This is a genomic window from Enhygromyxa salina, assembly GCF_000737335.2.
Lineage (GTDB): Bacteria > Myxococcota_A > Polyangia > Nannocystales > Nannocystaceae > Plesiocystis > Plesiocystis salina_C.
Window position 1 is genome coordinate 1 of the sequence record NZ_JMCC02000080.1, and the last position, 57671, is coordinate 57671.

The following is a 57671-nucleotide window of genomic DNA, read 5'->3' on the forward strand; positions in this document are numbered from 1 at the left end:
GATCCGTGAAGGTTTGCTGGTTCTCGACCACGAAAACATGCCGCGGATCAGCGATATCGAGGAAGCCCGATTACGCCCGGCGTGGGCGGTGCTCTCGGCGGTGATCCACGCGATCAACGGTGACTACGGGAGCGCGCGAATTGCCTTTGAGATGGCGCTGGAGCTCGCGGATGAACGCCGCTGGCGCTACGCTGCGATCATCCTGAGCGCCGTCCCCAAGCACGAGGCGGACCAGATGAAGGAAGGGATGAACATGGAAGAACAGCACAAACTGACCGAACTCGAATACAACAGCATCGCGTACCACGACGGGTTGGACCGCGGTAAGCTCGAGGGTAAGCTCGAGGGCAAGCTCGAGGGCAAGCTCGAGGGCAAGCTCGAAGGCAAGCTCGAGGGTAAGCTCGAGGGCAAGCTCGAAGGCAAGCTCGAGGTTCTCGCGGAGCTCTTGTTCACGATCCTCGAGCTGCGTGAGCTCCCGATCGACGCGGCGACCGGGGCCAAGATCCGAGAGTGCAGCGATCCAGATCTGCTCGAGCGCTGGGCTGCCCGCGCCAAGCAGGCAAGCGAGACCGCGAGCATATTCGTCTGACGCATGATCGCGAGCCGTCGGCCTCGCTTGGGTGGACCGACCGGCGCGCGCCCCTGCTTCATGCGCAGGTCCATTGACCCGAGCGCCGCGATCACCTCGTCGAGCTTGGCCTCGAGGGCGAGATGATCTGGACCAGGTCGTCGGCCGGCGAGAGCGAGGTCGACGCCTAATCGTTGGGGATCCAACCCGGTACGCCCAGATCCGGCACCTCGATGCTCCCTGGGCCGAGCAGATCCTCGATAACCCAAGGGTCGTCGGGCAACGGACCGAGGCGCGCGTAGCAGCGCCCTTCGGGAGCGACCTGCAGGCCAGCTCCGTACCCAAGCTCGACGTAGGCGTTGTCCTGGGGCCGCATGATCTGGGTGGAGCCGCCGAGCAAGGCCTCCATTGGTGGCGGATCCCAGACCCCGGGGCAGCTGCCGGTCTCGTAGGCGGTCAGCCAATAGGTGCCGTCACGCATCCCGAGGAAGAGGCCGGCGAATTGACTGACCGGCAGGCTCAGCTCGGCTGGCGCCCAATCGTCGTTGGCGCCGACCAGCTCCCAGATGTTCGCGCTCGCAGCGTCACGCCAGATCGTGAACAGCTCGCCCTGCGCCCCGACGACGGGCAGCGTCACACAGCCAGTAGCCGAGTGCCCCTCCGGTGGGATCATCAAGACGTCGTTGCTGGTGTCGTCCGCGGCCAGGTGCAAGTAGCGGTGCTGCCCGTTGTTGCTCAGCCGCACCAGGACGTCATGGCCATGACCGCGCAGGGCCATGAGGCTGACGCTCCAGCCGTTGAGTAGGTAGGGATCGAGCTCCGGCCACGGTCGCAGCGTGACCTCGTTGGCGTGCTGCTCGACGACGTGGAGCTCACCGTTGATCGAGCTGAGGTAGATGAGCAGCGACTCGGATTGCAGCCATATGCTGTTGTAGTCATCCCAGATCGAGTGGGCCAGCCCAACTTGCTGTTTGGTGACCACATTGCGGAATCGGGGGGAGCTCTCGCCAACCTCGATCGCCATCCAGTCGTCGGGCATGACGGGGCCGGCGGCCACGCCGTTGAAATGATCGACCAACCCGTCGGGCCCGAGCACGCGCGAGTAGCTGTTGTCGGACTCGTTGTAGGGTGAATAGGCGAAGAAGGCCGCGCGCCCATCCGAGGCCACATAGGGCGCTCGTCCTTCGGGCTCCCACTCGTCATCGGCGAGTTCCCACACGACCGCCCCCGTGTCGCGGTCGTAGACGCGGTAGTGCGCGCGAGTGTGCTCGGCGCCGCCAAGGTCGTCGTAGACCCCGACAAACAGCGACTCACCCCGCGCGTCCATGATCAGGTTCAAAGCCGCGTCGTCGGCCGCCGCGGGCAAGCTGGTGTCGAGCTCGCTCGTGACCCCGTCGCTGCGCAGCAGCGAGACCGTGAGGGTGTCCTCGTCCAACAGGGCCATGATCCCACGCCCCGGCTCCCAGCCACACAGGCCCTCGGGCTCCTCGCCCGTGTCCGTCTCGCCCGTGTCCGTCTCCCCCGTGTCCGTCTCGCCCGTGTCCGTCTCGCCCGTGTCCGTCTCGTCGGTGCTCGAGTCGGTGTCGGTCTCGGTCTCGCCGGTGCTCGAGCTGGTGTCGGTCTCGGTCTCGCCGGTGCTCGTGCTGGTGTCGGTCTCGGTCTCGCCGGTGCTCGAGCTGGTGTCGGCCGGCTCTTCAGTGCTGCTGGTGTCAACGCTGGTCTCCGATGTCGAGTCGGAGACCTCGCCGCCCGGCTCGACGCAGCCGCCCACGGCGGCGACGCTCAGCACGAGCGAGGGAACAATGAGCCAAGACGCTCGCTGCGGTAGTCGTGAGTATGGAGACATTCAGGCTCTGCAAACTGAAGTGAGTCGTGGACGTGCGCGTGACGGATCGTGGCTACTGCGGAAGCACCGAGAACACGCCAGCACCCCACCACGCGTGGTTGGTGTTGGCGACGACCTGAACCTGGCCGCCGTTGGGGTCGATCTCGAGCACCTGGCCACCGGCGTTGAACCCGAAGATCTTGTCTTCCCAGCCGGCCAGGCCGTAGAGCGAGCTGTAGCCGACGGTCGTCGCAATCTCGCCCAGCACCATGCCGTTGGTTGGATCGGACTCGACGATCACGTCACCGTTGTTGACGCCCGGCTTGTCGACCGCGCCGAAGGTGCCGGTGCCCTGAATCGAGAACACGTCGCCGGAAGAGGTCATGCCGCCGCCGTACTGGCCGATCAGGTTGAGCTGGGCCTGCTGGTTGACGATCGTGACCTCGTACCAGTTGCCGGTGTTGGCGATGCCGATCAGCGTGTCGTCGTCGGGGTCGATGGTCCCGGGCGGGACCATGGTGAGCCCGTTGAAGCTCGACGGGAGATCACCAAGGTAGAGACAGGCCGCGTTCGCGGGGTTGCAGACGAAGATGTCGTTGAAGGTGACCGCGTACAGGACACCCCAGCGATCGATCGCGATGTCAGTGACCGAGCCCTGGCTCTGGTTGAAGCTGAACTGACCGATCTCGACGATCTGGTAGCTGAACGGGTCCATCGTGAACAGCCGCGAGCTGGTGTGCGCGTAGACCAAGTTGGGCTGCGCGCTGCCAGGCAGGTTTGGATCGTCCGGGAATGGATCGTCTGGATCGGGGACGCCGTCCATGTCGCTGTCCAAGATGGGAGGATCGCCGTCGCCATCTCCGTCGCCGTCGCCGTCCCCGTCCCCGTCCCCGTCCCCGTCGCCCGTGTCACCGTCGCCATCCCCGTCCCCGTCCCCGTCCCCGTCGCCGTCTCCGGTGTCGTCACCGTCCCCGTCCCCGTCCCCGTCCCCGTCGCCCGGATCCCCGTCCCCGTCGCCATCCCCGTCGCCGTCGCCCTCGGCCTCGGCCGAGTTGCCCTCCATCGTGTCGCCGTCTCCGTCACCGTCCCCGTCTCCGGTGCTCGTCGCCGTGTCGCTGCCGTCGGTCGACATCCCGTCTGCGCCGCCGTCGTCCGTGCACGCGAGCATCAAAGCCGCGGACGCACAGAGGGTGACGATCAGGTTTCGAGAGGCCAATGGATAATTTTTGGGGTCAAGCATGTCTGAGCTCCTGAGTTCAACGCCGGCGTCAGGCCGGCCCCTGATGCTACGACAACCCGCAACGTGGCTGCCAATCAAGTTACAAGCGGTCAGGGTTGGGCGAAATCCGTCGCGGACGTATCATCCACGGCGTGCGAACCACGCGACAGCTCGCGATCGTGCTGGCTCTGGTCATGACGCCCAGCGCCGCTCTTGCCAAGGGCGGCCATTCGCCCGAGGACGCGGCGGCCCAACGGGAGCAGATCGAAGCTGGCCTGGCTCAGGATCCAAGGGCCGCCGTCGCGGCCCTGCGCGACGCCGGTGAGGAGCTCGGCGATCCCGAGCTGTTCTTGCTAGCGGCCACCCGCGCCCGCGACGAGGCTCGGTCGAGCCGTGACCCCGAGCTCGCGCTCGAGGCCGAGTCGCTCGCGCTGGTCGCCCAGGACATTGGCTCATACCTCTCCGATGACGACAACTACAGCGCGACAGACTGGCGGCCGGTCACGCGCGACCGCGCCGCGGACTTGGCCGGTGAGGCAGGCAGCTTGGCAACGCAAGCCCACGAGCTAGCCGAAGAGATCGAGGCCGAGCGCGCCGCAGCTGCAGCCGCGGCCGAGCGCGCCCGGCTCGAGAGCCTCGCCAACGCGGACAAACCCAAGCGCGAGCTCAAACCGGGCACCGGGTTGATCGCCGGGGGCTCTGTCGCGCTGGCCGTTGGCGCGAGCGGGATCGGTCTGCTCGGGGCCGGGATCGCCATGGGCCAGGCCAACCAGCGCGAAGCCGAGAGCCTGAGCTTGCCCGCCGAGCTCGCGCGTCTCGAAGAGCTCGACCGCAAGGGCGCGACCGCCAACACGCTGGCCTACGTCGGCGGGGCCGTGGCTGCGGTCGGAGTCGGTGTTGGGGTTGCGCTGATCGTCGTGGGCGTCAAGAAGCGCAAGGCTGCGGGCCCGCAGGAGCAGGCCCATGTCCACATGAGCGGGTGGTTCGATCACAACGGCGGCGGCTTGGCGCTCCAAGGAAGGTTCTAAGCATGGGTACGCTCAAACTACTCACGATCGCGGCCGCTGCGTTCTCGGCCTTGCTCGCGCCCGCGCCCGACACCGACGAAGACTGCGGCAACGAAGTGTGTGTGTACGGCACCGGCGGCGGCGCTGGCACCTGGAAGCCGGGCGAACGCATGAGTCGCGGCAAGCGAAACAAAGAGGCCAAGGCCAACCGCAAGCGTAAAGATGTCGCGCTGAACGTGGTGCTCGAGGGTGGGCGCGGGAGCGTGTTCGTGGATGGGCGCTACCTCGCAACGAGTGGCGACCATGCGCAGCGGGGGGTCAAGCCGGGCCGGCACGAGATCGAGGTTCGGGACGCCGGGCAGGTGATCACCTTTGGTGTGCTGGTGGTCTCGCGCAAGGCAACCGCGGTCGCGCTGGTCGTCCACGCAGACCGCTGAGGCTGGCTTCGCAGGGCTTTGATCGCTCGCTCGACTCGTATATAGATCGCCGATGCATACTCACCTGTGCGTCCCCGCCTGTGCGCTGGCCCTGGCCCTAGCTGGGTGCCAAGAGCCAGGCGAGACAGCGGAGACCAGTCAGGCCACCGAGACCGCGGATACGACCGCGGACACTGGCGAATCCAGCGATTCCAGCGATTCCAGCGACTCCACGACCGGGGACCCGACCGAGGGCCCGAGTTGCGGTGACATGACCTGTGACCCAGACGAGACCTGTGAGAGCTGCCCGGGTGATTGTGGCCCGTGCGACGAACCCGTCATTACAGAGTGTAACGATGGTATCGACAATGACGGAGATGGCTTAGTCGACTGGCAATTCGACGTTGGCTGCTGGAGCGACGCCGACACGACCGAGGCCAGCGCCCCGCGTGACCAGGAGAACGGGTTCACGACCTTTGATCCTGGCCCCGACTCGCTGCTGATCTACGTGAGCTCGAGCGAGGGTGACGACGCCAACGACGGGCTCACACCCCAGACCGCGGTGGCCACCCCCGCCCAGGGCGCCAAGCTGGTCCGCGACGGCTTTCACGACTTCTTGCTGTTCAAGCGCGGCGACAGCTGGCGGGGGATGGACATCGGCGCCAACTCTGTCGAGCGCCGCTTCAAGTCGGGACCAAGCCCCGACCAGCCACTCGTGATCTACAGCTACGGCGACTCGCGCGAGCGACCGCGGCTCGAGATCGACAAGGCATTCGTCGACGACGACGGCAACCAACGCAGCAACCTGGCGATCGTGGGTCTGGCGTTGATCTCCTACCCCAAGATCCCCGGCGACCCCGAATTCAACGGCGCCGATGGTGGCGCGCTGCGCTTCGTCGGCACCGGCCAGAACATCTTGATCGAGGACAACTACGTCGAGTACGGCGAGTTCATCGTCCAGAACGTGAGCGAGGTCGAGGTCCGCCACAACGTGGTCTACCGCAGCTACCACGTCGGGACCTGCCTAGACGGCAACCCCAACGGCGATCCAACCTATCGCCCCTCGGGCATCTTCGCGGGTGGGGTCAATGGGCTGCTGATCGAGAGCAACGTGTTTGACGAGAACGGCTGGAACCCCGACGTCCCCGACGCCTGCGCGACGATCTACAACCATGACATGTACCTCTCGGGCAACCACAACCTCACGGTCCGCGACAACCTGATCCTGCGGGCGTCGAGCATCGGCATCAAATTGTCTTCGGGCGGGCTCGCCGGATCCAGCCAGATCCTGATTGAGGACAACGTGTTCGCAGAGGGCGAAATTGGCGTCAGCATGGGCGGAAACGCCAACACCGAGCATCGCTTCACCGACGCGGTCATCCGCGACAACGTGTTCACGGATATCGGGCGGTCGCAACCAACGGGGCGCACGCTCACCTGGTACATCGACATCATCGACAATGACGGAAGCGAGATCCGCGACAACCTGCTGGTCAACCAGCCAGATCTTGGCAACGCCTATGGGATCCACCTGTCTGGCGGGTCCAACCGCGAGGTGGTCGTCGCAGACAACGCGATGTTTGGACTGAAGCGCCGGGCGATCTTCGTTGACGCCCAGAATTCATGGTCGAGCATCTCGTTCACCTCCAATCGCGTGGTCGGCGACGCGGACCAGAGCTGCCTCGTCGATCACGAGGGTGGCTTCGCCGCGTTTGACTATGGGTCGAACGAGTATTTCAGCCCCGCGTCCCCCAGCGCGTGGTTTTGCATCGATGGCGCCAACCACAACATCAACGAGTGGGCCGCCAGCTCGGGCGAAGTCGACGCGAGCGAGATCAACGTCAACGTGGAAAACCGCAACCTCGACGACTATGCCGGGTCCCTTGGCTTCGAATCAACGCTGGCCGGCTTCGCCGAGCAGGCCCGCATGCAATCGCGACACACCCACCGCAGCGAGCTGACGGCCGCCGAGGCCGGAAACTACATCCGCGACGGCTACCTCTGACCCGAGCATGTAGCCCGCTGGTCACTCGCGCTCGAGCTCGTAGAAGCGACTGGGCCCGAACTCGCAGGCGTCGCCGCGCATGTGCAGGCATAGCGCGATCGGAAACAGCTTCGACCACGAGCGCCAGCCGTGGCCGCCACGGTACTCGAGGTAGTGGTGGGGCACGCTCGCGGCCTCGAGCCTAGCCCACGGGCTCCTAGCCCCAAGTCCCTCACCTTTTCCAATTCAGCGCTCGAGTCGGGGCTAGCCCTGACTCGGTTGCTTGTTCTTGGGCGTGGGCTTCGCCTTTGGTTTGTCCGCGGCCTTGTCTGGCGCAGCTTGCTCCGCAGGCGTCATCCCAAGGTCGAGCATCATCATCCTCAGGTCAAAGCCGATCCGGCGCAGCTCCGCTGCAATCTCGTCAGCCTTGCGCGACTTGGCGGAGTCGAGCTTGGCCAGCTTCTCGACCCGACCGAACAGTTCAGTAAATTTTGGCTTGGTCGTTGGTGCTGCCTTGTCGCGCGCGCTGGCCAAGATTGACTGGGCGTGCGCGAGGTGGTCGGCCGCTCGCATGCTCCGCGTCGCGTCCGACAGCCCTTCGCTCTCGGCGATCTCGAGCCACATCAGGGCGTCGACCAGGGCCACGAGCTCCTGCTCCTGCCTCGAAGCCATCACGGCCTGCATCGCTTGGCGGCGGACCAGGCTCATCGCGTGACGCTCGACCCGCGCAAATGCCTCGAGCTGCTTGGTGTCCTTTGCGTCGCCGCGATCGAGCCCGGTACGCAGCGGCGCGATCTCTTCGAGCAACATCGCCACCAGCTTTTTCTCTTGCGGATCGCCCTGGTCCTCGGCCAGCGGCCCAAGCTGATCCGCGGCGGCAGTCAGCGAGCGCTTGGCCTCCGCGAAGTCGCCCCGCTCAACGGCGGCGTGGGCGTCTTTCACCAATTGATGGGCCTGGAACTCTGGCGTGCTGGCGACGATCTGAATCACACCGAATGACGCGCCCGCGCGCACCAGTAGATCTTTGGCCTGGCCAAGCTTGCCCTGTTCCAGCAATTGCTGGGCGCCGAGCACGTGAATCTGTGTCGTCGCAATTGGCAGGTCCAGCTCTGTATAGATCAGGCTGCCCTCGATGAGCGCGAGGTCCTCCGACTTGTCGGCCTTGCTCACCGTGTCTGGCTGTTGCCCTTTGCGTAGCTCATGGCGGGCTTTGATGTCTTCGCCGTGGGCGTTGATCTTGGTCCACATCGCCAACAGCGGGACAGTGTCAAAGGCCGGCTCGGTGGCCGCAACGGCCAGGGTATGCTTGCCGCGCCACACCTCCACGAGGATGTCGACATTTGGTCGGGTGGCTTTGATCTTGTCGAGCCCCGCCGCGGCCTTCGTGAGCGACTCCTTGGCCGCGTCGGCCTGCTCGGCGTCGAGGGCCTCGACCGCCTCACCGATCGCCGTAGCCACCTCGCGCCCGGTCTCGACCAAGATCTTGGCTGACGGGTCCTCGGCGGGGGCGGCGACCTCTGCGTCGATTGCTGCGGCATCAACCGTCTTGTCCGGCGTGTCCGTGCCCGGCTGGCCCGCCGTGGCCTCAACCGTGATTGGCTTGTCGTCGGCTGGGGGCTCGGGTGCCTTCTTGCCCATCTCCGACGGCGTTGACTTGGACTTGCCGAGTTCACTGGGTTTTTCACAACCCACGAGCGCGAGCAGCGTCGCGGTGAGGACACTGGTCGACAGGATCGAATGCGAGGATTTCATGGTGATGCCCTTCGTTCATCCCGAGGCTAGCGCCACTTGCCCCATTGACGAGCGCCGCGTCGCGCAAACATGAGACATGCACACAGACGCGCCGCGCCAGATTTACTGCTCTCGCCCGCTGCCCACGGTGCGCCCGAGCACGAACGCCGCCCGGCAGTGGGCCAGCCATTTCACCAAGCTAACGCGCGGGTCAAAGCCGGCTCAGCTCGCCGCGCGGTCGGGCTCGAGCGCGGCTTGGCGGGCGACCAGCCGGGCATAGTTGCCGCTCTGGCCCATCAGCTCGGTGTGGGTGCCCGACTCGACGACTTGGCCGTGGTCGAGCACGACGATCCGATCCGCGTCGCGGATCGTGCTGAGCCGATGCGCGATGACCAGGGTCGTGCGGCCCTTTTGCAGGCCTTCGAGGGCGGCCTGAACCAGGTGCTCGCTCTCGCTGTCGAGCGCCGAGGTAGCCTCGTCGAGCAGCAAGACCTTTGGATCACGCAGGATCGCCCGGGCGATCGCCAAGCGCTGGCGCTGGCCACCGCTGAGCTTGACCCCGCGCTCACCGATGATCGTGTCGTAGCCGTCGGGGAATTCGCGCACGAAGCCGTCGGCGTTGGCGGCCTTGGTCGCGGCGATGAGCTCCTCGTCGGTCGCGTCGAGCCGACCGTAGCGGACGTTCTCGCGGATCGTGCCCGAGAACAGCACCGGGTCCTGCGAGACCTCGGCCATCGCCCCCCGCAACGACGCAAGCTTCAGATCACGAATGTCGTGACCATCGAAGGTGATGCGGCCTTGCTGGGGATCCCAAAACCGCAGCAGCAGCCGGCCAATCGTGGTCTTGCCCGAGCCGCTCGAGCCGACCAGCGCGCAGACCTGACCGGGGGCGATGCTGAGCTGCAAGTCGCGGATGACCTCGAGATCGCGGTCGCCGTAGGCAAAGGACACGCCCTCGAAGCGGATCTCACCGCGAGGATGGCTGAGCTCGATCGCGTTGGGGGCGTCCTCGATCTCGGGCGGGCTGTCCAGAATCTCGAACAGGCGAGCCGTGGCACCCAGCGCTTGGTTGTAGCTGCCAACCACCCCCGCGAGGCTGCCAACCCCGCCAGCAACGGCGAGCGTGTACATGAAAAATTTACCGAGCTCGGCCGGCTCGATCGCGCCGTTGATCACCATGTGCCCGCCAAGCCAGAAGATCCCCGCGATCGCCCCAAACGCGAGGAAGCTCGCCACCGACATGAACCAACTGCGCGCGCGGATCTGCTTGACGAACAGCTTGAACGCGCGCTCGATGCCATCGCCGTAGCGCTCCGCCTCGTGATCTTCGCGGGTGAACGACTGCACGGTGTCGACAGCCGACAGACCTTCTTGCAGCTGACCGGCCGCCTGCGCGAGCTGATCTTGGGCCTGACGCGCGAGCTTGCGGATCACCCGACCCCACAAATTGGCGGCGATCACCAGCGGCGGGACCACCAACAACATCGCGCCGGTCAGCTTGGGGCTGACGAGCAACAACATGATGATGCCGCCAAACAAGGTCAGGATGTTGCGCAGCGCGAGGCTGAGATCCTGACCGATCACGCTCTGCAGCCGGGTCGCGTCGTCGGATTGGCGCGACAACAGCTCACCGGTGCGGTTGGAGTGGAAGTAGCGCTGCGTCATCGTGAGCAGGTGGCGGTGGACCTCGCGGCGCAGATCCGCGACGACCCGCTCACCGACCCAGCTCATCAGGTAGTGGCGGACGAAGGTGAACACCGACCCAATCGCAAACACGCTGACCAACACCAGGGTGTTTTGATTGAGCGAGGCGGCGTCCTGCTCGGCGAACGCGTCACCCAGCAGCTCGCCGAAGTACCACGGGTAGACCAGCCCAAGCGCAGAGCCGACGACCAGCGAAGCGATCGCTATCGCCAGCCGACCCTCGTAGGGCTTGGTGTAGCGAAACAATCGGAGCAGCCGTCGCCACGGCTTTTGCTCGTCGATCGCGGCGTTCTCCTCGATCTCCCCCCTGCCCGGTCGATCGTCCTTGCTCGGAGACTGCGCGCTTTCCTCGCTCGCCATGCGGGGCAGCCTACCTCCCACGCTGCGCGAGTCGACTGTTGTCCCCCCGGTCTGGGCGGGTTTTGGCGACCCGCGGTGCGAGTAGGGTCACCACTGGCTGGCGCTCACTCGGACGGGTCGGGCTCCCAGCTCCCGCGCCGCGCGCCACGGCGACGCTTGAGCTGGTACTCGTGTGCGGACGCCTGGCTGCGCGAGTACGGGCCCCAGCTGCGATCGAGTGTCCACGGTCGACCGGCCCGGGTCGACTTGGCGCCGCCGTCCTGCTCGCCGTTGTGCTGCGCGAGCCGGCGCTCGAGCTCGGTGGTGATCCCAACGTAGGTCCGGCCGCCCGCTGATCGCAGCAGGTACAGCCACCAGCGCGGCTCGTCACTCACGGCGCGAGCTTAGATCGTTCAACGCGTTTAGTCTTCGCGTCGATGCCGATCGATCTTCATCAACGCAAGGTGCTGCTGACCGGCGCGTCTGGAGGGCTTGGCGTCCACGTCGCGCGCGCGCTCGCTGGCGCGGGCGCCCACCTGATCCTGACCGCCCGCGACGCGGACAAGCTCAGCGAGCTCGCGGCCGCGTGCGAGCGCGCCGGCGCGCAGGTCAGCGTGATCGCGGCCGACCTCGCCAACCCAGACGATCGCGCGCGCTTGATCGAGTCCGCGGGTGAGATCGACGTGCTGATCAACAACGCCGGGGTCGAGTACACCCGGCGCCTGCTCGACCAGAGCGACGCGCAGGTCCACGACCAGATCGCCCTCAACCTCGCGGTGCCGATCGATCTCACCCGCCGCGTGCTGCCCCCCATGCTCGCCCGCAAGCGCGGGACGATCGTCAATATCTCGTCGATGTCGGGCAAGGGCGCGACCCCCTACAACAGCGTGTACGCGGCGACCAAGCACGGCCTCAACGGCTTCACCACCTCGCTGGGCCTCGAGCTGCACGGCACGGGTGTCCACGTTGGGGTGGTGTGCCCAGGCTTCGTGTCCGAGGGCATGTGGGGGCGCACGGGTATCCGGGCGCCGCTGGCCTTGCGCGAGGTTCGGCCGCAGAAGGTGGCGGCAGGCGTGATGAAGGTGCTGCGCGGGGCCAAGCAGGTGCTGGTCACCGAGGGACCCGTGCGGCCGCTGCTCGCGTTGGTCGAGCTGTTTCCAGGGATCGAGGCCCCGATGCTGCGAATGACGAACATCGTGCGCACGCTCGAGCGCCGCGCCGACGCCCTGGACGCAGCGCAGGACTGAGGGATTGGACGCGAGTGCGTGACCGCGCAGCTCCGCAGCTGGCTCCGGGGCTCACGCGGGCGGGACCATACAGATGCCGATGTCCTCGTACTCGGGCGGCGCGACGAGGTCCACTGGCAGACGCCATCTGCGGACCCCGTAGATCCATGAACGCAACATTCACGCGATGCACCTGGCCAGCAATGACCAGGCACATCGCGCTGCGCTGTCTCGGCTCAGGGGTTTGAGACGCGGCCGCGGACCTCCCACAGTCCGCGACGGCTGTAGTTCCCGAAGAACGAGATCTCGGCGGGGGCGGGCAGCAGCTGCCGCATGTCCCACATGAAGACCTCCATACCCAGCAGATCATCTGGGTTCAGCATGCTGCCCAGGTTCTGCAGCGGCCGTTGTGCCCCCAAGATCGCCGCCTTGACCTGGCCGGGAAGCCCGGTGCGCATCAGCGGCGAGAGGCAGTTGTGAACATCGACCGGCTCGAAGGCGGGCCGCCCAAACGGCGAATCCATCTTGTTGTTGATCATGTGCTTCAGCTGGCTATCGATCAACATTCGCATCGCCACGTAGCCGGCGGCGACGCCACCGTTCGTGTACCAGTCTTGCTCGAGCAACATCGAGATCACGCCGACCGAGGCCCAATTCGACGTTGGTGGACCCGCCGGGGTCAGGATCTTGTTGTTGGGGATCGGGATCTTCATGCTCCCAACCGGCGCTGGGATCGCGATGGTCTGCCCACGCCCGACTTGGGTGACGCCAAGGTTGCCGTGGTGTCCCGTGGCTGGGGTGTACAGCAGCGGATCCGTGGTCGCGACCCGGAGCATGTCGTTGGGGGGAACCCCTGGATCTTCGATGGGCGGCGAATCGAGGCCGAAGAAGAAGTTCCACATGTAGGGCTCGGCGCGGCCCCAGAAGTCCCCATCGCGGATACAAGTGAGGTTGTCCAGAGTGATCGTTGGCATTGTATTGGTCTTTCTCGCAACTTCCACGCGCCGATCCCGGGCGTGACTGAGAATTCAGCGCCGCTCGAAGTCGAACATCATTGTCGCGAATGTTCATATATGCGTGGCAGCCAGGCCCGGCACGCGACACGGCACGGCCAGCGACGTGCCGCCGACTCGACCTAATGCAACTCTCCCGATATCCGCGCCACGTGGGCCGACGACGTCGCCGGTAAAATGATCGCCGCGCTCGCAACGCCCAACGCGAGACAGCGCCGCACATGGCGGCGCTGTCTTTTGGGGAAACTCGTGGTGGGTGATCAACCGGCCGGAGCCAGGTTGAACTCGTAGCGCAAGCGCATGCCCGCTTCAGCTGGCTGGTCAAAGCCCCAGTTTGCGGCGGCGTCGCTGATGCACTGGACCAGCGCCTCATCGCTGATCGAGCTGCCGTCAACCGCGGTCACGGAAGTTGGGACCCCGTCGGCGCCAAACGTGAACTCGGCGTTGAGCTTGCCTTTGAGGTCGGGGTTCCCCTCGAGCGCGGCCACGTAGCAGTCGCTGACGTCGCTGAAGTGGTCGGTGATCGTCTCGTCGAAGCTGGCCTTGCTGAGGATCTGCGGGGCCTCGTCCTCGACTTCGGCGGGGGCGGGCTCGGGCGCGTCGTCCTCGTCGTCATCCCCCGCGGTCGCGTCATCGGGGGTGGTCGTCTCTTCCTTTTTGCAGCCAACGGTGCACAGCAGCGCGAGGGTGCAAGCGGCGGTGATCCAAGTGCGCGTGGTCATGACGCGCACAGGTGTACCACTAAACCAACCCGACTTTGGACAGCGCCCGCATGGACTCGGACAACAAGGTTCGCGCGGGCCCAGACGCGTCGATCACGTTGAACCGACACAGCAGCGGATCGACCGGCGCCCACTTGTCACGCAGGGCCTGATACACGTCCCAGTCGGCGTCTGAGGGATCCCCGGTGCGAGCCGCGAGCCGCTCACGGATCAGCTCGGCGGGCGCGTTGAGGACCAACAGGTGGACCGGGACGCCCCAGCCGATCGCGGCCTGGACAAACGCTTCGCGACGCCCGGCCTCGACGAAGGTCGCGTCGACGAGGGCCCGGCCACCGGCAAGGCACACCTCAGCGGCGCGCTCGAGACAGGCGGCGTAGGTGCGGTCGCTCCACTCGCTGGTGTAGATGCCTTGGTTGATCTGGGACCCCCGATCTTCCAAGGGGGATGCCCGCTCAACCAAGGGCATCCCGGGAGGTGTTGGGCTCTGGGCGGGGGATGCCCGCTCAACCAAGGGCATCCCGGGAGGTGTTGGGCTCAGGGCGGGGGATGCCCGCTCAAACGGATTGAGCCCAGCGAGTCGCTTGCGGACCTCGTCGGCGCGGATCCACACGAACCCGGCGGTCTCTCGCAGCGCTCGCGCCAACACGGACTTCCCCGTGCCCGGCAGCCCCGCGACGAGGACCATGCACGGGCGCGCGCTGGGCTTGGACAGCTCGACCAAGGCCAGGCGGGCGCGGGCCTCGGCTTTGGCTCGCGCGTGGCCGCGGGCGTCGTCGCCAAGCTCGGGCTCCGAGGCCGCCATCGCGGCGACCTTCGCCCGTACGGTGGCCCGATACCCGGCATAGAAGGGCAACAGCCGCTCGACGTCGGCGTCGCCGCTGGCCGAGATGAAGTCGTCCGCGAAGCAGCGCGCGAGCTGCCAGGCGCCGCGGGCCTGCAGGTCCATGATCAGGAACGCAATGTCTGCGACTGGGTCGGACCAGCGAAACCGCTCGGTGAACTCGATGCGATCGATGATCAGCAGCTCGCGCCGGCCGATCGCGTTCAGCAAGTCGTCGTCGATCAGCTCCGCGTCTTCGCGGCTGGCGTGGCCAAGGCTGTAGACGTGCTCGAGACGCAGATCCCCGTGGGTGTCGCGGATCGCCCCCGTCTCGCAGCGGGCCCGGATCAGCGGACTGACGCGGGCGAGCTCGGCCTCGGTCGCGGCACGCAGGCGCCCAAGCAGGTCGCGATCGATCGGCGCGGGCTGGCCAAATTCGGCGGCGACATCGAGCATCGCGTCGAGCTGCGCGAAATTTTCCTGCATGTTCTCGATGACGGTGTCGAGACCACCAAGCTGAGCCAGCTCCGGGTGCGCGGCCGCGTGCGCGGCCCCGTCGCGATAAAACCCAACCAGCGCCGCCGCCAGCCCCCACAGCTGCGGACGGCCGAGCTCCCCCCGCTCGAGCAAGCTGGCAAAGGTCGCGGACTCGGGCAGCCGCCGCATCCACACGCCCCACTCGATCACCTTGTCTGACCCATCGGGCCTGGGTGCGCGCTCGATCTGGACCACGCCGTCACGCCGAACGACAGTGACCAGCCCCCGGTAGACACCCGGCGCGAGCTCCTGATTGACCTCGAGCTCTGCTTCGCAGTCACGCCGGCGACCTTCGAGGGTCGTGAAGTCCAAGAACCCAAAGTCGACGGGCTTGTGGATCTTGAACACCTCGCGGCCGATCAGGAACACGACCGAGATGTGGGTCTGGATCACCTCTACGGTCGCGTCTGGACCGTGCCATGGGTAGGCGGTTGGCTGGCTCAGGGCCTTGATCAGCGCTTCGAGTTGCACGAGCGTGGCCGTTCTCTAGCGATCCAACAACACGTCGATCACGCTGGGACCGTCGGTCTGGGCCCCGGCAAATGACGCGCAGCGAAACCCGAGCTGACCGGCAGCGAGCCGCTCGCCAACGGGCTCCGGCAGGTTGTGCGCACCGGTGAGGAACGCCTGCAACCGCGCCGCGACGTCGTTGGCGGCCTCGGCCCACAGCACTTCGTCGCTGGCCTGGGCGTTGGTCAGCACCAGCATGCCGGGGCCTGATCGGGCGAACTGTTCAATGTTGGAGCGGGTCAGCGGCAGCGTGGGCGACCAGCTCATGCCGCTCTCGGGCTCTTGGTGGGGAAATGCAGGCGGGTGCGAGGGCGGCAGCCCAACCAGGCCGCGGATCACGTCGAGCGAGGACAAGAACCCGCACACGCGACCTTGGTCGTCGACGACCACCAGGTGGTGGTAGCGGAGCTGACCCATCTCGAGCCCGGCTTGCTCGATCGTGGTGTTGATCGAGACCGTCGCCGCCGGACTCGTCATGTGCTTCGACACTGGCTCGTCCCGCTTGGCGCGGGCGAGGTTGCGCAGCGAGACCAAGCCAAGCGGGACACGCCGCTCGTCCACGACCGGGGCGGCCGTGATGCCCAAAGTCAGGATCATGCCCAGCACCTCGCCCGACGGTTCGTGGGCGCGTACCGCATAGACCTCGTGGTTCATGACTGAGTCGATGCTCTCGCTCATGCTCGAGCGCGAGCGTAGCTCTTTTCTCGCGGCCGCGAGGCGTGTAAGCCTGCGCAGTGCAAGACCAAGCAAAGGCGATCGCAGTGCTGACCAGCGGAGGTGACGCGTCTGGCATGAACATGGCCATCCGCGCCGTGACGCGCAGCGCCCTCGCCCAGGGATGGGCCGTCTACGGGGTCAGCGAGGGCTATGCCGGGCTCATCGCGGCACCCGAGGAGGGCAAGATTCGGCGCCTGACCGCCCGCGATGTCGGCGGGATCTTGGGCTTGGGTGGCACGGTGCTGGGTAGCGCACGCTGCAAAGATTTCCATGACGCCAGCGTGCGCGCGCGTGGGATCGCCAACCTCGCCGCGCTCGGCGTCGACGCGTTGGTCGTCATCGGAGGCAACGGCTCACAGGCGGGCGCCCACGCGCTCCACGAGCAGGGCCTGGCGGTGGTCGGGCTGGCGTCCACGATCGACAATGATCTCGAGGGCAGCGACATCACGCTGGGGGCCGACACCGCGGCCAACGTCGCCGTCGATGCGGTCGACAAGCTGCGCGTGACGTCCAGCTCACATCGGCGCGCGTCGATCGTCGAGGTCATGGGCCGATCGTGTGGCTACCTCGCGTTGACGGTGGGGCTGGCGACCGGGGCCGAGGCGATCGTGCTGCCAGAGCAGGATCTTGGGCCCGACGAGGTCGCGCAGCGGATCGCGAGCGCCTACGACCGCGGCAAGCACCACGCGATCGTGATCGTGGCCGAGGGAGCGCGCTACAACGCGGCCGCGCTGGCCGAGATCCTCGAGCGCGAGCATCGTGAGCGCGTCCGGTTTGACATGCGGGTGACCGTGCTCGGCCACATTCAGCGCGGCGGCACACCAACCGTGTTTGACCGACTGCTCGGCGCGCGGTTGGGTGCCCACGCGATCGACTGCCTCGAGCGCGGCGAGCACGGGGTCTTGGTTGGCCTGCGGGGCAACGAGGTGGTGACCACGCCGCTCGCGGACGTGGTCGGCAAACAAAAGCCCTTGGGCCTCGAGCTCGTCGAGCTGGCGCAGACGCTGGCGCAGTGAGCTACGGATCGGGCCACATGCACGAGGGCGCGTTGCCCTGGAAGCCTGGGAAGCACTCCATGTCCATCGGGCACGGGTTGCCAAAGCTGCAATTGATCGCGGGGGTACAAAAGCCGCTGTTCTGCCCGTCGCCAGGCAGGTTGGCGCAGCCATCTTGGTCGCTGACGTCGCACTGCATCTGGCCCTGACACGCCGTCGTGCACAAGCTCCAAGGCTGGTTTTGGCTGGTCCCGGTCACGCAGACCTCACCCGGGGCGCAGTCGTCATCGTCGCCGCTGGGGCACGGACCGTAGGGCACGTCGCCATCGCCATCGCCGTCGCCGGTGGGATCGCCGTCGCCGTCGCCGTCTCCGTCTCCGTCACCGGTGGGGTCGCCGTCTCCGTCTCCGTCTCCGGTGGGGTCGCCGTCTCCGTCGCCCTGCGCCGGGCCGCACACGCCGCCGTCGCACATCAGGCCGGGGTCACATCCGCCGCCCGGTGTGCAGGGGCAGCCGTCAGAGCCAACGACACAGCCGGAGTCACCGTCGCCACCTGGATCGCCGTCGCCGTCGCCGGTCGAGGGGTCACCGTCGCCGTCGCCGGAGTTGCTGGCACTGGACTCGCCAGTGTCGGCGGTTCCTGCAGTGCCGTCCGTACCCGTGCCGTCACTGCCAGTGCCAGTGCTGTCACCGCAGCCCAGGCTGAGCGCCAAGAAAATTGAAGTTGTCCCAACGAGCCATGAAATTCGCATTGCGGGACTGTCTCGCGAAATCGAGCGTCGCGCAGCAAGATTTTGGCACCAGGCGACGGGAGATCACCGCGAGCTTCACGCGAATTTCAGTGGGGGGTCGGGCTTGCCCCGATTTTTCGACTATTTGGACCCGAAGCGTTTGTTGGTCTGCTCGTCGGTACGCGAGGAGCTCTCGATGATCGCCTCGTAGACCGCGTCACCTTCGAGCCCTTTGCCGCGGTTCTTGTCAACGAGATACTCGAGCGTCGGGCCGTCAGGGTTGCCGTATTTGGCCTGATCCCTGGCCCGCAGCGACTCGACCTCGGCCTTGTTGGACATCTTGTTGCGGGCCTCGCTCCGGGCGTCGTGGCGTATCGAGTAGGCCTTTTGGGCCCGCTGTTCGGCGCTGAGCCCCTCGGCCAGCCAAGCCTGATTCTGCTCCGGGATCGTCGCGACCTGGGCGTTGTACCAGTCGCGGACCTCCGCGTTGGTCATCGCGCCGTCGCTGGTGACGGCCTGGCCTGCTGGTGCGCCGCCGCTGCTGCAGCCGAAGCTGAACATCGCAACGAGCAGGAACACCACAAACGAGCGGACGCGCATCCCCAACATCTGCGCGAGTATACGGGTTTGTGAGCTGCCTGCCCGGGGTTTTGGCTCGGGCGAGCGGCTTCCCGTTCACACCTATTCGTCGAGGGCTTCGCGGACCTTGCGAGCCAGCGAGTCACGCGTGAACGGCTTGGTCAAGAACGCGCGCGCGTCCTTGTCCCCACCGAGGCCCTTGATCGCGTCCTCGGTGTAGCCCGACACGTAGAGCACCGCCATGTCGCGGAACTTCTTGAGGACCTCGTCGATGACCTCGCTGCCGCTGATCCCCGGCAGCACGACGTCGGTGAGCAGCATGTCGATCCAGTCGGTCTCGGCGGCGATCTTCAGCGCGTCTTCACCGTTGGCGGCCTCGAGCACCGTGTAGCCTTGCTGCGTGAGGATCGTGATCATCAGCTTGCGGACGCTAGCTTCGTCTTCGACCAACAAGATGGTCTCGCGCCCGCCGGGGATCTCTTCGGACTGGTTGCTGTTCGTCGCGTCGAGCACGGCCTCGACGACCGGGAGGTAGACCGAGAAGGTCGTGCCCACGCCGAGCTCGCTCTGGACCTCGATGAAGCCGCCGCTCTGCTTGACGATACCGTGGACCGTGGAGAGCCCCAGGCCCGTGCCCTTGCCCGCTGCCTTGGTCGTGAAGAAGGGCTCGAAGATCCGCTCGCGCGTGGCCGCGTCCATGCCCGCGCCGGAGTCCTTGACCTCCAGCGTCACGTAGAGGCCGGGCTCGCGGTTCTCGTGGCGCCATATCTTGGCCGGGCTCAGCTCCGCTTGCGAGGTGCGCACCCAGATCTCGCCGCCTTCGGGCATGGCGTCGCGGGCGTTGACGACCAGGTTGAGGGCGACCTGCTCGAGCTGGCCCGGATCCACGCGGATCCAGCCCAGGCCCTCGGTCAGATCGAGGACCAGCTCGATGTCCTCGCTGATCAGCCGGCGCAGCATCTTGCTCATGCCGCTGACGCTCTCGTTGAGATCGAGCACCCGTGGCGACAGGAACTGCTTGCGGCTGAACGCGAGCAGCTGGCGGGTCAGCGCGCTGGCTCGCTCGGCGGCGTCCATGACCTCGTCGAGGGCGTCTTCGGCCGGGTACAGCCCCTCGCGCGCCAGCTCGGCGCTGCCCAGGATCACGCTCAAGAGGTTGTTGAAGTCGTGAGCAACGCCACCCGCGAGAGCGCCGACCGCCTCCATCTTTTGCGACTGGCGAAGCTGGCCCTCGAGCTGACGGTGCTCCGTGTCGTCGGTGCTGATCAAGGTGACGCGCGTGACCTCCGTGGCCTCCATGCCCTTTTGGTTGCCCAGGATCGGGCTGAGGCGGGTCGTCCACCACCGGCGATCTTCCTCGTCCTTGCCGAGCACCTCGGCCTCGAAGCTGTCGTGCTCGCCCGAGTCGAACACCTTGGCGATCGCGGCGTTGACCCGGTCCTGGTACTCGGGCGCGAACAACGTCGCCATGCGGCGCCCGATCAGGCCACGCCCCTCGTTGACGAGGCCTCGCCCCTCGTTGACGAGGCCTCGCCCCTCCCCGATGACGCCGCGCCCCTCCCCGATGACGCCGCGCCCCTCCCCGATGACGCCGCGCCCCTCCCCGGTGACGCCGCGCCCCTCCCCGGTGACGCCGCGCCCCTCGTCGGTGACGCCGCGCCCCTCGTGGGTGACGCCGCGCCCCTCGTGGGTGACGCCGCGCCCCTCGTGGGTGACGCCGCGCCCCTCGTGGGTGACGCCGCGCCCCTCGTGGGTGACGCCGCGCCCCTCGTGGGTGACGCCGCGCCCCTCGTCGGTGACGCCACGATTAATGAACTCGATGCAGCCGTCCCGATCGACGATCGCGATGTTGTCGGGTGCGTGCTCGACCAGCGAGGCCCACTGCGCCTCGCGGCCGCGTAGCTCATCGAACAGCCGCGCGCTCTGCAACGAGATCGCCGCCTGCGCAGCGAGGTGCTCGAGCACCTCGAGACGATCCGGCGTGAACACACCCGTGACCAGGCGGTTCTCGAGGTAGAGCACGCCGACCAGCTGATTCTGGCTGAGGATCGGCATGCACACGATCGACAAGACCTTGTTGGACGGCGCCCCAGGGCTGGTCCGGACGTCGAGATCTGCGCGCGCGTCGTGGATGATCCGTGGCTCGCGGGTGCGCGCGACCAGGCGAACGAGCGAGGTCGGCAACATCGCTTCGGCCTCGGCGAGGGGGATCGGGCTGGTGACGCGGCCGGTCGAGCCCTCGTTGTCGTTCTCCACGACGACGTACAGCGCACCCTCGAGATGCTGGACCAGCACGCCGCGTTGAGCCCCGGCGTTCTCGATCGCGGCAGCGAGCACGCGCGAGACAACCTCGTCGTGGCTCTGCCCGCGGGTGATCCCCAGGGTGCTCTTGAGCACGCTGGCGACGTCGAGCGAGGCGCTCATCGACGAGGTCGTCGTCGATACGGTCTCATTGATGTTGTAGGGGATCGCCGTAGCAGCCGACAAGAACCGCAGCTCTGGAAAATCCCGCTCGATCTGAGCGACCTTGCCGACAGCCCCCCACGCCTCGTAGAGGCTGTGCGCCCGCAACATCGGCGTGTGGGCGAGGCCCTCCCAGCCGCGCGCACCCATGAAATGCCCGAGCCGCTCCCAGGCCAGCGCCTCGATCTGGGGAAAGGACTCGTGGGCCTGGCGGGCGGCACGTTCGTAGAGATCTTGGGCGAGCTCGGTTCGGCCGCGCGCGAGCTCGGCCTCGAGCAGCAGGGCGTGAGCGCCAAGGTTGCCGTCGTAGACTGCGGCCCACTTTTTTAGCTGTTTGTGGCTCTTGCGAAGGATCTTGCGTCGGCTGCGGAGCTGATCTTCGCGGGCTTCGTCGAGGCAGATCGCGGCGGCGAGGCCCCGATAAAACACGAATTCGGGGAGCAGATAGAAGCCAAACAATCCCTCGCCGACCTTGTTGACGACGGACTCGGACAGGGCCAACGCGCGCTCCGGCTCACCTAGAAACACCAGCGGCTGCATCGCCCAGTTCACGGCCACGCAACGCGGGTAGAGCAGCGTGAAGTCGTCAGGGTCGAAGCTGTCGAGGACCTCGGCGCCCTCGAGCACCTCGGACATGCGGACCCGGACGCGAATGGCCTCGGCGAATTCGACCATGCCCGTGTTACTTGCGAAGCGAGCGGCCTCTTGCGCTTCGACACGCACGACGTCGAGCGGGCGACCCATCGAAGACTGGTATCCGACCCGGTGCAATGTGGCATAGGTCGCGTACTCGAGATCACCCTCTTCGAGGGCCAGCTCGAAGCTCGACTGCACCCCCTCGAAGCACTCTGCGTAGGGGCGCGTCCAGTGCAAGACAATGCTGTGCGCGAGCAATACCGTGATGCCGCGTCGCGTTGCGCCGGGCTCGTGGATCAGCTTCAGGGCGTGGTTGGCGAGTCCGGCGGCGCCGTCGTAGTCCCCGAGGGCTCCGGCCAATAGCATGCACACTAACGCCAAGTAGTATGAAAAACTGGACGTCCGTCCGATCCGTAGACTCTCGAGCGCCGCCAATACAATGATGACGGGGACGAGCGTTCCGCCGACCACATAGGCGGGTCCCACCAACTTCGCCAGCAACTCCATTCGCAAGCGCGCCGAGGGATCTTCACACGCACTCAAGTGATCGAGAGCACCTCGGTTCTTGGCCCGAAACGCCCACTTCATGCGGACCAGTGACGACACCACCGTGACGGGCCCCGGCGATGGGGACAACCGCACGCCAAGCTTTTCGAGCCCAGCGAGAGCCCAGCGGATCGCATCTTCTTGACGACTTGCGATCGTGCACGCTTCGAGCCGAACGAGGGCGACATTGGCGTAATCGAGCGGGCTGAGTGTGGGCCCCATGATCGCGTCGAAGAGTTCGGACGCCCGCTCGTAGTCCCCCATCAACGAGACACACCGAGCGTGTTGCACACCCAGCGAGAGCGCGAGCCGATCGCCATGCCCCCGTATCCTGGCCGACGACTTCCCGTCCCAACAAGCGTCCGCGCGCTCGAGCGCCCGGAGCCCGGCCTCGAGATGCCGCGCGGCCATCATGGAAGCCGACGCTCGCAGCCCAGCTTGGCCCGCGAGGAGATCGAGCTCGGCCAGCTCCCACAGGCGATCGGCGTCATCTTCCGTCTCGATCGTTCGGTTGAGGTGATCAACGATGTCGTAGATCCGCTCGTTGAGCTGGGCCTCGGGCGCGGTGTCCCGCAAGAACCGACCGATCCGTCGGTGGTAGTGCTGGGCGTGCTCGGGGTCGAGCCAATGCCTGGCGCCCTCCTCGATGCGATCATGCGTGAAGCAGACGACCGAGTCGGACAAGGTCAGCAAGCCCTCGTCGGCCAGCGAGGTCACGTCGGGCAGCAGATCGGCCGGCCGTCGCTCGAGCGCAGCCGCCAACCCGCTCAGATCGAACCGGCTCCCAGCGCAGGCCGCAGCGGCGAGCACTTCACGAAGCTCCGGCGAGAGCCGCTCGAGCTTGGCCCGAATCATGCCAAGCGCGTCGCTGGGGATCCCCGACTTGCGAACGGCGTCGGCGCTCCAGCTCCAACCCGTGGCGCCACGAGTGAGCGCCCCGTCCTGCTCGAGCAACACCAGCAGCTGACGGATCAGCAGTGGATTGTTGTCGGTGCGTCCAGCCAGCGAGCCCGCGAGCTCGGCCGCGCGCACCTTGTCGACCTTGAGCGCGTCGGCGATCAGCTCGCTCACCGCCGCGGTCGAGAGCGGGCCAAGCTCGAGCTCGACCGATTGTTCGACGCGCTTGGCGAGCACGCGCAGCGGGTGATCGTCGTCGACCTCCTCGTCGCGATAGGCGCCAATCACCAGCAGACCCTTGGCGTCGCTGGCAGTGACCAGCTGCTCGATCACCCGCAGGCTGATCGGGTCGCTCCACTGCAGGTCATCGAGGAACAACACTACCGGGTGCTCGGGCGCGGCGATCGTCGTTGCCAGCCGACCCAGCGCGACCAACAAGCGATTGCGTGACTCGAGCGCGCCGAGCTCGAGTGCGTCGGGCTGCGGACCCAACAGGTGCTCGAGCCCGGGGACCAAGGGCACGAGCACCGACGCCGTCGAGTCCAGCTCTTCGCTCAACCGCTGCTTCCAGGCCTCGAGTCGCTCCTCGTCTTCGATCAGCAGGCGGTCGACGAGACGCGAGAGCGCCTGGGTCACGCCCAGCAGCGGCACGTTGCTGCGAAATTGCTCGAACTTGCCAGCGGCGAAGTAACCCTCGCGGTCGGCCAGCTGGGGCTGCAATGACTGAATGAGCGCGGTCTTCCCGATCCCCGACGGACCGTGGAGCAGCAAGAACTCCACGCCGCCGGCGCAGGCCCGATCGAATGCTTGGGACAGACGCTCGACCTCGGACTTGCGCCCGTAGAGTCGGTCCGGCAGCTCGAGGCGCTCGGAGGCGTCGCCCAGGCCAAGCTCGAAGCTGGGGATCTCGAACCCACGTCGCTCTTGTTGGCAACGCTCGAGATCATGCAAGAGCCCCTGCGCAGATTGGTAGCGATCGATCGGATCCTTGGCCAGCAGCCGCGCGACCATGGCCGCGAGCACCTTGGGGATCTCTGGGCGCAGCTGCTCGAGCGATGGGGGCACCCGCGCGAGGTGAGCGTGCACCAGGCGCAGCGGCTCGGTGTCCGTGAACGGCGGACGGCCTGCCAACATCTGGTAGAAGGTCGCGCCGAGCGAGTAGAGATCGCTGCGGTGATCGACCGTGCGGGTCGTGCGTCCGGTCTGCTCGGGCGCCAAATACGGCAATGTGCCCGCGAGCACCCCCAGGTCGTAGATCTCACGGTGGTCGCGCTCGAGCGCCACCGAGATGCCAAAGTCGGCGAGGCAGATCTCGAGGGTGTCCGGGTCGACGAGGATGCTGCTTGGCTTGATGTCCCGGTGGATGACGCGGCGTGCGTGGACGTTTGTGAGGATCGTCGTGATCTTGACGGCGAGCACCAGGAAGGTCTCGATGTCGAGCGGGCGGCCGCCCATGAAGTTGTCGAGATCGACGCCCGGGAAGCGCTTGAGGATCAGGACGTGCTGCTGGCCTGCCCGCACCAGATCCACGGCCTCGACCGCACCGCCAACACCGAGCGAACTCAGGAGCCGATACTCGTGCTCGAAGTGTCCTTCGGCGGCGTCTTTGTCAGCCAGATAGAACTTGGCGATGACAGCGAGACCATCGCGGTTGCGCGACGCGTGATAGACCGCCGTGCTCCGCGTCTTTCGCAGCAACCGCTGGAGGTCGTAGCCATCGAGGAAGCCGAGCGAGGCCCCTTTTCGTGCCTCAGAGTGCGTCATCACTTCGCTCGTGGGCAGCAATGTATCCTCATTTGGCTGAGGTAAGAAGTGCGACCTTCCAAAGGGGCGAGATCGCTCGGGTAAGCGCTGTTCCACCGCGAAATTGAGCGCGCGGATGGGACAGAATTGGACATCGGAGATGCGGCCGAGCGTCGAGAGCGCTGGGATCAAATCAAACGCGGCTGGGAGTCAAGTCACCGTTTGACGCGCTTTGAATGTGAGGCAGGGTCTTCGGGGCGACGATCTTCTCCAGACGATCTCTCCCCGCTCGTGTCAAGGCTGCCAGGACCGCCGTCGCCCGGCAAGCAAGACCTACGCTATCCATTTCATGGCCGACTCGCCTGTCAACCGCGCTAGTTCACTCCGAGAGTGGATCCTCGAACAAGTCGCAGGTCTCCTGGAGGTCCGTCCCGAACGGGTGCTGCTCGACCGACGGCTGCGAGATCAGGGGTTGGACTCCGTGCTCGCGCTGGCGTTGTTGACCAAGCTCGAGGCCCACGTGGGTCGCTCGCTTTCAACCACCACCCCGTGGCGCTATCCGACCATCGACGCGCTGGTCCACTACCTCGAAGGCGGCGGTCCGCAGGCGACGCATCCGGCCGAGCTGACCGCTTCGGTCAACGAGCCAGTCGCAATTGTTGGGTTGGGTTGTCGATTCCCAGGCGCGGCCTCGCCCGAGGCGTTCTGGCGGCTCCTCCACGACGGGGTCGATGCCATCACCGAGGTCCCGCTCGAGCGCTGGGATCCCGCTCGCTGGTACGACAGCGATCCAACGGCGGTGGGCAAGTCGGCGACGCGATGGGGTGGCTACCTCGACCAGGTCGACCGCTTCGATCCCGGGTTCTTCAACATATCGCCGCGTGAGACGCGGGAGATGGATCCGCAGCAGCGCCTGTTTCTCGAGGTCGCCTGGGAGGCGCTGGAGAACGGTGGAATTGTCCCGCGCTCGCTCGTACACAGCTCGACGGCCGTGTTCGCGGGCGCGATGTGGAACGACTGGGATCGGGTCGTGGGTGATGATCCCACCAGGGTTGAACAGCACAGCGCGACCGGTCACGACCCCGGGATCATCGCCGGGCGCCTGTCCTACTTGTTGGGTGTTCGTGGGCCAAGCTTGACGGTGAACACGGCCTGCTCATCTTCGCTCGTTGCCGTGCACCTCGCCGTGCAGAGTTTGCAGCGGGGCGAATGTACGCGCGCGCTGGCGGGCGCGGTCAACTTGTTGCTCTCGCCGCTGAGCTCGGTCGCAATGAGCAAGTTCGGGGCGATGGCACCCGACGGCCGATGCAAGGCGTTCGACGCCCGCGCCAACGGATACGTGCGCGGCGAGGGCGTTGGCGTGGTGCTGCTCGAGCCTCTGTCGCTCGCGCTCGAACGGGGGGCGCCAATCTACGCGCTGATCCGCGGCAGCGCGATCAACAACGACGGCTACTCCAACGGACTCACCGCCCCCTCGGGCGACGCCCAAGAGGCCGTGATCTCGCGCGCGTGGGCGGTGGCCGGCCTGCCCCCCGCGGAGGTCGACTTCGTCGAGACCCACGGACCGGGGACCTACCTCGGCGATCCGATCGAAGCCGAGGCGATCGGGGCGGTGTTCTCTCCGGGGCGCGAAGCACCGCTGGTGATCGGCTCGGTCAAGACCAACCTGGGCCACCTCGAGGCCGCGGCTGGCATGGCTGGGCTGATCAAGACCACCCTCGCGCTGCACCACGGGTTCATTCCGCCGAACCTGCACTTCGAGACGCCCAACCCCCACATCGACTTTGATCGGCTGCAGCTGCGGGTCCCGACGCAGATGCTCGAGTGGCCTGAACGCGAGCGGCCGCGTTTGGCGGGCGTCAGCTCGTTCGGGTTTGGCGGGACCAATGCCCACGTCGCGCTGACCTCCGCTCCTGGAGCGCTGCGGTCCAGTTCGTCAGTCCACATGACGCAGGAGCGAGCGCCTCTCGCCCCGGCGAGCTGCGACCTCGTGTTCGTGTTCTCGGGTCACGGCGGCCAGTGGTTGGGAATGGGCCAAGCACTGCTCCACCGCGAGCCCGACTTCCGTGCAGCCGTCGAGGCTTGTGACGCGGCCTTGCGTCCACTGATCGGCTGGTCGGCGCTCGAGCGCCTGTGTGGCAGCGAACCCGGTGAGTCGCCCGACGTCATCCAGCCGCTGCTGTTCACGATTCAGGTCGCGCTGGCGCGAACGTTGGCGGCCTACGGCGTCCGCCCCGACAAGGTGATCGGCCAGAGCATTGGTGAGGTCGCGGCCGCCCACGTCGCGGGTCACCTGTCCCTCGAAGACGCAGCCTCGGTCATCGCCGCGCGGGCCCGCCTCGCGGCCGCGCACCTCGCTGGTACCGGTGAGGTCATGGTCGTGCGACTCCCGCTCGAGCAGCTCGAGACGCTGCCCGCCGGCTTGTCGATCGCGGGGAAGATCGCCCCTCGTCGCACGCTGGTGACCGGCAGCCCGAGCTCGCTCGACGCGGCCGCGAAGTTGTTCGAGGCCCAGGGGGTTCGCTGCGGTCGGGGCCGGGTTGGCTACGCCTCCCACTCCCCACTCGTCGAGCCGATCCTCGACGAGCTGCGAGCGGCGCTCGCAGACATCACCCCGTGCGCTGGTGCGATCCCTTGGTGGTCGACGACCCTCGACGGGTGGGCGTCACCGCAAGTCGCGGGCGCGGACTATTGGGCCAAGAACTTGCGCCTGCCCTTCGACTTGCTCAACGGGGTGCGCGAGCTGGGCCGCGGGCGGCCTGCCGTGTTCGTGGAGATCGGACCGCACCCCGTGCTGGGCTCCGCCATCCGCGAGACGCTCGAGACAATCGAGACAATCGAGACGATCGACGGCCCCGTGGATGCGCTGGCCTGCACCCACCGCGAGCAAGACGAGTACGTCGACTTCCACGCCCTGCTCGAGACCCTCCACGAGCGCGGCCTGGTCCAGCCACCCACGCCGCGTGGACCGACGATCGTCCCCGTCACCGCAACCACCCCCGAGGGCCTCCAACGCGCGGCGCTCGATCTCCACGGCTACCTCGCCCGCAATCCAAGCGTCGCGATGCAGGACCTCGCGTGGACGATGCTGCGCCACCGCCCGCACCACCGGTACCGGGCCGCGTGGGTCGTCGCGGACCGCGAGACCCTGCTGCGCGGGCTCACGCAGCTGGACAGCAGCTCTAGCGACAGCGCCAGTGGTGCGCCGGTGGTCCACCGAGGCAACGCCCGCGAGGGAGGCAAGGTCGCGTTCGTGTTCCCCGGACAAGGGGCGCAGTGGGTCGGCATGGGGCGGCGCTTGCTAGCCAGCGCCCCTGCCTTTGCGCGAGCGCTCGACGCCTGCGACGCGGCGCTGCTGCCCGAGACAGGCTGGTCGGTGCGGGAGGTCCTGCTCGGGGTTCCGGGCGCGCCCACGCTCGAGCGCATCGACGTGATCCAACCAACGCTGTGGGCGATGATGGTCTCGCTCGCCGGGCTGTGGCGCTCGTGGGGGATCGAGCCGGACATGGTCATCGGCCACTCGCAAGGCGAGATCGCGGCGGCCTGCATCGCGGGCAGTCTGTCCTTGACCGACGGCGCGGCCGTGGTCGCGCGGCGCAGTCGTCTGTTGCTGGGGATCGCCGGCCGGGGGGCGATGGCGGCGGTCGGGCTTGGGCTCGAGGCGCTGATCGAGCTGCTGCCCGACGAGCTCAGCCTCGCGGTCGTCAACGATGGCGAGAGCAGCGTGGTCGCGGGGGATCCCGCGGCCGTGACCGCATGGGTCGAGCAGCTGCGCGAGCGTGACATCTTTGCGCGGAAGATCGACGTCGACATCGCGTCACACAGCGCGCAGATCGACGAGCTCCGCGACGCGCTGTACGAAGAGCTCGACGCGCTCACGCCGGTCAACGCGGCCGTGCCGATGATCTCCACGGTGTTCGACCGCGAGTTCGACGGCGAGGAGCTCGACGGTTCGTACTGGATCGAGAACCTGCGCCGACCGGTACGGTTTGATCGGGCGCTGCGCCGGGCGATCAACGATGGCGCGCAGATCTTCATCGAGGTCTCACCCCACCCGTTGCTGACCGGCGTGATCGAGCGGGGGCTCGCGGAGCTCGGGGACCGCGGCACGGTCGTCGGCAGCCTCCGCCGCGAGCACGACGAGGTCGAGGCGCTGCTCGAATCGCTGGCCGAGCTGTTCGTCGCGGGCGTGCCCTTCGACACGCGGACGCTGCTGTCGCCAGCCAACATCGCGCCGCTGCCAACCTCGGTGTTCAACCGCGAGCGGTTCTGGCCGCCGCCAGCCTCCTCGGCCCGCTCGACTGGACCCCGCCCCAGCGCCGCCGGTGGCTGGGTGCTCGAGCTCGAGCTCGATCACCACCGCCAGCGGTGGCTCGCGGATCATCGGGTCCACGGCGAGATCGCCGTGCCCGGCATCGCAATGATCATGTGGATGCGCGAGGTGATCGCCAGCGTGCCGGGCAGCTGGGAGGTCAAGAACGCGGTGCTCGAGACCCCGCTGATCCTCGACGGACACGCCCGCGCCGTTCAGGTCTCGGCGATCCGCGAGGCCGAGGGCTACGCGGTCGAGCTGTTCGCGACCAAGTCTCTCGATGACACCTGGGTCCGCCACGCCAAGGCTCGGCTGCAGCGCAGCGCCGAGTTCCCGGTCGGCGAGATGCCCACGCTCGACGAGGCCGCGACCGAGCCGGCGCCCTACGCCAAGTGGGCCGAGGCCGGCAATGACTACGGCCCAGCGTTTCGCGGGATCGAGCGGCTGCTTCGCGACGGCGACACGATCATCGCCGACCTCGCGCTGCCCGACGGCGTCGATCAAGCCGGCTCGGAGCGCGGGGTCCACCCGGCCTTGCTCGACGCCGCGCTGCAGCTGCTGTTCGTCGACGCGCCCATGGATGGCCAGGCCAACGCGTTGTTCACGGCCGACCTGCGCTTGTTTCGAACCCAGGCCAAGCGGGTCCGCGCGGTGGCTTCGCGTCCGCGCGGGCCGCTGAGCGGCGACATCACGCTGTGGGATCGCAGCGACGGCGGCCTGCTGGCCCACATTGGTGACGTCTCGTTGCTGCCTGTGGACCGGGCCGATCTCGCCGCCAGTGAACCTGTCGGCGCGCTGCAGCTGAGCTGGCGGCCCGAGCCGCTCGGGATGGTGTCGCCCTCGGACCGATGCGTGATCGTGGTCGACGAGATCACGCCGCTGGGTGAGGAGCTGAGCTACCTGCTGCACGACGCCGGCTCCGACGTCGAGCTGGTGCTGCGCGAAGATCTGGCGCCCACGCTGCGCGCGGGCGAGCGCGCCCACGTGATCGCGCTGTGGACCACCCCCGAGGGCCCGGCCGACCAAGCCGCGGTCACGCTCACGCGCGCGGCCGTCGAGGTCCTGCGCGCGGTCGTCGACGCCGGCGCGACGTCGACGTGGGTCACCTGCGGCGCGCAGGTCTTCCCGGGTTCCCCGGGTCACGCGGGCTCGCCCGCGCTGGCGGCTCTGTGGGGGCTTGGCCGGGTGCTGCAGCGCGAGCACCCCGAGCTCTCGCACCGGATGATCGACCTGGCGGACGAGCAGGCGGTCGCGCTTTTGTCCGACGCGCTGTTCGTCGACGATCACGAGGAGCAAGTCGCGATCGTCAACGGCCGTCGGCTGGTCCGACGCCTGGTCCCAGCGGCGCCCGGGGCCGAGACCAGCTGGGCAGGTGGGCGGGTGCTCATCACGGGCGGCACCGGCTTCGTCGGGCGTCAGCTCGCACGCTACTTGATCGAGACGGCGGGCGCCGAGCAGGTGATCTTGGCCAGTCGCAGCGATCCTTCGTTGGCCGCGCGCGACCAGCTGGGGGACCTTGGCGAGGCGATCCGCTTCGCCCGCTGCGACGTCACGGATCGCGCCTCGCTCGAGGCCCTGCTCGCAACCCTGCCCGAGCTGACCGGGGTCATCCACGGGGCCATGGCCCTGCACGACGCTCCGCTCGCAACCCTGACCCGCGAGCAGATCGACGCGGTCATGGCCCCCAAGGTCACGGGCGCGGTGCTGCTCCACGAGCTGTGCCAGGCCCACGCGATCGAGCGCTTCGTGCTGCTCTCGTCGATGGCCTCGGTGCTCGGCAACCCCGGGCAGGGGGCCTACGCCGCAGCCAACGCGTTCCTCGACACCCTGGCCGAGCAGCGCCACGCCGCCGGCCTGCCAGGCCAGAGCCAGAGTTGGGGAATCTGGACCAACCAATCACAGCGCTTGACCGAGCACGATCGCGAACGCTTTCGTCGCTCGGGCGTGCGCCCGCTCGACGCCAACGAGGGCGTGCAGTGGTTTGGCGCCGCGTGGAAGATGGACGCGCCGCACCTGGTCCTGGTCCCTGTCGACTGGGACCAATTCTCGGACTCGCTGTCCTGGACCCCGCCGCTGCTCGAGGATCTGGTCACCAAGATCCTGCCAGCGCCGAGCGCCCCGCGAACCACCGAGGTGATCGCCAACGTGGCCGCGCTCGAGCGCGCCGTCGAGGCCGAAGTGCTCGAGATCCTTGGCCAGGAGCGGGGCCTCGCGCACGACGTGGGCTTCGCCGAGCAGGGCATGGACTCGCTGATGGCGGTCACGCTGCGCAGCCGGCTCGAGCAGCGCCTGCACCTGCAATTGTCGGCGACGATCGCCTTCAACTACCCCACGCTGCCGCGCCTGGTCCGTCACCTTGGCGAGCTGCTGGGGCTGACGGTCGAGCAGCAAGTCGCCCGGCAGATCGTCGCCAGCGACCACGCCGCGATCGCGGTGATCGGCATGGCCTGTCGATTCCCCGGCGCCGACTCGGCCGAGGATCTGTGGTCGATGCTGCTCGCGGGCACCGACGCGGTGGTCCCGATCCCAGGTGAGCGGTTTGACATCGAGCCCTGGTACGACCCCGATCCCGACGCGCCCGGTCGCACCTACGTGCGCGAGGCCGGGCTGATCGACGAGGTCGACGCGTTTGATCTTGGCTACTTTCGGATCTCCCCCCGCGAGGCGCTGAGCATGGATCCGCAGCAGGGCCTGCTGCTCGAGGTCGGCGTCAACGCGCTCGAGGACGCTGGCGTCACGCTCTCGGGGCTCGAGGACAGCTCGGCGGGGGTGTTCGTTGGGGCGCTCAACTACGATCACGGCGCCAAGCTGCTCGGCCGCGCCGAGGCCGATTGGGTGGACGGCTTCACGGCCAGCGGGACCCGCAGCTCGGTGCTCTCGGGCCGCTTGAGCCACTTCTTGGGCGTGCATGGGCCGTCGTTGACGGTCGACACGGCGTGCTCTTCGTCGATGACGGCGATCCACTTGGCGGTCCGCAGCTTGCGTGCCGGCGAGTGCGACCTGGCGATCGCGGGCGGGGTCAATGCCCTGCTCTCGCCTCTGACCTTGGTCGAGCGCAGCAAGAACCGGATGTTCTCGCCGACGGGGCGCTGCCGTCCGTTCGACGCGGGCGCCGACGGGATTGCGATCGGCGAGGGCTGCGGGATGGTCGTGCTCAAGCCCTTGGGTGAAGCGATGCTCGCGGGCGATCGGATCCGCGCGATCATCCGCGGCTCGGCGCTCAACCACGACGGACGGACCAGCGGCCTGACCGTGCCCAACGGCCTGGCCCAGCGCGCGCTGCTGCGCTCGGCGATCACCGAGGCTGGCGTCCAACCCGAAGAGGTCGGCTACGTCGAAGCGCACGGGACCGGGACTTCGCTCGGTGATCCCATCGAGCTCGAGGCCCTGTCCAAGGCCATGCGCTTGGCCGACGACACGCCCCTGTGGGTTGGCTCGCTCAAGGCCAACCTTGGCCACCTCGAGTCGGCCTCGGGGGTCGCGGGGTTCATCAAGACCGTGCTCGCCCTCGAGCATCGGATGATCCCACCGCAGATCCACTTCGATCGCGGCAACCCCATGGTCCCGTGGGACAGCTCGCCGCTGCGCGTGCCCCAGTACGCGACCGACTTCACCAGCCAGTTCGCAGGCGTGAGCTCGTTTGGGTTCAGCGGGACCAACGTCCACGTGATCCTCGAGCGGGGCCTGTCCGTCGAAGAACACCCGCCGTCGCCGGATCCCTCGCTGCTCTTGTTGTCTGCCCGCGACGAGCATGCGCTCGAGCAGCTGCGCGAGCGCTGGTCCGCGTTGCTCGCGGGTGATCACCCACCGCTGGCGGACCTGTGTCACACGGCGGCGCGACGACGCGGCAACCACCCCTGGCGGCTCGCCGCCGCGGGCGACGGCGCGACCGAGCTCGGCGAACGACTGCGCGCAGCCCCGATGGTCCACGCCGGTCGCTCGACCCCGTCGGTGGTGTTCGTGTTCGCTGGACAGGGCGGCGTCTACAAGGGCATGGGCCGGCAGCTGCTCGAGTCGTCAACGGAGGTCAGGCAGATCCTCGAGGACATCGACGGGCTCGTGCTCAGCCTGGGTGGGACCTCGGTGCTCGACGCCCTGCGCGACGAGGACCTCGACCTGACCGAGATCGCGCAACCTGCGATCTTCGCCCTGCAGGTCGGTCTGGTGACCTGGTTTGCCTCGCACGGGATCCGCCCGGACGCCGTTGTTGGCCACAGCGTGGGTGAGCTCGCGGCCGCGTGGGCCTGCGGCGCGCTGCCCTTGTTCGAGGCCTGCCACATCGTGACCATGCGCGCGGGGGTCATGGCCAACCTCCGCGGGAGCGGGGCGATGCTCGCCCTCGCGATCACGCCCGACGAGGCCAGGGCGCTCGGCGTCCCAAACGTGAGCGTCGCGGCGATCAACGGGCCAAGCTCGTGCGTGCTGGCGGGACCCCACGCGGCGCTCGAGCAGCTCCGGGCCAAGTTCTCCAGCACCGGTCGGTTCGCGCGATGGGTGACGACCGACTACGCGTTTCACAGCCCCGCGGTCACGGCCGCGAGCGTTCGCCTGCGCAAGTTCGCGGGCAACGTCGAGACCGAGCCGGCCACGCTGGCTTTTTACTCCACGGTCGACGGCGCGCGCCGAGATGAGCCGCTGGACCTCGACTACTGGGTCCGCAACATGTGCCAGCCGGTCCGCTTCGCCGCGGCGATCGAGGCGATCGCGAGCGAGATGGACGCGGTGTTCGTCGAGCTTGGCCCCCACCCGGCCCTGCAGATCCCGATCGCCCAGGTGCTCGCCGCGCGTGGCACGGATCACGACGCCGCTCGCTCGGCGATCGTTTCGAGCTTGCGTCGCGACGGCAACGCCCGCCTCGAGCTCGCCGAGGCCGCCGGCCGGCTCCACGGGCTGGGCGTGGCGGTCGAGCTCGATCGCTTGATCCCGCCGGCCAACGTGACCTCGCTGCCCGCGTACCCGTGGCAGCGCCAGCGTCATCGGCTCCCCGATCCGGTGCCAGCCACCCGCACGCAGGGGCCGCCCGGCAAGATCTTGGTCGCGCCCGCGGGCTGGACCGGCCTCGTTCGGTTGGATCAGCCGCGACCCACCTGGGAAGCGAGGCCAGTCGACCGCAATCAGCTCGACGCCGGCGCCTTGATCGCGCTGCTGCTCGCGCTCGTCGACGCGCCGCTCGTCGACGCGCTGATGGCCGCGAGCACCCACAACGCCGACCGCGTCCACGTCACGCGCACGCGCGACGGCGTCGAGGTCTGGTCCGACGACGGCAAGGGTTGGCGCGAGCTGCTGAACGCGAACTTGGGCGCCCCCGCGGCCCCCGAATCGTGGTCGAGCGACGCGGCGTGGGAGCCGTTCCCGCGCGACCAACTCGAGGCCGAGCTCGCGGCGATCCAGCGCTCGCTCGGGGCCGACGTCGTGGTTATCGAGCGCGCGGGCGCGAGCTGGCGCCTGGGTCTGGACGGCGTCACCACCCTCCGCGCGTTCGAGCTGGCGCGCAGCCTGGGCTCGCTGATCCACGGTGGGCCGCGGGTCCTGGGTGGCTGGGGCCGACTGCAGGGCCGGGCGACGCCGAGCCGCGTCGGCGCGCTGGTGGTCACGCACACGCGGATCGCCATGTTCGATCCCGACGACCGCGAGCTGCTCGTGGTCGAGGCCACCCAGTGGGATCACGATGATCGGCCGCCGAGCTCGCGCGCCGCCACGCCACCCGAGCTGGCCACCCCCACGACCGCCCTGCTCGAACAGCTCGAGCGCTTGTCGCAGTCCGAGCGCGAGCACGCGCTCGCCGACTGGATCGAAGCGCAGGCCAAGACCGCGCTGATGCTCGAGACCGAGCTGCCCCGCGACGAGGGCCTGTTCTCGCTTGGCATGGACTCGCTGCTGGCGATCTCGCTGCTGACCAGCCTGGGCAAGGCGCTGGCGGTGTCGCTGCCGAGCACGTTGGTGTTCGAGCACCCCAGCGTGTCGGCGCTCGCACGCGCGGCGCTGGGCTTCGTCGACTGGGGCACACCCTCCGCCATGGCCATGGTCGGGCCGCCGCAGCCCACGGCGCGCGGGCTCGTGGTCCGCGAGACCCAGATCGAGCCCCAGACCGAGCTCGGTCAGCCGATCCAAGCCGGCAAAGACCCGCGCCTCGACGAACCAATCGCGATCGTTGGCGTCGCCTGCCGGCTGCCCGGCGCGGACTCGGTCGACGCGTTCTGGAACCTGCTCGAAGCTGGCGTTGACGCGATCACCCCGGTGCCGGCAGACCGCTGGGACGCGCAAGCCTGGACCGACGCCGACCCCGATCACCTCGGGCGCATGGTCTCGGCGGAGGGCGGCTTCCTCGGCGACCTCACCCACTTCGACCCAGCGTTCTTCGGGATCTCGGCCCGCGAGGCCGAGCGCATGGATCCACAGCAAAGGCTGTTGCTCGAGGTCGGTCACGAGGCCTTGGAGCAAGCCGGTTGGCCGGCTTCGAGCTTGCGCGGCACCCAGACCGGTGTGTTCGTCGGGATTGGCACCGAGGACTTCGCCCAGCTCAAATTTCACGGTGGGGCCGCCGAGGACATCGGCGCGTACGACTTCACCGGGACCGACACCTCGGTCGCCGCCGGTCGTCTGTCGCACACGTGGGGCCTCGAGGGCCCGTGCATGGCGATCGACACGGCGTGCTCTTCATCGCTGGTCGCCCTGCACCTGGCCGCGCAGTCACTGCGGCTCGGCGAGTGTGATCGGGCGCTGGTCGCTGGCGTGAACGTGATCCTCGCCCCCGAGCTCGGCGTGTTCCTCAGCCGCGCCCGCGCGATGTCGCCAAGTGGTCGCTGCCGCACCTTCGACAGCGCCGCCGACGGCTACGTCCGCGGTGAGGGCTGCGTGGTCTTGGCGGTCCGTCGCCTGTCCGACGCCGAGCGTGCGGGGGATCGGATCCTCGCGTTGATCCGCGGCTCCGCGGTCCGCCACGACGGCCACGCCAGCGGCCTGACCGTTCCCAACCCGGCGTCGCAGACCGCGGTGATCCGAGCGGCGCTCGCGAGCGCGCGGGTCGAGCCTGGTGAAGTGTCGATGATCGAAGCCCACGGCACCGGCACGCCGCTGGGGGATCCGATCGAGGTCCGGGCGCTGACCGAGGTGTTTGGCGGCCGGGCCGAGCGGCTGTGGCTGGGTTCGCACAAGACCAACCTTGGCCACCTCGAGTCGGCCGCGGGGATCACCGGGGTGCTCAAGGTCGTGCTCGCGCTTCGCCACCGCGTGGTCCCGCCGCACCTCAACCTCGACACGCTCAACCCCAACATTGATCTGGGCCCGCTGCGGGCCGAGATCCCCACGCGCGCGGTCGCCTGGGACGCGCCCAAGGGCGGGCGACGGCTCGCGGGGGTCAGCTCGTTCGGGTTTGGCGGGACCAACGTCCACATCGTGCTCGAGCAAGCGCCCACCCCGGCAACGCTGGCGCCGCGCGTAGCAAGCAGGCCAGCCGATGCCGACGAGGCGCTGTACTTGCTGCCGCTGTCTGGGCGCTCGTTGGCCGCAGTCACGGCGCGAGCCCAGGCGATCGCCTCGCGCTTGCAGCCAGACACGACCGCGCGTGAACTCGACGACATCGCGCGCACGCTGGGTGCCCATCGAGATCATCACCCGCTGCGGATCGCCGCGCTTGGCGGGCGTGACGAGCTGCCCGGGCTGCTGCGTCAAGCCGAGCCCACCAAGGTCGGCCGGCACGCGCGCTTGATCTTCGTGTTCTCGGGTCAGGGCTCGCACACGCTGGGCATGGCCCAAGAGCTCTACGCCCACGAGCCAGTGTTTCGCGCCGCGATCGACAGCATCGCCGCGGCCTTCGAGCCCACGCTGGGGTGGTCGGTGAGCGCCAAGCTCGTCGCTTCGGACCCGGCGCAGACCGAGGCGCACGCCCGCAACCTCGAACGCGCCGAGTTCGTCCAGCCGCTGCTGTGCGCGATCCAGATCGCGCTCGCCCAGCTGCTCGAGAGCTGGGGGCTGCGGCCCGATGGCGTCGTCGGCCACTCGATGGGCGAGATCGCGGCGGCCGTGATCTCCGGGGCGCTCGAGCCCGCCGATGCAGGTCGGGTGATCGAGAGCCGCAGCCGGCTGGTGACCGAGCGTGCGCCGGCCGGCGGCATGGCGGTCGTCGAGCTGTCGCGGGCCGAAGCCGAGGCCGAGATCGGCGACGAGCTTTGCGTCGCCGCGGTCAACGGTCCGCAGACGGTGCTGCTCGCCGGGGCGCCCGAAGCCCTGGATCGATTCGGTGTCGAGCTGCAGGCCCGCGGGCGGTTCTTTCGCCGGGTTGCGATCGGCTACGCCTCGCACAGCCCCGGCATGGACGCCCTGATCGAGCCGCTGCAGGCCGCGCTGCAAGGCCTGCGCCCGGGCCCGGCGACCACCACCATGTACTCGACCGTCCGCGCCCGCGCCGTGACCGGCACCGAGCTCGACCCAACCTACTGGAGCGACAACCTGCGCTCCCCGGTGCGCTTCGACGAGGTCGTGCTCGAGCTGCTCTCGCGCGGGCCGGTCACCTTCGTCGAGATCGGCCCGCACCCGGTGTTGGGCTACGGGATCAAGCAGTGGTGCGAGGCCCACGAAGGTCGCAGCGTGTGCCTGCCCAGCTTGCGTCACGACGCCAGCGACCGCCGCAGCATGCTCGAGCTCGTTGGCCGCCTGTACGAGCGCGGCCACGACCCCGACTGGTCGGCCCTCAACCCGCACGGCAGCTTCATCGAGCTCCCCAGCTACCCGTGGGATCGCCAGCGCTACTGGCCGGCGATCGGGCCCGCGCGCAGCTCGAGCGACGGGCGGATCATCGCCGAGGCCGGCAACGAGGGCGTCCGGGTCTTGACCCTGCAGCTCACCGGCGAGGACTGGCTGGGTGATCACCGCGTTGGCGGTGTGATCGTGGTTCCAGGCGCGGCCTACCTGGTCTGGGCACGGCGAGCCGTCGCGGCGCGCGGCGAGGAGGTCGAGGTCCGCGGGCTGACGATCGAGGGCGCCCTGACCCTCGCCGAGCACGAGCAGGTCGAGGTCCAGACGGTCTGCCACATGGTCGAGCCCGGGGTCTGGGACGCGGAGGTGCTCTCGCTCGAGACGGCCGCGCGGCAAGAGGGTTCGAGCGCGGGGGGTTCATGGGTCCGCCACGCGCGGGCGCGCGTGATCGCGAAGCCGCCCGCGGCTGCAGAGGTGGGCGAGCCGATCGCCAAGCTCCGCCAACGCTGCACCGAAGTCCTCGCCGGGCAGGTGCTCTACGAGCGCATGGCCGCGGCGGGTCTGCGCTACGGCCCAGCGTTCCAGGGCCTCGTCGAGCTGCGCCTGAACCCGAGCGCCAGCGAGTCACTCGCCGAGCTGCAAACGACCGAAGAGGTCGCGCGTGGCGACGCCCTGCACCCCGCGTGGGTCGACGCAGCCCAGCACGCCGTCGCGCCGCTGTTGGCCGCCGGACGCTGGCTGCCGGTTGGCGTCGAGTCGCTGGTGGTCCGCGCCGCGGTCCCCAAGCGCGCCCTCGTTCACGCCTCGCTGCGCGAACCCACGCAGGACGATCTCGGCGCCCGCGAAGCCGTGACGGATCTGCGCGTCCTCACCGAGGGCGGCGAGACGGTAGCGATCATGAGGGGTCTTCGCCTGCGTCGCGTCGACTCGCAGACCGCGACCCTCGATGATCTGCGCCTGTTCGAAGACACGTGGATCCCCGCGCCCGCGCCCGCGCCCGCCAGCGCGACGACGCCGCGTGGCGCGTGGCTGATCTGCGGCGGCGAAGACGAGCTCGCGCGCACGATCGCCAACGCCCTGCGCGAGCGCGGCGTGGATCAGGTCACCCGCGTCGACGCCTCCGCGACCCTCACCGCCGCAGCGCTCGAAGGCGCGACGTGGGTGCAGCTCGGCAGCCCCGCGCTGGAACAGCTCTGGCAGCCGCTCCACCGGATCGCGCTGGTCGACGCCGAACCGGCCGCGGTCGTGGTGGTGACCCGCGGCGCCTGGTCGCTGCCCGATCACCAAGGATCAGTCGACCCGAGCGCGCGCGCAGCCTGGGGCCTGGGCCGAACCTTGCGACACGAGCTCGCGGCGTGGGACCTGTCGCTGATCGATCTGGATCCAGACCCGCCGATCGCCTCGGTCGCCGCGATGATCGATCACCTGCTCGGCCCCGACGACGGCGAGCGCGAGCTCGCGCTTCGTGCAGGCCAGATCTGGGCCGCGCGTTGGCGCGGCGCCCCGATCCCCCCGGCGCCCCCGCAGCGGATCGCCGACGCCAAAGATCGCGCGTTTCGGCTGTGGTGCGCGCAGCCGGGCGACCTTGGCAGCTTGGCCCTGCGCGAGCTCGAGCGCGGCGAGCTTGGCCATGGCGAGGTCGAGGTTGCGATCGAGGCCGCCGGCGTCAGCTTCTCCGACGTGCTCAAGGCCCACGGCCTGTACCCCGGCGTCAACGGCCCGCCGCCGCTGGGCGTCGAGTGCAGCGGACGGATCGCGCGGCTCGGCCCCGGCGTTGACGCGTGGTCCGTTGGCGATCCTGTCGTCGCGATCCTGAACGGCGGAGGCTTCGGGACCCACGCGATCACCCGCGCTTCGTTGCTCGCGCGCCGGCCCAAGCGGCTCTCGCCGGCCGCCGCCGCGACCCTCCCCGGCGTGTTCTTGACCGCGTTTCATGCCCTCGTGAACCTCGCGCGGATCGGCCCCGAGGACCGCGTGTTGATCCACTCGGCCAGCGGCGGCGTCGGTCAAGCGGCGATCCAGATCGCCCTGGATGCTGGCGCCACGGTCTACGGCACCGCCGGCACCGACGAGAAGCGGGCCTTGCTGCTCGAGCTTGGCTGCGAGCAAGCGTGGTCGTCTCGCTCGCACGCGTGGTTCCAGGGGCTGCGCGAGGCGACCGACGGCGAGGGCGTCGACGTCGTGCTCAACACCCTGCCCGGCGAAGACCTGCGGCTTGGCGTCGAGATCCTGCGCAGCGGCGGCCGGTTCCTCGAGATCGGGCGCACCGACATCTACGCCAACAAGCGGCTGGGCATGGAGGTGTTTCGCAAGAACGTCGCGTTCTTCGCCGTCGACATCGGCGAGCCGGCGCTGTTGGCTTCTAGGGCCCTGCGCGAGTCCCTGCGCGAGCTGGTCGCCCGGGTCGACGCGGGCCGCTATCAGCCGCTCCCGTTTCGCACCTGGCCGATCGAGCGCGGCGCCGAAGCCCTGCGCGAGATGGCCCGCGGTCGGCACACGGGCAAGCTGGTGCTGGAGCTACCCAACCCCGATCCGACCCCCGGTCAAACCACGGATCGGACCGACCGGATCATGCTGCCCGTCGCCGACTCCGTCGAGCTCAACCTGTTTGGCGGCACCTGGCTGATCACCGGAGGCACCGGTGCGCTCGGCCTGCGCTGCGCGCAGCTGCTCGTCAACGCCAACGCCAAGCGGCTGGTCCTCGTGGGTCGGCGCCCCCCGAGCGACGCTGCCCAAGCCCAGATCAACGCCATGCGAGCGCGCGGCGGCGAGGTCGAGTTCGCCGCCTGCGACGTCGCAGATCCAAGCGCCGTCGCTCAGCTCGTGGGCGCCCACGAACACGAGCTCGAGGGCATCATCCACTGCGCCGGGGTGCTCGACGACGCGCTGCTGCGTGACCTGGACGAGGCCCGCTTCGCCCGGGTGATCGCCGCCAAGGTCCACGGCGCCCAGCACCTGCACGAGCTCACCCGCGAGCTGCCGCTGATGCACTTCGTGATGTTCTCGTCGCTCTCGGGCGTGCTCGGATCACCTGGCCAGGGGGCCTACTCGCTCGCCAACGCCTACCTCGACGGACTCGCCGCCGCCCGCCATGCGCAGGGGCTGCCCGCCCTGTCGATCGCGTGGGGTGCATGGAAGGACATCGGCTTGGCCGCCGCCGACGAGCGCCGCGGGGCCCGGCTCGCGCGGCGTGGGCTGCCCTCGCTCTCACCCGACGCCGGGATCGATCTGCTCGGTCGGCTGCTGGCCAGCGCCGTCGCGCCGGTCCACGTGAGCGCGACACCCCTCGATTGGCCGGCGTACCGCAGCGCCCAGCCCGAGATGGGCCAGACCCCGCGCTTTGCCCTGCTCGAGCCCGGAGCCGCGGCCAAGCCCGCGCCCACGCTCAGCATCGAAGCGCTGTTCGCCGACGCGAAGGGACCCCGCGAGCGCCGGCGCAGCCTCGAGCGTTGGGTGCTCGATCGAGCCGCGAGCGTGCTCGGCGTCTCGGCGGCCCAGGTCAGCCACGATCAGCCGCTGGCCGAGCTCGGGCTCGACTCGCTGATGAGCCTCGAGCTGCGCAACCAGCTGCAGACCCTCGTCGATGACAAGCTGCCGAGCACCTTGTTGTTCACCTTCCCCACGATCGTCGCGCTCGCCGGGCACCTACTCGAGCTCGTGACGCCAGCGGCACCCGAGGCGCTCGCCCCCAACCCCGCCGCGCCTGCCCCCGCGCCGTCGCCCGCAACCGAGCCGATCGAAGTCGACGACGCGAGCGACGACGAGATCATGGCCGCGCTGCTGCTCGAGCTCGCCGAACCCATGTCTTGAGCGGGCGCGCGGCCGCACGAGTTGGGGGGCCGGGTCGTACTTTTTGGGTCTGCGGGGTTCGATGTGCTGATCGGGCAGCGCGCACGACCCGTGAGGGTCTCTCCGGGCACGGAGGGCTCAAGACGCTAATTTGCGTTGTCATGGATCGCTGTCGACGAGGTCGGGCTGTGGCTTCGGTCGGGCACTCGCAACGCCCTCTTATTGTGCCCGGAGAGACCCTCACGGGTCTTCTGTGCGCTTCTCGTCGTTCGAGACGGCGGCTACGCGCTCGGGATCGAGGGACGTCTTGGGGTCCAACAATGCTGGTTGCGGTGGTTGCACTCGATGCTTGCGGTGGTCGTTCGAAGGCTTTCGAGTGGTCGCGCAGGTGCAGCGACAGCGCTCCCCGAGCACGACGTCGACCCGGCGCTGTCGCACGCGAGCATCCGAGCGGCGTGCAGCGGCGTGCAGCGGCGTGGCGTGCGTGGCGTCGCCACTCGTCGCATGGCGTCCCGTCGCGTCCCGTCGCGTCGCGTCCCGTCGCGTCCCGTCGCGTCGCGTCCCGTCCCGTCCCCCCGTCGCGTCGCGTCGCGTCCCGTCCCGTCGCGTCGCCTGGCGTCCCGTCCCGTCCCGTCCCGTCCCGTCCCGTCGCCTGGCGTCCCGTCCCGTCCCGTCCCGTCCCGTCCCGTCCCGTCGCCCAAGAAGCCGCCGATGACAACCCGCTCGCAACCGGCAGGCGTGGACGACGGCCCGCTCGAGTGGAGCGGTGGTTGACCAAGAACTGCCCGATCCCGAGCGCGTAGCTGCCGTCTCGAACGACGAGAAGCGCACAGAAGACCCGTGAGGGTCCCTCCGGGCACAATAAGAGGGCGTTGCGAGTGCACCACCGAAGCCACAGCCCGACCTCGCCGACAGCGATCCATGACAACGCAAATTAGCGCCTTGAGCCCTCCGTGCCCGGAGGGACCCTCACGGGTCGTGCGCGCTGCCCGATCAGCACATCGAACCCCGCACCCACTCAGGCTGCGAGGCGATGGTCTGAGCCGGAGCCTCGCCAATACGAGCCGACAGGCGAGCGTTTGGGGCGACCGAAGGCTTTTTGAAGCCCCCTTGAAGACATAGTAGGCCCGAGTCGAGCGCGGAACGCTCGAGTCGAACTAGCGCCGCTCGATGAACACCTGCAGCGCATCCCCCAGCGTCTCGTGGGTCAGATGCTCGCGCCTGACGATCGTCGCGCCCTCATTCACGCCCGCGCCGTACTCGTCGTAGTGCCCAAACCGCGCCAGTACGATGTCCGCCGTCCGGGCCCCGTTGTGCAGCCGAACCGTCTGCTCGTACACGACGGCCAGCACCAGTTCGTCGAGGCGCTCATCACTCGCCAGCGCCTCGGCCAAGCCCGGGGACACCTGGGCCAGATCAACGAACACCAGCAAGTGGTCCCCGTCGTAGTCAACCTGCGTCGCCTCGGCTGGCAGCCGCGCGAAGTGGTCCGCCCAGCCAAATTCGTGGGCCTGAAACGCCGCCCCAAGCGGCTCGGTCCGGGCTGAGTCGACCGACTCCGGCCCCTCCGAGCGCAGCGCGGGCGCGCGCGCGCGCAGCCAGTCGCGGACCACCGGTGACAACGCCGCGGCCACCTCGTCGGCGATCGTATCGATCGCCCACGGCGGCGGATGGATCCCGCTCACGGGCGGACTCGCGAAGGGCGCGACCTCGATGTGCCGATCCAAGACCGCGTCGCCCACATCGATCACCACAAACCCACGCTCGCGCGCCAGCTCCAGAAACCGCGCCACCTGATCCGACGTGGGCCGCAGCGACTCACGGTTGCGCACGATGTACGGCGACGTGTCGATGATCACCAGCTTCGAGTCCCAGCGCCGCGCGAGCTTGGTCAGGCGCTCGAGCTGCTCGGCCATGAAGGCGTCGTCGGCATCGTCGGGCAAGAACGTAGACGTGTTCGCCTCGATCGAGATGATGTCCGGTCGCCCGACCTGCATGAAGCCCTTGATCGCCGTGATCTGCCGGGTCAGCCGACCGCCAGGGATCGTGCGCTGGAAGGTGTGTAGCTCGATGCCCTCGCGCAGGGCGAGGTCCCGCTCGATCCGCCGGGCGAGCTGCCGCCCCAGCGAGTACTGGCCCACCAGCTCGGACATCGACATCATCGACGAGCCCATCAGCAGCCACACATAGGGCCCGCGGCGCGCGGGGTCCGTCGCGCTCGCGTCGTCCAAGAACCGGGTGGGATCGTGGTCGGACATCGCCCGCTCGCCGGTTCGGGCGCCCAGCAGATCACGAAAGCCCAGCCGATCCATGCTGAACTGGCCGATCTTCGCCACGCCCAACAGCCCGTCTTCGAGCCGCAGCAAGCGCGAGCGCCCGTCCTCGAGATACACCAACGTGGCCGTGCGCTGGTCGATCGCCATCGAGCCCTCGTGAAAGTACGACGAGAAGCCCTGGGTCGACTGGTTGAAGTAGAAGTAGCCAAGCCCGACCGTGAGCGGCTTGAGCCACGGGTAGATCACCTCGCGCTCGAGATCCAAGAAGCGCAGGTGGGCGCGCTCGGTCACGTGCTGCTCGTAGGTGCCCGGCTCGTGCGGCGCGAGGTCCTGGACCAACAAGCCGCCGTAGCGCTCGACGTACTCGAGCCCGACGATCTCGCTGAGCCGGATGTCCGCGTACGCGCGCGGGAACGTGTGCTTGTCGTTCTGCGGGAGCACCTCGCCGCCAACGTTCTCGAACACCAAGCGCAGCTGCTGTGGGTCCGGCGCGGCCAGGTCGAGCTCGCGGGCGGACGCCTTGGCGGTGTGGAGCTGGCCGTTTGCGGTCGCCAGGTAGAGTTCACCCGCGGCGTTGATCGTGAACGCGGTGATCTGCAGGCCCGGCGCCTCGCCGCGAATCACCCGGGTCGTGGCCGCGAAGTCGGGCTCGACCGCGAGGATCCGCGTTTGGGCTGCGCGGGCCTGCAACATGTAGATCCGGCCTTGGTGCGCGCGCAGGGCCTGGATCTGCCAACCGGCGCTGGTTCGTAACACCGTCTGGACCTCGCCCGCCGCGACCCGGCGCAGCCGGCTGCCCTCGCCGTCGGTGAAGTAGACCGAGTCGCCGACGAGCAGCGGAGACCTTGGCCGATCGAGCAGCGCGCTGCTTGGCGGCCCGTCGCGATCACCCGCCACCCCCGGGGTCCCGGCGAACGTCGAGACGACCCGCAGATCACCGTGAAGCTGGCGCAGGACATGGTTGCCGGTGTCTGCGATCACGATGTGCTGGTCATGCTGTCCATCTTGATCATCGGACGACACCGCGACCCCGTGCGGCGACGCAAACAAGGCCTGCCACGCGGCGCCATTGCTCGACCCAACGTCAAGCCGCGCGACCAAGCTGGCGTCAAAACCCCACGGCCCGATCAACTCTTCGGTGCGGGGCAAATTCGCCAGCCGAAGCCCAAGCTGATGCAGCAAGTTGATCGCCAGCGCCCGGTGCCCTTCTGGGCGCAGGTGCACGTGATCCCAAAACAGCTCGGAGCGAAACTGCGGGTGGTCCATCGGCAGCAGCGCGACGTTCTTGCCGTCGGGCTCGAGCATGGCGTCGAGCTGCGCGACGTAGTCCCCCTGCGTCGAGGCCCGCCCGATCCCGCCGATGAACCCGTCCTCCAGCGGGACCGTGAACATCGCCAGCCTGCGCCCGCTGGCCCGACACCGCCGCGCGATCTCTCGCAGCGCCGCGACCTGGACCGACTCCGGGCCAAGCTGGGGATCCAGGTAGTGCACGCTCAGCCGCGCGAGCGCCTCGACCCGGTTGCCTCGCTCGGCGACCTGCTCCGCGCTGCCCTGGGCGGGCGCCAGCAGCTGATCCCGGGTGTCCGCGAAGCGATCTCGGTGGCGGTAGATCGGCGTCCAGCGCCGGATGATCCCCAGCACCTCGTCCATGCTGGGGATCCCCAAGACGCCCGCGTCTTCGCCGTCAGTCAGCTCCGCGAACCACGGCCGGCTCGGGGTCTCGTCGTGGGCGTAGGCCCCCGAGAAGTGGCGCGGCGACAGCTCGACCAGCAACGACACCCGCGCGTCCGGGTCCTCGCGGTCGAGCGCCTCGATGACCGCGAGCATGTCGACCGGCAACATCCCGCTGAAGGCCACCTGCCGAAACACCGCGTCCTCGTGCTCGGCCAGCTCGGCGTCGAGGTAGTCGACGAGGCGGTGCTCGTGCCAGCTCGCCAGCTCGGCTTGGCCAGTATCGCCAACCACGACCGAGTCGCCGATCAGCAACCACGGCGCGCCCTCGGCCTGGGCCGTCGCTCGCAGGTAGCGGCGCACGTCATCGGCGTTGTCCAGCGTGTCTGGCCCGAGCGGGCCCGCGACCGCGCCCAGCAGCAGATCGATCAGGATCAGCAGCGCGGCCAGCCCCACCACAAACCCACGGGCTCGACCCACCCGCGCGCGGACGACCGACGAAGCTGCTGGGTCTGGATCGGCTGCCATGGTCGCGTTGGCTCAGAACTGAAAGTAGATGAACGCCGAAGCCTGATCCCGCGCCAGCAGGATCGCGGCCGCGGCCAGGCCAGCGTAGAACACCAGCGAGACGCTGGCGTTGGCCTGGATCCGCTCGAGCAGACGCAGGCGACGCGCGGCCAGGCTGACCGCCAGGATCGTGTAAAAGCCAACGATGATCCCGAGCTCGCCCTCGGTGATCGACTCGCCCCCGACCAGCGCCCGGCCGATCGAGCCCCCGATCACGCCGATGTCGGCGAGGTGCTCGACGCGAAACAGCAACCACCCAAGGATCACCGCGTGGAGGGTCCACGCCCAGGTCGCAAACCCAAACACCCGCGGCGCCCGGTCTCGCAGCTTCACGACCCACGCGCGCGCCCGCAGCTGGTGGTGCAGCAGCAGCAACAGCCCGTGAAACAGCCCCCACAGCACGAAATTCCAGGCCGCCCCGTGCCACAGGCCCGACACGAACATCGTCGCGCCAAGGTTGAACAGCACCCGCCCCTTGCCGGCCTGGCTCCCGCCCAGCGGCTTGTACACGTAGTCCCGAAACCAGTTCGACAAGGAGATGTGCCAGCGCCGCCAGAACTCCGAGACGTTTGGCGCGAGGTAAGGCTGATCAAAGTTCCAGATCAGCTCGACGCCCAGCACCCGCGCCGAGCCCTTGGCGATCTCCGAGTAGGCCGAGAAATCAAAGTAGATCTGCAGCGTGAACAACAGGCAAGCGCACAGCGAAGCCCAACCGCCGTACGCGGCCGGATCCGCGAACACACGATCGGCCAGGACCGCGCAGTAGTCCGCGAGCACGACCTTCTTGAACAGGCCAAACACGATCAACCGCAGCCCAACCGCCACGTCTTCGCTGGCCACCCGATGCCGGGCCAGGGCCTCGAGCTGCGGCAGCAGGCTGCTGGCGCGCTCGATCGGCCCCGCGATCAGCTGGGGAAAGAAGCTGACGTACAATAAAAACCGCGTGGGCGAGCGGGTTGGCTGCAGCTCTCGACGGTAGACGTCGATCGTGTAGCTCATGGTCTGAAACGTGTAGAAGCTGATCCCCGGCGGGAGCAGCACGTCCACGACGCTGCCCTGCTCGACCAGGCCCAGGGCGTGCAGGTTGTCCAAGAAGAAGCCCCGGTACTTGAAGTAGCCCAGGATCCCCAGGTTGACCGCGACGCTGAGTAGCAACAATAGCTTGCGCCGCGTCGGCTGCTCGGTCCGGCCAAGGGCCATGCCCACGCCAAAGTCGGTCAGACCCGAGATCAGGATCAGCGCCGTGAGTGGGACGCTCCAGACCGAGTAGAACGCCAGGCTCGCAGCCAGCAAGAACGGCACGCGCGCGCGGCCTGGCAACGTCGCGAACACGCCGACGACGAGCAACAGGAACAGCACGTACTCGATCGAGTCGAAATTCACGGCGCGGGGGCTCTTCGCGAGATCCCGGCACGCTAGCGAAAATCAGCCGGGCGCGCGAGCCGTTCATCGCGGGACGTCATCTTCACCCTCGCCGACCCTTTCGTCGTTCCTGCCACTCATCGCGCAGGACCGGGTGTTCGAAGTTGATGCGACGGTCCCGCGCGACCAACCAACCGGCCTCCAGCAGCCGCTGAACCACCTCGTGGGCGTCCACCACGGTCATGTCGTCACTCAGCGCGAGCACCAGATCGTCCCGCGACAGGCCAGCGGACGCGTCCGCCACTCGATCGAGAGCGTCCACCTGTGGACCAAGCACCCCACCTAGGTCGGACATGCGCCGACGCAGCCCAGTTGGATCGCCGCGCTTCGCGACCAGCTCGAGCATCAGCGTGTGAATGTCTGCCGCGCCTTGCTGGCCAGGGTTCATGAACATCCGCTGGACGAGCAAGTGGATCAGCGACGGGATCCCGGCGGACTCATCCGCGATCGCCTGGGCCCAAGCGTCCAGGCTCGTGGGATCCCGCGCGACGCCGGTCAACAATTGGCGCGCGAGGGTACGAGCGTCTGCCGATGACAGCGGCGGCACGACGATCGGCTCGAACGCTTCCCACCATGAGCCATCTCCCTCGAACACCCGGACCGGCGCGACGATGAGGCGAAGCTGCGGGTGGTCTGGCAGCAGGCTCAGTACGGCAAGATCGTGGTCGAGCTGCTCGTCGAGATCATCCAAGAGCAGCGTGACGGGCTCCTCCACGCGCGACTCGAGGGTCTTTTTCAGGAAGCGAGCCAAGCGCTCTCGATCAACGTCTTTTAGGTCGAGCCGGACCGGCGCCTCCGTCAACTTCGCTTCGAATCCATTGAGGACCGACGACACGCCACGCCCGCGAGGACCGAGCAGGCACACATGCTTGTGCCTCGAAGTGTGCAAGACCTGTTCGATCAGCGCCTGCCGGCCGATCAGCTCGCTCGCCAGCGCCGGAACCCCCACTCGCAAGGGCAGCGCCTGCGCGCTCGGAAGCAGCGCCGGGTGAATTGGCAGCGTCACCTCGAAATAGGTGCGCTCCGGCTCGTTGAACGCGAAGCGCGGCGGTGGATTGCCAGCGCGCTCCATCGCACGGCGAATCGTGCCAATCCCGCTGCCGCGTGCCTCCGCCAGCTCGATCGCCTGGAGCAGCTCACCGACGAGCCGATTGCGGGCCGGCACGCGTACGACCTCACCGCTGTCGAGCTGCTCGTGTGTGAGCCCAGGCATGGGACCGGGGTAACTGGTGATCACCAGACGGTCGGGGTGGATGAAGACTTGGATCGGATCGGGATACTGCTCCCCGTAGCCACGATGGTGAACCGCGTTGACCAGCGCCTCCTCGATCGCGGCGAAGGGCCAAGCCGCGTAGCGATCGGCCTGTGCCCGATCGTCATGTTTGCGAACCTGGGTCTTGTTAAAACCTTCGATGACTGTGAGCGCCTGCTCGATCAGGTTGGGCAGTGTCCCCGTGATCCTCTGCTCGTGAAGGACATCTTTATCCTCATTGAATTGGACAATGTCGACTTGCGCGCCGCGAAATCGGCGCTGCGGTTCATGCTTGAAGAACAACAATGCGGCGTTGATCGGCACTTCGTGGCCGTTGGTCCGTCGAACCACATTGAGTCTGCGCAGCTTGTCGTCGAGCGAGTAGTGTTCGCCAGCGAGCTGGCTGCCGGCTCGCCTCAAGAACGACTCCACGAGATCGGAGCCAAGGTCGTGAACCGTCATATCCTGACATGGCTGGGCGTCAAAGGGCGTTCGCGCAACCACCTCGTCGAGTTGCCGTCGCAATTCCCCCTGGGCTTTCTTTGTCTCGGAACCGACGCGCGCCCACGCAAACCGCGGACTCCCCTTTTGCAGCCGCTCTGGGGCCTCGTAGATGCGGTTGGGACCCGTCGGACATCGGACCGTGAGGACGTGCCGGCCATCGATCTCCTCATTGTAATATTGAACGATGTACTCGGGCCGGATCCACTGCGCAACCTGCCCAAGGAGCTCCTTCCCCACCTGCTCGAGCGACTCGGGCGGAAGTCCCTTGACCGGTCGTACCGCCACGCCGTCCGGAGCCTCGACACCCAACATGACGTAGCCCCCGTTCTGATTGGCCAGATCGTTGGCGAACGCGCAGATCGTCCTGATAATTGGTGCCTTGGTCTGCTCGTCCCAGCCGGCCTTGAACTCGAGCCTGAAAGCCTCGACCCGGTGCTCGTTCAGCAGGATCTCTGCAGGCAGAAGCGGTGGCGCGGTCATTGGGCCGATCCTACCCCCCGCGATCGAGGAGTGCCAGAGCGGCGATCTGTTTCAGCTCGGGCGAGGGCTTCTCGTTCCTGGTACGGGTAGCCACGCACAGACTGCCACAGGCGTGGAGCGCTGCTAAGATCGCGCTGGGGCCGAGCGCGCCCGGTGATCCCTGCCCGTGAGCGCGACGCTCCAGACCGAGAAGAACGCCAGGCTCGCCAGCCGCAAGAATGGCACGCGCGCGCGACCTGCCGTGTCGAGCACAATTGCCGCCGCCTACGTCTCCGTCTCGCCCAGCTCCAGCCGCCCGTCAGCGCCCTCGGGCGGCAGGTTCAGCCGCGGCCGCGCGTGCCCGCGGTGGGCCGCCCCCGGCTGGTTGTACGGCTGCCCAAACACCCGCTGCAGCAGCGTTCGGGTCCGCCACGAAAAATACGTACTAACGAACGAAGGAAACAGCTTCAAGTCATAGTACGGATTGGTCAGATCCCCATGCTGGACCAGCGCCAGCACCTGCTCGGCGACGCTGACCGGACACCCGGTAATATGAATGAAGTCCTCGCGCCGCAGCACCTTCAGTTCCCGGCGCACGCTGATCATCTTGGCAAAGATGTCATCATGCCGGGCGTCGAGCGGGCTCATGTCGCTGCGGTCACGAAACAAGCTCTCAATCGCTACGTTTCCCGCGCGACCCAGCGGCCCGCGGTACTCGGCGCAGTCCCCCATGAAGATCACCTTTTCACCGGGTTTGACGTCGAGCGGCTTGTCCCACTTGCCAAACACGATGTGGGTTGGTGGCAGCTTCTCGCTGGCCGCTTCATCGTAGAGGCGCAAGATCTCGATCGCCTCCTCGAGCGCGCCCGGGCACCCACCCCAGCAGTAATCGCTGCCGCCTTCGGCCTTGGGCGGCCCCGGCGGCGTCCCGCCATAAGCCCGGATGTTGGTGTTCTCAAAGTACTCCTCAACCCGGATCAGACCGACGCGAAACCCCTTGGCGCGCTGCTGGGCGGCGGCCAGGCTGACGTCGCCCTCGACATCGATGTCCTCGAGCGCGACCGGACCAAACCCGCGCTCCCACGCCAAGCGAATATGGTCCACGCTCAGCGGGTCGAGCCCAATGATGCGACAGCAGACCGCGTCAACGGCGACTTGATTGTCACCCATGATCACCAGGCCAAGATCAAAGGGCACGGGCGTCAGCATCCGACCTTCGCCGGCCGTGATCGCGTCGATTGCGATGAACTGCGGCTGCAACACATATTGCAGATCCGCGACCTTTTCATCGAGCTTGTGATGGTGATCGATCAGCCGGTGCCGATCATCTTGGATCCCAATATACGACTTGAGGCTGAACGTCACCGTGGTCCAGGGGTGGGCCTTGAACTTGGGACAATTAACGAAGAAGTCGGCCTCGGCGACGACCTTGGGGGTGTACAAGCTGTCACGCAGGCGCTCTGGGTGATACAGCGGGATCTCGACCTGCGGGACCTCTTCAAAGTGAACCAGCTCGACGCCAGTGCGCTTGGCCAGCCTGCGGTAGCCGGCCTGCGTGAACGCGAAGCGGGTCGGCATCGTGATCCCCGATCGCTCGCCCACTGCCAGCGTGCGCATGGCCCCTTCGTCGCGATCACGCAGCGCCCCGACCACGCCCTCGACGAACTCCGGCCGCGTGTACGCGTGGGGGAACCGGGCGCCAGCGGCGACCACGTTGGGCTTGATCAGGGTCTGGCCGCGCGGTCGCAGGTCGAGCCGCTCGAGCCCGTCGCGGACGATGCTGCGGATCCGCCCCGCGTCGTACTCACGGCAGTCACGAAGGATCACCGTCGGTCGCTCGGAATTCGGCATCGCCTGGGATTTTACACGGCTCGCGGGTTCCCTGGATTGGCCCAGCCGTTGGCCCGCTCGCGGGCGCTTCCGCGTGTTCGAGCGCTGGCCCCTTCTGCCTGCGCCGCGCCCGTGGCAGGCTGACGCAGGCGTGACCAAGGCGAACACCCACCCCGAGATCGATCAAAGCCTGTGCGGTGAGATCCTCTCGCTCGCCAAGGGCGCCGCGCAGGTCGAGCTAACAACCGACCCACGCATGGCGGCGGACGAGCGCGGCTTGGTCCACGGTGGTTTCATCTTCGGCGCGGCGGACTACGCGGCGATGCTCGCGGTCAACGATCCCAACGTGGTGTTGGGGGCCGCCAGCGTGACGTTCTTGGCGCCAACTCGAGTCGGTGAGCGGGTCCACTTCAACGCCCAGCTGCAAGGCGAGAAGGGCCGCAAGCGCAGCGTCGACGTCAAGGCGCACGTCGGCGCGACCCAAGTATTCGAGGGCAGCTTCACGTGCTTCGTGCTCGATCACCACGTGCTGGACAAAAAGGGATAACAAGACATGGACGGCGGACAGATCATTGCGAGCGTACTCGAGCGCCAAGGCGTGCGGCAGCTCTACACCCTGTGTGGCGGGCACATCTCCCCGATCCTGGTCGCGGCCAAGCGCATCGGCATCGACATCATCGACGTGCGCGACGAGGCCAGCGCCGTGTTCGCGGCGGACGCGACCGCGCGCATGACCGGGATCCCCGGGGTCGCTGCGGTCACGGCCGGGCCCGGCCTCACCAACACGATCACGGCCGTCAAGAACGCGCAGCTGGCCGAGTCGCCGCTGGTGATCTTTGGCGGCGCGACGGCGACGGTGCTCGAAGGCCGCGGCTCGCTGCAGGACATCGATCAGGTCGCGCTCATGCAGCCCCACGTCAAGCAGGTGTTCACGCCTCGCTCCGTGCGGCAGCTGGTCCCGACCATCGAGGCTGCGTTTCGGATCGCACAAGAGGGCGTGCCGGGGCCGGTGTTCGTCGAGACCCCGGTGGATCTGCTGTACCCCGAGGCGACCGTGCGCGAGTGGTACATCGATCAGGGCGGCGTCAAGAAGCCGAAGAACCTGGTCGGCTACGCAACCCGGGCGTTCCTCGAGCAGCACCTCGCGCGGCAATTTTGGGGCGCGCCCGGTCCCAAGGCCCAAGCGCCCGTCCCCGTGCCCATGCACGACGCCAACCGCCGCGACGTCGACAAGCTGCTGGGTTGGCTGCGCGAGGCCAAGCGACCCGTGTTCGTGGTTGGCAGTCAAACCGTGTCTGTCGCCGCCCAGGCGCCCGCGATCGCGGCCGCGCTCGAGTCGATCGGCGTGCCCGTGTGGCTGGCCGGCGGCGCGCGAGGCCTGCTCGGGCAACAACACCACCTGCAGTACCGGCACAAGCGAACGGCGTCGCTCAAGGCCGCCGACCTGGTCGTAGTGTTCGGGTTTCCGCTCGATTTCCGCCTGGGCTACGGGCGCTCGATCGGCAGCAAGGCCAAGCTCGTCACGGTCAACCTCGGCGCCAGTGCGCTGACCCAGAACCGACGTCCCACCCTGGGGGTCCACGCCCACCCGGGTCGCTTCATCACCCAGATCGCGGCGGGCCTTGGCGACGGGGCCGGAGCCCAAAACGCCCAGCGCTGGCAGCCATGGTTTGACGAGATCAGCGAGCGCGAGCAGGCCCGGGACGCCGAGATCGTCGAGCAGGGCAAGGCCGAGGTCGACGGCGTCAACCCGATCGATCTGTTCTTGCAGCTCGAGCAGCTGATGGCCGACGACAGCGTGTTGGTGGTCGACGGCGGCGACTTCGTGGCGACCGCTGCATACATCGTTCGCCCGCGTCGGCCCCTGTCTTGGCTCGATCCCGGTGTATTTGGCACGCTGGGCGTCGGCGGCGGATTCGCCGTTGCCAGCTGCGCGGTACGCCCCGAAGCCGAGGTCTGGCTGATCTACGGCGACGGCTCGTCGGGCTACTCGCTGGCCGAGATCGACACCTGCGTGCGCCGGGGCCTGGCCCCAATTGCGATTATTGGAAACGACGGATCCTGGCAGCAGATCGCCCGCGACCAGATCGAGATCCTTGGCGACGCTTGCGGAACCGAGCTGCTGCGAACCGCCTACCACACCGTGGCCGAAGGTTACGGCGGTCGCGGTTTGCTGCTCGACGATCCTGCCAAGATCGAGGCGACCCTGCGCGAGGCCCAGGCGATCGCAAAGCAAGGCACGCCGGTTGTCATCAATGTGATGATCGGCAACACCGACTTTCGCAAAGGCTCGATCTCAATGTAGGGCATGCCAGTCACTTGCGCGGCATCGAGGCTGGTCGCCGCGTGCTGGACTTGGGTCGCGCCGTGCATGCTCAGCCGTGAACATGCACACCGATCAACTACAGGTTGGCGAGTTCGTCGCCGCTGTCGCTCGCTCGAAGCTGTGGAAGCGAAGCTGTCGCGGGCTCGGCTGGGGCGCGGTGGGGCGCTGGGGTCCCCACAGCTTTTGCAGCTCGCGCTGGATCAGCTGACGTCGCGGCGAGTACCAACTGGCCGCCTTCGGGACGACGAGCCGAAGCACCGCGAGGCCCAGCGAGGCGACGACGCTCTCGCTGCTCGTGGGCTTGGTCGCAGGCGTATGCGAGGGCCCGCGTCGCCGGGCGCAGGGGCTGGTTTGAGAGGCAGGCAGGGTCGGGAGTTGGTGGGAGACGCGGGACATCGGGCAGCTCGTGTCCCCACGATCCGATCCCCACCCCCGGACCGTCAGGGACGGCGGTGCCACCGAAGCCGGCCTCGTAGGGGGGCGTCTGGGTCACGAATTCGCGCGCGCTGCCAGGCCGCATCAGAGCGTCACCAACCGTCACCAAGGCTGGCGACGCTCGAACATGCCCAGACCCGCTCACCCGTCTGCGGGCCAGCTCCCGCCAACCTCGACCCGATCCCGCCCGCGACCTTTGGCCCGATACAGGGCCGCGTCTGCGGTCAGCACCAACACCTCACGGTCGGGTCGCCCCTCGATCATGTCGGTCCCCGCGATCCCAACCGAGACCGTCTGCGGCCCGGTCTTGAGCTCGGCGGCCGACCTGGCGAACACCCGACGGACTCGCTCCGCGAGCACCTTGGCTTGGTCCGCGGTCGTCTCGGGCGCGATGATCATGAACTCCTCCCCACCGTAGCGACAGGGGATGTCCGTGACCCGCAGCTGGTCGCGCAGCACCTGGCCAAACAGCGCGAGCAGTTGGTCGCCGGCCATGTGCCCAAACCTGTCGTTGACCGCCTTGAAGTGATCGAGGTCGAACATCAGCAGCGAGAGCGGGCGTTGGTGGCGGGTCGCTCGAGAGAGCTCGACCATGATCCGCTCATCGAACACACGCCGGTTGCCAACCCCAGTCAGCGAGTCCGTTCGGGCAGCGCGCTCGAACTCGCGGCTCTTGTCCTCGAGCGCCTTGGTCAGCGCCCGGATCCGCAGCATCGCCTTGAGCCGCACGCGGAGCTCGAGCGGGTCGACGGGCTTGGTCAAGAAGTCATCGGCGCCGGCGTTGATGCACTGCTCGCGCACCTCTTTGCTGGTCAGCCCGGTCAGGAACACCATCGGCACATAGGACGCCGACTGCTCGCGCAGCAGCCGGGTCAGCTTGAGCCCGTCGACGTTGGGCATGACCGCGTCCATGAGCACGAGATCCGTGGAGCTGGGATCGAAGGCACGCAGCGCATCGGTCCAGCCGTGGGCGACCGTCACTGCGTGACCGAACTCGAGCAAGATCGAGCTCGTCGCGGTCGCGGCCGCGGGATCATCATCGACGACGAGGATCTGCGCGCGGACCACTTCGGGCTTGGACTTCATGCGAGCGTTGGCTGGGGCTCGTTCGAGCCTCCCCCTCGATGGTCTCACGAGCGCAACGAAGCTGTGGGCTCGCTTTCGCCGCAGCCGTTCGCTGGCCGCGAGCGGACGTGATGGCTCGCCTCAGCTAAAAGCGGCCTCGCCCGAGCTGGAAGCGGCCTCGCCCAGCCCAAAAGCAGAGCGCAGGGCGGCTACGCAGGGCTGGATCAGATTGGCCACCCCCTCGCGCCGCAGCCGTGTGCGCAGGTTGTCGTCCAGCACACCGTGGATGCGCAGGCTCGCGGGCACGCCCGCCGCAGCGGTTGTGACCGTGGCCTCTTGCATGGCCTGGTCGAGCCGTGCAAACGCAAACTCGACCAGGCTCGGCTCCGCCGTGTCGAGCATCCATCGCAGCGCTCGCCAGCCAAGCTGCGCGTGACGAAGCTCGTCTTGGGCGATCTGCGCGAGCGTGGCGGCGACCTGGCGGTCAGTCGCGTGGGCGGCCGCCTCGCGGGCCTCGATCGCGGCCAGGGTCTCGCCCACGCAGGCCTCGAGCACGAGCGCTTCAATGATCGCGTGGGTGCTTGGCGCGGTCACGCAGCCGCGAATGTCGAGGGGACCGGGTCCCACCGACGCGCCCGCGTAGGCGCTGGCCAGACCAAAGGCGAGGCGCGCGTGCTCGATCTCGTCGGTCATGGCGCGGTGGGTCTCGGCCAGCAAGTGTGGCGGCGCGCCGAGCTCGAGCAGCTGGGTGGCGAAGCGCGCAAACGAGGCGACCGAGGCGTGCTCGAACTGGCCGACCTGCGTCCAGTACTGGGCGAGCTGCTGGCGGGTCTGGGCGTCGAGCGGGTTCGGGCTGATCGCTGCGCACCAGTCCTCGCGCTGGGTCGTGCTGGCCACCCGGGCGTGGCCGCTGATCAAGAACGGTCGCCCGCAGTCACCCTCGCACCAACCTGGCGGCTCGCAGCTAAAGCCTGGCGCGCCTGAGGCCGAGCAGTAAAACTGCGTCGGCTCGCCCTCGGGAAAGCTTGGGCAAGGCGCGTCGGGGCAGTCCGCGTTGACGTGGCACTCGTCGGTTGGGGACGCGCAGGCGAGGCTGTAGGAGTCGTCGCAGATCCCCGGGTCGAGGCTGAGGCCGCACAGACCGTCGTTGCAGTCGTCGGTGGTGATGCACCCGGCGGGGATGCACTGCGACGCCTCGCCGATCACCCCCGCGCAGGCGCAGACCGAGCCGGGGTCGCAGTCGGCATCGCTGGCGCAGCCGTAGTGGCAGCCGCAGCTGCCCCAGATGTCGAGCGCGCAGCTGCCGTGGGGTTGCTCGAGGCAGTCGGCGGCCGTCTGGCACCCGGACATGGAGTCGGCGCAGGCGGGGGCGTCGGGGCCTTGGGGGCCCACGCACTCGACCGCTTCGACGCGATGGATGAAGCCGCCCTCGCACTCGACGAAGCCGCTGGGGAGCTCGCTGTTGGCTTGCGTGATCGGGGTGGGGTTGGTGCACTCGAAGGGGTCTGGCGGCGGACCGGTCTCGTCGCCGTCGCCGTCGCCCGAGTCGCCGTCGCCATCGCCGTCGCCCGTTGTGGTGCTGGTGCTCGTGGAAGCGCTGTCGCTCGAGTCCGCGGAGTCGGCAGTGTCGACGTTGCCGTCGGTTCCGTTCTCTTCGCCCATGTCGGTGCCGCTGGTGCGGCTGACACACGCGAGCTCGAGACCGAGGGCGGCGATGATACTGAGGTATGCGGGGTCGAGCTTGGTCTTCATGGCAGGGGGGTATCGTGCCACGAACGGGGCTGCTCGATCACCCTGACCCGAAGAAGGGCGCCTGAGCGCTCAGCGCGGGTCTGGCGTGCCGACGAGCTCGGGTGCGATCCGAGCCAGGACGATCTCGGCCGCCTGGCGCATTTCTGGAGACAGGGCGAGCAAGATGTCTGGGGAGCTGTTCTCCGCGGCTTCGAGCGCCGCGATCATCGGTGCCCAAGCCTCGGCGTCTCGGAGCGTTTGCAGTAGCGCGCGAGCCTTCTCGGCGTGGCCGTGGTGGACGACTTCGGCGAAGAACTTCAGGATCGCGGGCCAAGCCTCTCGGCGATACGTCTCGTCGCTCACCGCCAAGAACTGCGCGGCCGCTTCGGCAGGCCAGGCTCCGCGTGCGGC

At 68.1% G+C, this 57671-nt stretch carries 28 protein-coding genes and 1 pseudogene (1 of these 29 running past the window's edge); 9 read left to right on the forward strand and 20 right to left on the reverse strand.

All coding sequences use genetic code 11. The annotated features are described in order from the left end of the window. Window positions 1-589: pseudogene (locus DB30_RS27440) on the forward strand (hypothetical protein); the annotation flags it as partial. Between the two features lie 166 nt (window positions 590-755). Here the strand turns inward: DB30_RS27440 and DB30_RS27445 are convergent. Then, window positions 756-2357 carry a hypothetical protein gene (locus DB30_RS27445; RefSeq protein ID WP_052554325.1) on the reverse strand — a complete coding sequence of 534 codons (1602 nt, stop codon included), beginning with the start codon at window positions 2355-2357 and terminating at the stop codon, window positions 756-758. Window positions 2358-2466: 109 nt separating this feature from the next. Next, complete coding sequence (locus tag DB30_RS41710; protein WP_205633078.1) at window positions 2467-3633, reverse strand: hypothetical protein; 1167 nt, start codon at window positions 3631-3633, stop codon at window positions 2467-2469. Window positions 3634-3764: 131 nt separating this feature from the next. On the opposite strand from DB30_RS41710, the gene DB30_RS27455 reads away from it, so the two are divergent. The 3 genes from DB30_RS27455 to DB30_RS27465 are packed head-to-tail and all read left to right on the forward strand — an operon-like array spanning window position 3765 to window position 7040. Continuing rightward, the gene (locus DB30_RS27455; protein ID WP_052554329.1) at window positions 3765-4640 is read left to right on the forward strand and encodes a hypothetical protein; all 876 of its coding nucleotides are present in this window, start codon (window positions 3765-3767) and stop codon (window positions 4638-4640) included. Window positions 4641-4642: 2 nt separating this feature from the next. Then, entirely contained in the window at window positions 4643-5056 is a 414-nt protein-coding gene (locus DB30_RS27460; RefSeq protein ID WP_052554331.1) for a hypothetical protein, read from the forward strand. 52 nt (window positions 5057-5108) lie between these two features. Further along, window positions 5109-7040, forward strand: coding sequence for a right-handed parallel beta-helix repeat-containing protein (locus tag DB30_RS27465; protein WP_052554333.1), 1932 nt, complete (start codon window positions 5109-5111; stop codon window positions 7038-7040). A 21-nt stretch (window positions 7041-7061) separates the two neighbouring features. Here DB30_RS27465 and DB30_RS27470 read toward each other — a convergent pair whose 3' ends face one another. The 4 genes from DB30_RS27470 to DB30_RS27485 all read right to left on the reverse strand — a co-directional run bounded on the left by DB30_RS27470 (window position 7062) and on the right by DB30_RS27485 (window position 11188). Continuing rightward, window positions 7062-7205, reverse strand: coding sequence for a hypothetical protein (locus DB30_RS27470; RefSeq protein WP_153258421.1), 144 nt, complete (start codon window positions 7203-7205; stop codon window positions 7062-7064). 78 nt (window positions 7206-7283) lie between these two features. Next, window positions 7284-8771: a YfdX family protein gene (locus tag DB30_RS27475; protein ID WP_052554335.1), complete on the reverse strand. Its 1488-nt coding sequence runs from the start codon at window positions 8769-8771 to the stop codon at window positions 7284-7286. Between the two features lie 201 nt (window positions 8772-8972). Then, window positions 8973-10814: an ABC transporter ATP-binding protein gene (locus DB30_RS27480; protein ID WP_052554337.1), complete on the reverse strand. Its 1842-nt coding sequence runs from the start codon at window positions 10812-10814 to the stop codon at window positions 8973-8975. Between the two features lie 104 nt (window positions 10815-10918). Further along, entirely contained in the window at window positions 10919-11188 is a 270-nt protein-coding gene (locus DB30_RS27485) for a GIY-YIG nuclease family protein (RefSeq protein ID WP_052554339.1), read from the reverse strand. A 42-nt stretch (window positions 11189-11230) separates the two neighbouring features. Between DB30_RS27485 and DB30_RS27490 the strand changes: the two genes are divergently transcribed. After that, the gene (locus DB30_RS27490; RefSeq protein WP_052554341.1) at window positions 11231-12040 is read left to right on the forward strand and encodes an SDR family NAD(P)-dependent oxidoreductase; all 810 of its coding nucleotides are present in this window, start codon (window positions 11231-11233) and stop codon (window positions 12038-12040) included. Between the two features lie 215 nt (window positions 12041-12255). Here DB30_RS27490 and DB30_RS27495 read toward each other — a convergent pair whose 3' ends face one another. From DB30_RS27495 to DB30_RS27510, 4 genes are all read right to left on the reverse strand, one after another. Continuing rightward, window positions 12256-12993, reverse strand: a complete 738-nt coding sequence (locus tag DB30_RS27495) for a hypothetical protein (protein WP_052554342.1) — start codon at window positions 12991-12993, stop codon at window positions 12256-12258. Window positions 12994-13292: 299 nt separating this feature from the next. Next, window positions 13293-13754 (reverse strand): AgmX/PglI C-terminal domain-containing protein, encoded by a 462-nt coding sequence (locus DB30_RS27500; RefSeq protein ID WP_146660865.1) that lies wholly within the window; start codon window positions 13752-13754, stop codon window positions 13293-13295. A gap of 19 nt (window positions 13755-13773) precedes the next feature. Beyond that, window positions 13774-15582, reverse strand: a complete 1809-nt coding sequence (locus tag DB30_RS27505) for a bifunctional aminoglycoside phosphotransferase/ATP-binding protein (RefSeq protein WP_052554346.1) — start codon at window positions 15580-15582, stop codon at window positions 13774-13776. Between the two features lie 15 nt (window positions 15583-15597). Next, window positions 15598-16299 carry a CBS domain-containing protein gene (locus tag DB30_RS27510; RefSeq protein WP_052554347.1) on the reverse strand — a complete coding sequence of 234 codons (702 nt, stop codon included), beginning with the start codon at window positions 16297-16299 and terminating at the stop codon, window positions 15598-15600. Between the two features lie 56 nt (window positions 16300-16355). Between DB30_RS27510 and DB30_RS27515 the strand changes: the two genes are divergently transcribed. Beyond that, on the forward strand, window positions 16356-17354 hold the full coding sequence (locus DB30_RS27515) for an ATP-dependent 6-phosphofructokinase (RefSeq protein ID WP_240480343.1): 999 nt from the start codon (window positions 16356-16358) through the stop codon (window positions 17352-17354). A 1-nt stretch (window position 17355) separates the two neighbouring features. On the opposite strand, the gene DB30_RS41715 is transcribed toward DB30_RS27515, so the two are convergent. The 3 genes from DB30_RS41715 to DB30_RS27530 all read right to left on the reverse strand — a co-directional run bounded on the left by DB30_RS41715 (window position 17356) and on the right by DB30_RS27530 (window position 24948). Then, window positions 17356-18084 (reverse strand): hypothetical protein, encoded by a 729-nt coding sequence (locus tag DB30_RS41715; protein ID WP_205633079.1) that lies wholly within the window; start codon window positions 18082-18084, stop codon window positions 17356-17358. Between the two features lie 120 nt (window positions 18085-18204). Then, window positions 18205-18672 carry a hypothetical protein gene (locus DB30_RS27525; RefSeq protein WP_240480344.1) on the reverse strand — a complete coding sequence of 156 codons (468 nt, stop codon included), beginning with the start codon at window positions 18670-18672 and terminating at the stop codon, window positions 18205-18207. Between the two features lie 72 nt (window positions 18673-18744). Continuing rightward, window positions 18745-24948: an AAA family ATPase gene (locus DB30_RS27530; protein WP_146660867.1), complete on the reverse strand. Its 6204-nt coding sequence runs from the start codon at window positions 24946-24948 to the stop codon at window positions 18745-18747. 328 nt (window positions 24949-25276) lie between these two features. Between DB30_RS27530 and DB30_RS27535 the strand changes: the two genes are divergently transcribed. Then, window positions 25277-41743, forward strand: a complete 16467-nt coding sequence (locus DB30_RS27535) for a type I polyketide synthase (RefSeq protein WP_146660869.1) — start codon at window positions 25277-25279, stop codon at window positions 41741-41743. Between the two features lie 1136 nt (window positions 41744-42879). Here the strand turns inward: DB30_RS27535 and DB30_RS27540 are convergent. From DB30_RS27540 to DB30_RS27555, 4 genes are all read right to left on the reverse strand, one after another. After that, a complete protein-coding gene (locus tag DB30_RS27540) occupies window positions 42880-46197 on the reverse strand; it encodes a hypothetical protein (RefSeq protein ID WP_146660876.1) in 3318 nt (1105 codons plus the stop codon). Window positions 46198-46209: 12 nt separating this feature from the next. Then, window positions 46210-47619: an MBOAT family O-acyltransferase gene (locus DB30_RS27545; RefSeq protein WP_052554354.1), complete on the reverse strand. Its 1410-nt coding sequence runs from the start codon at window positions 47617-47619 to the stop codon at window positions 46210-46212. 82 nt (window positions 47620-47701) lie between these two features. Beyond that, on the reverse strand, window positions 47702-49894 hold the full coding sequence (locus tag DB30_RS27550; RefSeq protein WP_052554356.1) for an ATP-binding protein: 2193 nt from the start codon (window positions 49892-49894) through the stop codon (window positions 47702-47704). 264 nt (window positions 49895-50158) lie between these two features. After that, entirely contained in the window at window positions 50159-51724 is a 1566-nt protein-coding gene (locus DB30_RS27555; RefSeq protein WP_052554357.1) for a DUF362 domain-containing protein, read from the reverse strand. A gap of 130 nt (window positions 51725-51854) precedes the next feature. Between DB30_RS27555 and DB30_RS27560 the strand changes: the two genes are divergently transcribed. Together DB30_RS27560 and DB30_RS27565 are read left to right on the forward strand one after the other, a co-directional pair. Further along, window positions 51855-52250 carry a PaaI family thioesterase gene (locus tag DB30_RS27560; RefSeq protein ID WP_052554391.1) on the forward strand — a complete coding sequence of 132 codons (396 nt, stop codon included), beginning with the start codon at window positions 51855-51857 and terminating at the stop codon, window positions 52248-52250. A gap of 6 nt (window positions 52251-52256) precedes the next feature. After that, complete coding sequence (locus DB30_RS27565) at window positions 52257-54008, forward strand: thiamine pyrophosphate-binding protein (protein WP_052554358.1); 1752 nt, start codon at window positions 52257-52259, stop codon at window positions 54006-54008. Between the two features lie 597 nt (window positions 54009-54605). Here the strand turns inward: DB30_RS27565 and DB30_RS27570 are convergent. The 3 genes from DB30_RS27570 to DB30_RS27580 all read right to left on the reverse strand — a co-directional run. Beyond that, window positions 54606-55550 (reverse strand): GGDEF domain-containing response regulator, encoded by a 945-nt coding sequence (locus DB30_RS27570; RefSeq protein WP_052554360.1) that lies wholly within the window; start codon window positions 55548-55550, stop codon window positions 54606-54608. 120 nt (window positions 55551-55670) lie between these two features. Then, window positions 55671-57281 (reverse strand): ferritin-like domain-containing protein, encoded by a 1611-nt coding sequence (locus tag DB30_RS27575; RefSeq protein ID WP_052554361.1) that lies wholly within the window; start codon window positions 57279-57281, stop codon window positions 55671-55673. A gap of 69 nt (window positions 57282-57350) precedes the next feature. Then, window positions 57351-57671: the final stretch of a tetratricopeptide repeat protein gene (locus DB30_RS27580; RefSeq protein WP_052554363.1), read on the reverse strand. 2394 nt of this gene lie beyond the right edge of the window; only the last 321 of its 2715 coding nucleotides appear in the window; its start codon lies off the right edge, out of view; its stop codon occupies window positions 57351-57353.

What these genes read in the sequence shown, in the direction of transcription:
- DB30_RS27525 (WP_240480344.1), bottom strand. Translation starts at nt 18,672, where the DNA reads ATGTTGGGGATGCGCGTCCGCTCGTTTGTGGTGTTCCTGCTCGTTGCG.
- DB30_RS27570 (WP_052554360.1), bottom strand. Translation starts at nt 55,550, where the DNA reads ATGAAGTCCAAGCCCGAAGTGGTCCGCGCGCAGATCCTCGTCGTCGAT.
- DB30_RS27540 (WP_146660876.1), bottom strand. Translation starts at nt 46,197, where the DNA reads ATGGCAGCCGATCCAGACCCAGCAGCTTCGTCGGTCGTCCGCGCGCGG.
- DB30_RS27465 (WP_052554333.1), top strand. Translation starts at nt 5,109, where the DNA reads ATGCATACTCACCTGTGCGTCCCCGCCTGTGCGCTGGCCCTGGCCCTA.
- DB30_RS27535 (WP_146660869.1), top strand. Translation starts at nt 25,277, where the DNA reads ATGGCCGACTCGCCTGTCAACCGCGCTAGTTCACTCCGAGAGTGGATC.
- DB30_RS27490 (WP_052554341.1), top strand. Translation starts at nt 11,231, where the DNA reads ATGCCGATCGATCTTCATCAACGCAAGGTGCTGCTGACCGGCGCGTCT.
- DB30_RS41710 (WP_205633078.1), bottom strand. Translation starts at nt 3,633, where the DNA reads ATGCTTGACCCCAAAAATTATCCATTGGCCTCTCGAAACCTGATCGTC.
- DB30_RS27500 (WP_146660865.1), bottom strand. Translation starts at nt 13,754, where the DNA reads ATGACCACGCGCACTTGGATCACCGCCGCTTGCACCCTCGCGCTGCTG.
- DB30_RS27460 (WP_052554331.1), top strand. Translation starts at nt 4,643, where the DNA reads ATGGGTACGCTCAAACTACTCACGATCGCGGCCGCTGCGTTCTCGGCC.
- DB30_RS27550 (WP_052554356.1), bottom strand. Translation starts at nt 49,894, where the DNA reads ATGACCGCGCCACCGCTTCTGCCTGCAGAGATCCTGCTGAACGAGCAC.
- DB30_RS27495 (WP_052554342.1), bottom strand. Translation starts at nt 12,993, where the DNA reads ATGCCAACGATCACTCTGGACAACCTCACTTGTATCCGCGATGGGGAC.
- DB30_RS27480 (WP_052554337.1), bottom strand. Translation starts at nt 10,814, where the DNA reads ATGGCGAGCGAGGAAAGCGCGCAGTCTCCGAGCAAGGACGATCGACCG.
- DB30_RS27575 (WP_052554361.1), bottom strand. Translation starts at nt 57,281, where the DNA reads ATGAAGACCAAGCTCGACCCCGCATACCTCAGTATCATCGCCGCCCTC.
- DB30_RS41715 (WP_205633079.1), bottom strand. Translation starts at nt 18,084, where the DNA reads ATGCGAATTTCATGGCTCGTTGGGACAACTTCAATTTTCTTGGCGCTC.
- DB30_RS27565 (WP_052554358.1), top strand. Translation starts at nt 52,257, where the DNA reads ATGGACGGCGGACAGATCATTGCGAGCGTACTCGAGCGCCAAGGCGTG.
- DB30_RS27530 (WP_146660867.1), bottom strand. Translation starts at nt 24,948, where the DNA reads ATGACGCACTCTGAGGCACGAAAAGGGGCCTCGCTCGGCTTCCTCGAT.
- DB30_RS27555 (WP_052554357.1), bottom strand. Translation starts at nt 51,724, where the DNA reads ATGCCGAATTCCGAGCGACCGACGGTGATCCTTCGTGACTGCCGTGAG.
- DB30_RS27475 (WP_052554335.1), bottom strand. Translation starts at nt 8,771, where the DNA reads ATGAAATCCTCGCATTCGATCCTGTCGACCAGTGTCCTCACCGCGACG.
- DB30_RS27510 (WP_052554347.1), bottom strand. Translation starts at nt 16,299, where the DNA reads ATGAGCGAGAGCATCGACTCAGTCATGAACCACGAGGTCTATGCGGTA.